Source organism: Geobacillus sp. CAMR5420, from assembly GCF_000691465.1.
Lineage (GTDB): Bacteria > Bacillota > Bacilli > Bacillales > Anoxybacillaceae > Geobacillus > Geobacillus thermoleovorans.
Genome location: NZ_JHUS01000032.1, coordinates 56,518 through 111,843 on the forward strand (window position 1 = coordinate 56,518; position 55,326 = coordinate 111,843).

At 54.5% G+C, this 55,326-nt stretch carries 61 protein-coding genes, 1 other RNA gene and 1 pseudogene (2 of these 63 cut by a window edge); 50 read left to right on the forward strand and 13 right to left on the reverse strand.

Going from position 1 to position 55,326, the window contains the following annotated elements; all coding sequences use genetic code 11:
* From DI44_RS08865 to DI44_RS08825, 8 genes are all read left to right on the forward strand, one after another.
* Positions 1–1,012, forward strand: the 3' portion of a protein-coding gene (locus DI44_RS08865; protein WP_013145472.1) for an FAD-linked oxidase C-terminal domain-containing protein. Its footprint begins 434 nt before the window's first position; the window shows 1,012 of its 1,446 coding nt (coding positions 435–1,446); the start codon falls outside the window, past its left edge; it ends in the stop codon at positions 1,010–1,012.
* 107 nt (positions 1,013–1,119) lie between these two features.
* Positions 1,120–3,303: a malate synthase G gene (locus tag DI44_RS08860; protein ID WP_033025262.1), complete on the forward strand. Its 2,184-nt coding sequence runs from the start codon at positions 1,120–1,122 to the stop codon at positions 3,301–3,303.
* Between the two features lie 188 nt (positions 3,304–3,491).
* Entirely contained in the window at positions 3,492–4,709 is a 1,218-nt protein-coding gene (locus tag DI44_RS08855) for a malic enzyme-like NAD(P)-binding protein (RefSeq protein WP_011231030.1), read from the forward strand.
* 6 nt (positions 4,710–4,715) lie between these two features.
* Positions 4,716–5,504, forward strand: coding sequence for a fumarylacetoacetate hydrolase family protein (locus DI44_RS08850; protein WP_015374715.1), 789 nt, complete (start codon positions 4,716–4,718; stop codon positions 5,502–5,504).
* Positions 5,505–5,679: 175 nt separating this feature from the next.
* A complete protein-coding gene (locus tag DI44_RS08845) occupies positions 5,680–6,465 on the forward strand; it encodes an IclR family transcriptional regulator (protein ID WP_033025320.1) in 786 nt (261 codons plus the stop codon).
* Between the two features lie 244 nt (positions 6,466–6,709).
* On the forward strand, positions 6,710–8,986 hold the full coding sequence (locus tag DI44_RS08840; RefSeq protein ID WP_015374717.1) for a DEAD/DEAH box helicase: 2,277 nt from the start codon (positions 6,710–6,712) through the stop codon (positions 8,984–8,986).
* An 84-nt stretch (positions 8,987–9,070) separates the two neighbouring features.
* The gene (locus tag DI44_RS08835; protein ID WP_015374718.1) at positions 9,071–10,336 is read left to right on the forward strand and encodes a ribonuclease H-like domain-containing protein; all 1,266 of its coding nucleotides are present in this window, start codon (positions 9,071–9,073) and stop codon (positions 10,334–10,336) included.
* A gap of 439 nt (positions 10,337–10,775) precedes the next feature.
* A complete protein-coding gene (locus tag DI44_RS08825) occupies positions 10,776–11,021 on the forward strand; it encodes a CotD family spore coat protein (protein ID WP_014195684.1) in 246 nt (81 codons plus the stop codon).
* A 42-nt stretch (positions 11,022–11,063) separates the two neighbouring features.
* On the opposite strand, the gene DI44_RS08820 is transcribed toward DI44_RS08825, so the two are convergent.
* Positions 11,064–11,258, reverse strand: coding sequence for a hypothetical protein (locus tag DI44_RS08820; protein WP_014195685.1), 195 nt, complete (start codon positions 11,256–11,258; stop codon positions 11,064–11,066).
* Here DI44_RS08820 and gpsB point away from each other — a divergent pair.
* The 5 genes from gpsB to DI44_RS08800 all read left to right on the forward strand — a co-directional run bounded on the left by gpsB (position 11,257) and on the right by DI44_RS08800 (position 17,020).
* Positions 11,257–11,553, forward strand: coding sequence for a cell division regulator GpsB (gene gpsB, locus DI44_RS08815; protein WP_011231037.1), 297 nt, complete (start codon positions 11,257–11,259; stop codon positions 11,551–11,553). The genes DI44_RS08820 and gpsB overlap by 2 nt on opposite strands.
* A 99-nt stretch (positions 11,554–11,652) precedes the next feature.
* Positions 11,653–12,049, forward strand: an RNA gene (gene rnpB, locus DI44_RS17960) — RNase P RNA component class B.
* 147 nt (positions 12,050–12,196) lie between these two features.
* Entirely contained in the window at positions 12,197–13,339 is a 1,143-nt protein-coding gene (locus tag DI44_RS08810) for a class I SAM-dependent RNA methyltransferase (protein ID WP_014195686.1), read from the forward strand.
* 122 nt (positions 13,340–13,461) lie between these two features.
* Positions 13,462–15,399 (forward strand): ATP-dependent DNA helicase, encoded by a 1,938-nt coding sequence (locus tag DI44_RS08805; RefSeq protein WP_033025263.1) that lies wholly within the window; start codon positions 13,462–13,464, stop codon positions 15,397–15,399.
* Between the two features lie 118 nt (positions 15,400–15,517).
* Positions 15,518–17,020, forward strand: a complete 1,503-nt coding sequence (locus tag DI44_RS08800; protein WP_011231041.1) for a carboxypeptidase M32 — start codon at positions 15,518–15,520, stop codon at positions 17,018–17,020.
* Between the two features lie 133 nt (positions 17,021–17,153).
* Here the strand turns inward: DI44_RS08800 and DI44_RS08795 are convergent, their stop codons facing one another.
* The 3 genes from DI44_RS08795 to DI44_RS08785 are packed head-to-tail and all read right to left on the reverse strand — an operon-like array spanning position 17,154 to position 19,443.
* A complete protein-coding gene (locus tag DI44_RS08795) occupies positions 17,154–18,803 on the reverse strand; it encodes a b(o/a)3-type cytochrome-c oxidase subunit 1 (protein ID WP_033025266.1) in 1,650 nt (549 codons plus the stop codon).
* 1 nt (position 18,804) lies between these two features.
* Complete coding sequence (locus DI44_RS08790) at positions 18,805–19,275, reverse strand: cytochrome c oxidase subunit II (RefSeq protein ID WP_033025268.1); 471 nt, start codon at positions 19,273–19,275, stop codon at positions 18,805–18,807.
* A 21-nt stretch (positions 19,276–19,296) separates the two neighbouring features.
* Positions 19,297–19,443, reverse strand: a complete 147-nt coding sequence (locus tag DI44_RS08785; protein WP_015374723.1) for a cytochrome c oxidase subunit 2A — start codon at positions 19,441–19,443, stop codon at positions 19,297–19,299.
* Between the two features lie 198 nt (positions 19,444–19,641).
* Between DI44_RS08785 and DI44_RS0117070 the strand changes: the two are divergent.
* The 16 genes and pseudogenes from DI44_RS0117070 to DI44_RS08720 form a co-directional block, all read left to right on the forward strand.
* Positions 19,642–20,600: pseudogene (locus DI44_RS0117070) on the forward strand (nucleobase:cation symporter-2 family protein); the annotation flags it as partial.
* Between the two features lie 157 nt (positions 20,601–20,757).
* Complete coding sequence (locus DI44_RS08780; RefSeq protein WP_033025270.1) at positions 20,758–21,531, forward strand: hypothetical protein; 774 nt, start codon at positions 20,758–20,760, stop codon at positions 21,529–21,531.
* A gap of 586 nt (positions 21,532–22,117) precedes the next feature.
* Positions 22,118–23,185 carry a 3-oxoacyl-[acyl-carrier-protein] synthase III C-terminal domain-containing protein gene (locus tag DI44_RS08775; protein ID WP_011231047.1) on the forward strand — a complete coding sequence of 356 codons (1,068 nt, stop codon included), beginning with the start codon at positions 22,118–22,120 and terminating at the stop codon, positions 23,183–23,185.
* Complete coding sequence (locus DI44_RS08770; protein ID WP_025039382.1) at positions 23,182–23,805, forward strand: isoprenylcysteine carboxylmethyltransferase family protein; 624 nt, start codon at positions 23,182–23,184, stop codon at positions 23,803–23,805. The genes DI44_RS08775 and DI44_RS08770 overlap by 4 nt, the downstream gene beginning before the upstream one ends.
* Positions 23,806–23,983: 178 nt before the next feature.
* Positions 23,984–27,733, forward strand: coding sequence for a dynamin family protein (locus DI44_RS08765; RefSeq protein ID WP_025039383.1), 3,750 nt, complete (start codon positions 23,984–23,986; stop codon positions 27,731–27,733).
* Positions 27,733–27,921, forward strand: a complete 189-nt coding sequence (locus DI44_RS08760) for a hypothetical protein (RefSeq protein WP_013145453.1) — start codon at positions 27,733–27,735, stop codon at positions 27,919–27,921. The genes DI44_RS08765 and DI44_RS08760 overlap by 1 nt, the downstream gene beginning before the upstream one ends.
* Entirely contained in the window at positions 27,918–28,193 is a 276-nt protein-coding gene (locus DI44_RS08755; RefSeq protein WP_020279120.1) for a YpbS family protein, read from the forward strand. Before DI44_RS08760 ends, DI44_RS08755 begins: the two co-directional genes overlap by 4 nt.
* A gap of 120 nt (positions 28,194–28,313) precedes the next feature.
* Complete coding sequence (locus DI44_RS08750; protein WP_014195692.1) at positions 28,314–29,162, forward strand: sulfurtransferase; 849 nt, start codon at positions 28,314–28,316, stop codon at positions 29,160–29,162.
* 249 nt (positions 29,163–29,411) lie between these two features.
* Positions 29,412–29,564 (forward strand): hypothetical protein, encoded by a 153-nt coding sequence (locus DI44_RS19160; protein WP_011231053.1) that lies wholly within the window; start codon positions 29,412–29,414, stop codon positions 29,562–29,564.
* A 112-nt stretch (positions 29,565–29,676) separates the two neighbouring features.
* Positions 29,677–30,198 (forward strand): TlpA disulfide reductase family protein, encoded by a 522-nt coding sequence (locus DI44_RS08745; RefSeq protein WP_033025271.1) that lies wholly within the window; start codon positions 29,677–29,679, stop codon positions 30,196–30,198.
* A 121-nt stretch (positions 30,199–30,319) separates the two neighbouring features.
* A complete protein-coding gene (locus tag DI44_RS17965; RefSeq protein ID WP_011231055.1) occupies positions 30,320–30,451 on the forward strand; it encodes an FbpB family small basic protein in 132 nt (43 codons plus the stop codon).
* Between the two features lie 55 nt (positions 30,452–30,506).
* Positions 30,507–30,650, forward strand: coding sequence for an acid-soluble spore protein N (locus DI44_RS08740; RefSeq protein WP_011231056.1), 144 nt, complete (start codon positions 30,507–30,509; stop codon positions 30,648–30,650).
* Between the two features lie 30 nt (positions 30,651–30,680).
* A complete protein-coding gene (gene tlp, locus DI44_RS08735; RefSeq protein WP_013145449.1) occupies positions 30,681–30,908 on the forward strand; it encodes a small acid-soluble spore protein Tlp in 228 nt (75 codons plus the stop codon).
* Between the two features lie 116 nt (positions 30,909–31,024).
* Positions 31,025–31,441 carry a thioesterase family protein gene (locus DI44_RS08730; RefSeq protein WP_013145448.1) on the forward strand — a complete coding sequence of 139 codons (417 nt, stop codon included), beginning with the start codon at positions 31,025–31,027 and terminating at the stop codon, positions 31,439–31,441.
* Between the two features lie 14 nt (positions 31,442–31,455).
* Positions 31,456–31,770, forward strand: coding sequence for a hypothetical protein (locus tag DI44_RS08725; RefSeq protein ID WP_033025274.1), 315 nt, complete (start codon positions 31,456–31,458; stop codon positions 31,768–31,770).
* Positions 31,770–32,189 carry a hotdog fold thioesterase gene (locus DI44_RS08720; protein ID WP_033025322.1) on the forward strand — a complete coding sequence of 140 codons (420 nt, stop codon included), beginning with the start codon at positions 31,770–31,772 and terminating at the stop codon, positions 32,187–32,189. Before DI44_RS08725 ends, DI44_RS08720 begins: the two co-directional genes overlap by 1 nt.
* 22 nt (positions 32,190–32,211) lie before the next feature.
* Here the strand turns inward: DI44_RS08720 and DI44_RS08715 are convergent, their stop codons facing one another.
* The gene (locus tag DI44_RS08715; protein ID WP_033025275.1) at positions 32,212–32,502 is read right to left on the reverse strand and encodes a HesB/YadR/YfhF family protein; all 291 of its coding nucleotides are present in this window, start codon (positions 32,500–32,502) and stop codon (positions 32,212–32,214) included.
* Between the two features lie 183 nt (positions 32,503–32,685).
* On the opposite strand from DI44_RS08715, the gene DI44_RS19165 reads away from it, so the two are divergent.
* The 3 genes from DI44_RS19165 to DI44_RS08710 all read left to right on the forward strand — a co-directional run bounded on the left by DI44_RS19165 (position 32,686) and on the right by DI44_RS08710 (position 34,082).
* Positions 32,686–32,832, forward strand: coding sequence for a hypothetical protein (locus DI44_RS19165; protein ID WP_013145445.1), 147 nt, complete (start codon positions 32,686–32,688; stop codon positions 32,830–32,832).
* 157 nt (positions 32,833–32,989) lie between these two features.
* Positions 32,990–33,124, forward strand: a complete 135-nt coding sequence (locus tag DI44_RS19645; RefSeq protein WP_275651041.1) for a hypothetical protein — start codon at positions 32,990–32,992, stop codon at positions 33,122–33,124.
* 19 nt (positions 33,125–33,143) lie between these two features.
* The gene (locus tag DI44_RS08710; protein WP_033025277.1) at positions 33,144–34,082 is read left to right on the forward strand and encodes a magnesium transporter CorA family protein; all 939 of its coding nucleotides are present in this window, start codon (positions 33,144–33,146) and stop codon (positions 34,080–34,082) included.
* Between the two features lie 44 nt (positions 34,083–34,126).
* Here DI44_RS08710 and DI44_RS08705 read toward each other — a convergent pair whose 3' ends face one another.
* On the reverse strand, positions 34,127–34,720 hold the full coding sequence (locus DI44_RS08705; RefSeq protein ID WP_033025278.1) for a DUF502 domain-containing protein: 594 nt from the start codon (positions 34,718–34,720) through the stop codon (positions 34,127–34,129).
* Between the two features lie 178 nt (positions 34,721–34,898).
* Here DI44_RS08705 and DI44_RS08700 point away from each other — a divergent pair, with 178 nt between their 5' ends.
* The 4 genes from DI44_RS08700 to DI44_RS08685 all read left to right on the forward strand — a co-directional run bounded on the left by DI44_RS08700 (position 34,899) and on the right by DI44_RS08685 (position 38,838).
* Positions 34,899–36,338: an NAD(P)/FAD-dependent oxidoreductase gene (locus tag DI44_RS08700; RefSeq protein ID WP_033025279.1), complete on the forward strand. Its 1,440-nt coding sequence runs from the start codon at positions 34,899–34,901 to the stop codon at positions 36,336–36,338.
* Between the two features lie 157 nt (positions 36,339–36,495).
* Positions 36,496–37,497, forward strand: a complete 1,002-nt coding sequence (gene bioB / locus DI44_RS08695) for a biotin synthase BioB (protein WP_011231066.1) — start codon at positions 36,496–36,498, stop codon at positions 37,495–37,497.
* A gap of 347 nt (positions 37,498–37,844) precedes the next feature.
* Positions 37,845–38,063, forward strand: a complete 219-nt coding sequence (locus DI44_RS08690; RefSeq protein ID WP_033025324.1) for a YozE family protein — start codon at positions 37,845–37,847, stop codon at positions 38,061–38,063.
* Positions 38,064–38,193: 130 nt separating this feature from the next.
* A complete protein-coding gene (locus DI44_RS08685) occupies positions 38,194–38,838 on the forward strand; it encodes a hypothetical protein (RefSeq protein ID WP_033025280.1) in 645 nt (214 codons plus the stop codon).
* On the opposite strand, the gene DI44_RS19650 is transcribed toward DI44_RS08685, so the two are convergent.
* Positions 38,820–38,942, reverse strand: coding sequence for a hypothetical protein (locus DI44_RS19650; protein WP_268892789.1), 123 nt, complete (start codon positions 38,940–38,942; stop codon positions 38,820–38,822). The two genes, DI44_RS08685 and DI44_RS19650, sit on opposite strands and share 19 nt — an antisense overlap.
* A 130-nt stretch (positions 38,943–39,072) precedes the next feature.
* Here DI44_RS19650 and DI44_RS08680 point away from each other — a divergent pair, with 130 nt between their 5' ends.
* Complete coding sequence (locus DI44_RS08680; protein ID WP_011231069.1) at positions 39,073–39,252, forward strand: YozD family protein; 180 nt, start codon at positions 39,073–39,075, stop codon at positions 39,250–39,252.
* Positions 39,253–39,263: 11 nt separating this feature from the next.
* On the opposite strand, the gene DI44_RS08675 is transcribed toward DI44_RS08680, so the two are convergent.
* Positions 39,264–40,385, reverse strand: a complete 1,122-nt coding sequence (locus tag DI44_RS08675) for a DUF2515 domain-containing protein (RefSeq protein WP_033025284.1) — start codon at positions 40,383–40,385, stop codon at positions 39,264–39,266.
* A 222-nt stretch (positions 40,386–40,607) separates the two neighbouring features.
* Here DI44_RS08675 and DI44_RS08670 point away from each other — a divergent pair, with 222 nt between their 5' ends.
* Both DI44_RS08670 and DI44_RS19170 read left to right on the forward strand, forming a co-directional pair.
* Positions 40,608–40,925, forward strand: coding sequence for a hypothetical protein (locus tag DI44_RS08670; RefSeq protein ID WP_013145439.1), 318 nt, complete (start codon positions 40,608–40,610; stop codon positions 40,923–40,925).
* Between the two features lie 105 nt (positions 40,926–41,030).
* Positions 41,031–41,195: a hypothetical protein gene (locus DI44_RS19170; protein ID WP_011231072.1), complete on the forward strand. Its 165-nt coding sequence runs from the start codon at positions 41,031–41,033 to the stop codon at positions 41,193–41,195.
* 35 nt (positions 41,196–41,230) lie between these two features.
* Here DI44_RS19170 and DI44_RS19175 read toward each other — a convergent pair whose 3' ends face one another.
* A complete protein-coding gene (locus DI44_RS19175) occupies positions 41,231–41,389 on the reverse strand; it encodes a hypothetical protein (RefSeq protein ID WP_008879283.1) in 159 nt (52 codons plus the stop codon).
* A gap of 126 nt (positions 41,390–41,515) precedes the next feature.
* Between DI44_RS19175 and DI44_RS08665 the strand changes: the two genes are divergently transcribed.
* From DI44_RS08665 to DI44_RS08655, 3 genes are all read left to right on the forward strand, one after another.
* Positions 41,516–41,923, forward strand: coding sequence for a hypothetical protein (locus DI44_RS08665; protein ID WP_011231073.1), 408 nt, complete (start codon positions 41,516–41,518; stop codon positions 41,921–41,923).
* Positions 41,924–42,438: 515 nt separating this feature from the next.
* Complete coding sequence (deoD, locus tag DI44_RS08660; RefSeq protein WP_014195705.1) at positions 42,439–43,149, forward strand: purine-nucleoside phosphorylase; 711 nt, start codon at positions 42,439–42,441, stop codon at positions 43,147–43,149.
* A gap of 49 nt (positions 43,150–43,198) precedes the next feature.
* A complete protein-coding gene (locus tag DI44_RS08655) occupies positions 43,199–44,017 on the forward strand; it encodes a M15 family metallopeptidase (RefSeq protein ID WP_011231076.1) in 819 nt (272 codons plus the stop codon).
* Between the two features lie 38 nt (positions 44,018–44,055).
* On the opposite strand, the gene DI44_RS08650 is transcribed toward DI44_RS08655, so the two are convergent.
* Positions 44,056–44,754 (reverse strand): class I SAM-dependent methyltransferase, encoded by a 699-nt coding sequence (locus DI44_RS08650; RefSeq protein WP_011231077.1) that lies wholly within the window; start codon positions 44,752–44,754, stop codon positions 44,056–44,058.
* Positions 44,755–44,922: 168 nt separating this feature from the next.
* Between DI44_RS08650 and DI44_RS08645 the strand changes: the two genes are divergently transcribed.
* The 7 genes from DI44_RS08645 (at position 44,923) to DI44_RS08630 (ending at position 49,849) form a co-directional block, all read left to right on the forward strand.
* The gene (locus DI44_RS08645) at positions 44,923–45,810 is read left to right on the forward strand and encodes a cation diffusion facilitator family transporter (protein WP_031213137.1); all 888 of its coding nucleotides are present in this window, start codon (positions 44,923–44,925) and stop codon (positions 45,808–45,810) included.
* Between the two features lie 237 nt (positions 45,811–46,047).
* A complete protein-coding gene (gene corA / locus DI44_RS08640; protein ID WP_013523676.1) occupies positions 46,048–47,004 on the forward strand; it encodes a magnesium/cobalt transporter CorA in 957 nt (318 codons plus the stop codon).
* Positions 47,005–47,201: 197 nt separating this feature from the next.
* Positions 47,202–47,306 carry a YjcZ family sporulation protein gene (locus DI44_RS17970; protein ID WP_013145431.1) on the forward strand — a complete coding sequence of 35 codons (105 nt, stop codon included), beginning with the start codon at positions 47,202–47,204 and terminating at the stop codon, positions 47,304–47,306.
* A 185-nt stretch (positions 47,307–47,491) separates the two neighbouring features.
* Positions 47,492–48,421, forward strand: coding sequence for an EamA family transporter RarD (gene rarD / locus DI44_RS08635; protein ID WP_033025285.1), 930 nt, complete (start codon positions 47,492–47,494; stop codon positions 48,419–48,421).
* A 127-nt stretch (positions 48,422–48,548) separates the two neighbouring features.
* On the forward strand, positions 48,549–48,647 hold the full coding sequence (locus tag DI44_RS17975; protein ID WP_013145429.1) for a YjcZ family sporulation protein: 99 nt from the start codon (positions 48,549–48,551) through the stop codon (positions 48,645–48,647).
* A gap of 33 nt (positions 48,648–48,680) precedes the next feature.
* Positions 48,681–48,815, forward strand: a complete 135-nt coding sequence (locus tag DI44_RS17980; protein WP_080985683.1) for a YjcZ family sporulation protein — start codon at positions 48,681–48,683, stop codon at positions 48,813–48,815.
* Positions 48,816–48,955: 140 nt separating this feature from the next.
* Complete coding sequence (locus DI44_RS08630) at positions 48,956–49,849, forward strand: DUF1028 domain-containing protein (protein WP_033025287.1); 894 nt, start codon at positions 48,956–48,958, stop codon at positions 49,847–49,849.
* Between the two features lie 98 nt (positions 49,850–49,947).
* Here DI44_RS08630 and DI44_RS08625 read toward each other — a convergent pair whose 3' ends face one another.
* The 3 genes from DI44_RS08625 to DI44_RS08615 all read right to left on the reverse strand — a co-directional run bounded on the left by DI44_RS08625 (position 49,948) and on the right by DI44_RS08615 (position 53,982).
* Entirely contained in the window at positions 49,948–51,315 is a 1,368-nt protein-coding gene (locus DI44_RS08625) for an MATE family efflux transporter (protein ID WP_033025288.1), read from the reverse strand.
* A gap of 98 nt (positions 51,316–51,413) precedes the next feature.
* The gene (locus DI44_RS08620; protein WP_033025290.1) at positions 51,414–52,676 is read right to left on the reverse strand and encodes an ATP-binding protein; all 1,263 of its coding nucleotides are present in this window, start codon (positions 52,674–52,676) and stop codon (positions 51,414–51,416) included.
* 136 nt (positions 52,677–52,812) lie between these two features.
* Entirely contained in the window at positions 52,813–53,982 is a 1,170-nt protein-coding gene (locus tag DI44_RS08615) for a DHHA1 domain-containing protein (protein WP_033025292.1), read from the reverse strand.
* A gap of 529 nt (positions 53,983–54,511) precedes the next feature.
* Here DI44_RS08615 and ilvA point away from each other — a divergent pair.
* On the forward strand, positions 54,512–55,326 hold the 5' portion of the coding sequence (ilvA, locus tag DI44_RS08610; RefSeq protein WP_033025293.1) for a threonine ammonia-lyase. 394 nt of this gene lie beyond the right edge of the window; only the first 815 of its 1,209 coding nucleotides appear in the window; its start codon is at positions 54,512–54,514; the stop codon falls past the right edge of the window.

Below are 55,326 nucleotides of genomic sequence, written 5' to 3' on the forward strand. Positions count from 1 at the left end.
CACGATCGGCGGCAACGTCGCTGAAAACGCTGGCGGCGCCCACTGCTTAAAATACGGAGTGACGACGAACCATATTTTAGGGCTTGAAGTCGTCTTGCCGAACGGCGAAGTGATTGAAATCGGCGGAAACGGCGTTCCCGATCCGCCAGGCTACGATTTGCTCGGGCTGCTGACCGGGTCGGAAGGGACGCTTGGCATCGTGACAAAAATCACCGTCCGTTTGTTGAAAAATCCCGAGGCCAAACAGACGGTGCTCGCCTATTTTGACGAAGTGGAAGATGCGAGCCAGACCGTTTCTGACATCATTTCCGCTGGAATCGTGCCGGCGGCGCTCGAGATGATGGACCAAACGGCCATCGAGGCGGTCGAAGCGGCCGCGTTTCCGGTCGGGCATCCGAAAGACATCGCCGCGCTGTTGCTCATTGAAGTGGATGGCATTTCCGCCGGGATCGACGAACAAATCAACGATATTTTAACGATTTGCCGCCGCCATCATGTGCGCGAAGTGAAAGTCGCCCAGTCAGAGGAAGAACGGGCCCGCTGGTGGGCGAACCGGAAAACCGGCTTTGGCGCCATGGGGGCGATTTCGCCTGACTATTTAGTGCAAGATGGCGTCATTCCGCGCAGCCGTCTGCCGGAAGTGCTGCGGGAAATCGCCGATATCAGCCGCAAGTATGGACTGAGAATCGCAAACATTTTCCACGCCGGCGACGGCAATTTGCACCCGCTTGTGCTGTTTGATGCGAGCAAGCCTGGGGAGACGGAGCGGGCGCTTGCCGCCGGAAGCGAATGCCTCAAGGCGTGCGCGGCGGTCGGCGGATCAATTACAGGGGAACATGGCGTTGGCATTGAGAAAAAAGAAGAGATGCGCTTCATTTTCACTGATGAGGAAATTTTGGCGCAAACGGCAATCCGCGACGTGTTTAACCCGAAAAACTTGCTCAACGCCGGCAAGCTGTTCCCGACGCCGGGGCGTTGTGTAGAGACAAAGACGCCGTCGACAGTGAAATGAAAATTTTTTGAAAACGATTGCCAGTCATTTCGTTTCATGGTATCATCTTTTTAGAGAAATTGAGAAACGATGTTTCGTAATAAGAAACAAGAGAGGGGAAGAGAATAATGGGCGAATACGTACAAAAAGGGAACATCCAAGTCGCCAAAGTGTTGTACGACTTTGTCAACGAGGAGCTTCTGCCGAACAGCGGGTTGGATCAAGACAAGTTTTGGAGCGATTTCGGCGCGCTCATTTCCGACTTGACGCCGCGCAACAAAGAATTGCTCGCCCGCCGCGACGAAATTCAAGAAAAATTGAATGAGTGGCATAAAGCGCATCGCGGCCGCTTTGATTTTAACGAATATAAAGCATTTTTGACAGACATCGGCTATTTGGAGCCGGAAGTCGAGGACTTTGAGATTACGACCGACAATGTCGATGATGAAATTGCCGTGCAAGCCGGGCCGCAGCTCGTCGTTCCGTTGACGAACGCCCGCTATGCATTAAACGCTGCCAACGCCCGTTGGGGCAGCCTGTACGACGCGCTGTACGGCACCGATGCCATCAGCGAAGAAGACGGCGCCGAGCGCGGTTCGTCGTACAACCCGGTGCGCGGGGCGAAAGTCATCGCCTACGGGCGGCAGTTTTTAGATGAAGCGGTGCCGCTGGCGCAATATTCCCATAAAGACGCTGTCCAGTACGCCATTGTTGATGGCCAGCTTGTCGTGACGACAGAAGGCGGGGCGACGACGGGGCTGAAAGAGCCGGAAAAATTCGTCGGCTTCCAAGGCGACCCGCAACATCCGACAGCGGTGTTGCTGAAGAACAATGGCCTTCACATTGAAATTCAAATCGACCGCGAGCATGCGGTCGGAAAAACGGATCAAGCCGGGGTCAAAGACATTGTCCTAGAAGCGGCCGTGACAACGATCATGGACGGTGAAGATTCGGTGGCGGCCGTTGACGCCGAAGACAAAGTGCTCGTTTACCGCAACTTGTTTGGTCTCGTTAAAGGCGATTTGACAGCGACATTTGAGAAAAACGGCAAAATCATGACGCGCTCCCTGAACCCGGATCGCGTATACAAAACGCCGGATGGCGGGGAGCTCGTGCTGCCGGGCCGTTCGCTCATGTTCGTGCGCAACGTCGGGCACTTAATGACGAACAACGCGATCTTGCATGCGAATGGCGAGGAAGTGCATGAAGGGATCATGGACGCCGTCATTACAAGCTTGATTATGAAACATTCGCTCATCGGCAATACACGCTACTTGAATTCGCGCAAAGGTTCCATCTACATCGTCAAGCCGAAAATGCACGGATCGGCGGAAGTGGCGTTTGCCAACGAGCTGTTTGACCGTGTCGAAGATATGCTCGGCCTTGAGCGGAATACGATTAAAATCGGCGTGATGGACGAGGAGCGCCGCACGTCGCTCAACTTGAAAAACTGCATCTACCAAGTGCGCGACCGCATCATTTTTATCAACACCGGCTTCCTCGACCGGACCGGAGACGAAATTCATACGTCGATGGAAGCGGGGCCGATGCTGCGCAAAAACGAGATGAAATCATCGACTTGGCTGCAGGCGTATGAAAAATCGAACGTCGCCGTTGGGCTTGCCGCCGGCTTCCGCGGCCGGGCGCAAATCGGCAAAGGAATGTGGGCGATGCCGGATTTGATGGCAGAAATGCTGAAGCAAAAAGGAGCGCAGCTCGAAGCAGGCGCCAATACGGCATGGGTGCCGTCGCCGACAGCGGCCACGCTCCATGCGCTTCATTACCATCAAGTGAACGTCTCCGCTGTGCAAAGCGAACTGGCGAACGATCGGAACGATTATCGCGACGACATGTTGCAAATCCCGGTCGTTGACCATCCGCAATGGACAGCGGAAGAGATTCAAGAAGAGCTCGACAACAACTGCCAAAGCATTTTAGGCTATGTCGTCCGCTGGATCGACCAAGGGATCGGCTGCTCGAAAGTGCCGGACATTCACAACGTCGGACTGATGGAAGACCGGGCGACGCTTCGCATCTCGAGCCAAATTCTCGCCAACTGGCTCCATCATGGCATTTGCACGAAAGAGCAAGTGCTTGAGACGCTCAAGCGGATGGCGAAAGTCGTCGACGAACAAAACGCCGGCGATCCGAACTATCGTCCGATGGCGCCGAATTACGATGATTCGGTGGCGTTCCAAGCGGCGTGCGATCTCATTTTCCGCGGCTATGAACAGCCAAACGGCTATACCGAGCCGATTTTGCACCGCCGCCGTCAAGAAGCAAAAGCGAAATTTGCCGCCATTCAGCAATAAACGCCAAAAGTTGTATAAGGAACAAGGGATGGATGACCTTGTTCCTTCCTATCTATTATGATCAGAAAATTAAGAAAATAAATGGAGAAAGGAGGCAGCTCCTAGTTACTATTGGCCGGTTGTCAAACGCAAAGCAGCACAAAAGGCGGTACAAGGGGATGGGGAAGGCTAGTAGCTAGGGATCAGTGATGGAACATTTGCGAGAACGAGCGTTGCTTGTCCATCGGCAGGCAAGAGGAAAGCTGTCAGTTGAAGTGAAAGTGCCGGTCGTGAATGCCAATGATTTAAGTCTCATTTATTCGCCGGGAGTGGCTGAACCGTGCAAAGAAATTTACGTCGACCAAGACGAAATGTACAACTATACAGTGAAGGGAAATTTTGTCGCCGTCGTCTCGAATGGCACGGCGGTGCTTGGGCTTGGCAACATTGGCGCGCGGGCGGCGCTTCCGGTCATGGAAGGGAAAGCCGCCTTGTTCAAAGCGTTCGCCGGGATCGATGCCGTGCCGCTTTGCCTCGATACTGAAGATCCGGAACAAATCATTCAAACGGTCAAGTTGCTGGAACCGGCGTTTGGGGGCATCAATTTGGAAGATATCGCCGCCCCCGCCTGCTTTGTCATTGAAGAGCGTCTTCGCCAAGAGATGGCGATCCCGGTGTTTCATGATGATCAGCATGGCACGGCGATTGTCGTGGCCGCTGGGCTGACGAACGCCTTGAAAGTGGTTGGCAAACAGCTTGCCGATTGCCGGGTTGTCATCAACGGCGCCGGCGCTGCCGGGGTGGCGATCGCCAAATTGCTGCTGTCGATCGGAGTCGGCGAACTGATCGTTTGCGACACAAAAGGAGCGATTTATGAAGGGCGCTCGCATGGGATGAACGCTATCAAGGAAGAAATCGCCCGGCAAACGAATCACCGCCGTATCTCCGGGACGCTTGCGGACGTCATTCAAGGCGCGGATGTGTTTATCGGTGTCTCGGTTGCTGGGGCGTTGACGCCGGCGATGGTTCGGACGATGAACCGCGGGGCGGTCGTATTCGCCTTGGCCAATCCGGTGCCTGAGATCATGCCGGATGAGGCAAAAGCCGCCGGCGCCGCCGTGGTCGCGACCGGCCGGTCGGATTTGCCGAACCAAGTGAACAACGTGTTGGCATTCCCTGGCATTTTCCGCGGCGCGCTCGATGTGCGGGCGACGCAAATTAATGAGGCGATGAAAATTGCCGCTGCCGAAGCCATCGCCGGGCTCATCCAGCCGGAAGAGCTGACGGAAGAGTATGTCATCCCGAACCCGTTTGACCGGCGCGTCGTCGAGGCCGTCGCTTCCGCCGTCGCCCGTGCCGCCATGGAGACCGGGGTGGCTCGAGTCAAGGAAAAAGTTGAGGAACAAAATCGTGTCAGAGAGGGGTAGCCATCGATGAAATTTGCCCGTTTTTTCGCTGATGGCGCGATTCGCGCCGGTGTGGTGAACGGTGAAGTGATCCGCGAAATCGAAGGAAATATGTTCACCGCTTGGGATTATACGGGAAACGTATTTCGCTATGATCGCGTTTCGCTCGTGGCGCCGCTTGCGCCGCGCCATGTGATCGGCATTGGCGCCAACTATGTGGCCTCCAGTGAACAGCTGCCGGTGGAACTGCCAGATATTCCTGTCTTTTTCTTTAAACCATCCTCGTCGGTCGTCGGGCCGGAAGCGGAGGTGGTCATTCCGAGCGGGGTTGGTGAAGTGAAATTTGAATCCGAGCTGGCGGTTGTGATCGGCAAAGAGGCAAAACAGGTGAGCGAAGAAGACGTGTGGTCGTATATTTTCGGCTATACGGTCGCCAACGATGTCACCGCGCCGCAGTTTTTCCACCCGGACGGCCATTGGACGATCGGAAAATCGTTCGATACGTTTACACCGCTCGGCCCGGTCATTGAAACAGAGCTCGATCCTCGGGCTGTATCGGTGAAAGCGCGGGTCAATGGTGAAGAAAAGCAGAACAGCTCGACCAAGCTGATGATCATTTCCATCAGCAAAATGATTTCGTATTTGTCTCATGTCATGACGCTGCAACCGGGCGACGTCATTTTGACGGGAAGCCCGGTCGGCGCCGAGCTTGTCGGCCCGGGGACGGTCATTGAATGCGATGTGGACGGCATCGGCACGCTCCGCAATACGTTCGTCGCCGCCAAAGCGCCAGCCGTTTCCATCCGACGTTCATAACGAACCTGCGGCATCTCTGGGCCAAACAAGGCATCAGGCGCGTCCTGACGGTGAATACGTTCCGTCCGTTAAGGCGGCGCTCGCTGCCATGCGCGCCTGCGCTGCTCTCCCGCCTGCAAAAGCCCGGCTGTTCGTGTATAATGGCGAGCGGAGAGAACAAATCGAGGTGAATGCGATGGAACGAGAAAACACGGTCAAATCGGTCCGCCGGGCGCTGCAAATTATCGAAATCGTCAGCACGAAAAAGGACGGGCTGGGCGTGACGGAAATCGCGAAACAAATGGACATCAACAAAAGTTCGGTGTACCGCATTTTAACGACGCTTGCCCAATACGGCTATATCGAACAACATCCGGAAACGGAGCGGTATAAGCTCGGCTACAAGTTTTTAGAGCTCAGCTCAAGGCTGCTTGATTCGATCGATTTGCGCCAAGAGGCGAAGCCATATTTGCGCGTGCTCGAAAAAGAAACGAACGAGGTCATCCACCTCGTCGTCTATGATCAAGGGGAAGTCATTTATATTGAAAAATTGGAAGGAACGGAGACGCTGCGCATGCACTCCAAAGTCGGCAAGCGGGCTCCGATGCATTGTACGGCGGTCGGCAAGGCCATTTTAGCCCATTTGCCGCCCGCGGTGGCTGCAGAGATCATCGATCGGAAAGGACTGCCGAAGCATACCGATTGGACAATCACCGACCGCGAGGCATTTTTCCGCGAACTTGAGACCGTCCGGCAAAACGGGTATGCGCTTGACTTGGAAGAAAACGAGTACGGTATCCGATGTGTTGCCGTTCCGATTTTTGACTATACTGGCGGCGTCGTCGCGGCGATCAGCGTTTCCGGCCCGACGATCCGCATGACGGACGACCGCATCACATCGCTCACTGTGCGCATGCGGCAGATCGGCAAAGAACTGTCGGCAAGGCTCGGCTATCGTGGAGCCCATTCCGTCCAGCTGTAGCGGCTGGACGTTTTTTTGTGCCAAGAAGAATGACCCTGTGGATGCCGCCTTGGCGGGGAAGATGAGAGGAAGGCATCCTTTTTCCAAAACTGTTCAGATACAATCGAACGTTCTGTCGTTCGGCCGGCTCCGATATATCGGTTGTCTGCCAGTTTGAAACGAGACAGGACTGCCTCTGGGTGGGCGTTTTTTGTAGTGCAAACAAACGGAATGCATGTAAAATAGAAACGAGGTGATATGCGACGTGAGAAAACAGACGCTTTCGGAATGGATCGAACAGCTTCGCCAAGATCCGAATGTCGTGTATTGGCATGAAATCGAACCGAAAGAAGCGAATTTCGTTCCGTTTCCAGACGAACTCGATCCGCGGCTTGGCGCGGCGCTCAAAGCGCGCGGCATCGCTTCGTTGTATACGCACCAGGCGGCCGCTTATGACGCGGTCCAAAGCGGGCGGAACATTGTCGCCGTGACGCCGACCGCTTCAGGGAAAACGCTTTGCTACAATTTGCCGGTGCTCGATGCCATTGCCAAAGAGCCATCGAGCCGCGCCCTGTATATCTTTCCAACGAAGGCGCTCGCTCAAGATCAAAGAAATGAACTAAACGAGATCATCGCCGAGATGGGGGTGTCGATTTACAGCCATACATACGACGGCGACACGGCGCCGGCGCTGCGGCAAAAAATCCGTCAAGCGGGCCATATTGTCATCACCAACCCAGATATGCTCCATACGGCCATTTTGCCGCACCATACGAAATGGATTTCTCTTTTTGAACAGCTGCGCTACGTCGTCATCGATGAACTGCATACATACCGCGGCGTATTCGGCAGCCATGTGGCGAACGTCATCCGCCGCTTAAAGCGCATTTGCGCCTTTTACGGGAGTCGACCAACGTTTATTTGCACGTCGGCGACGATCGCCAATCCGAAAGAGTTGGCGGAGCGGCTGATCGGCGAACCGGTGACGCTTATTGACAACAATGGGGCGCCGCGCGGGCGGAAATATTTCGTGTTTTACAATCCGCCGGTTGTCGAGCGGACGATGAACATCCGCCAAAGCGCGACAAAAACGGCCGTTGAGCTCGCAAGACAGCTGCTTGTCAACCGCATTCCGACGATCGTTTTCGCCCGCAGCCGCGTCCGTGTCGAGTTGATTTTAAGCCATTTGCAGGCGGTGGTGAACGAACGAATCGGCGATACGACGATCCGCGGCTACCGCGGCGGCTACTTGCCGAACGAGCGGCGCGCCATTGAAAAAGGGTTGCGCAGCGGGGAGATTATCGGTGTGGTGAGCACGAATGCGCTCGAGCTCGGTGTTGATATCGGCCAATTGCAAGCGTGCATCTTAACAGGGTATCCGGGAACGATCGCCAGCACGTGGCAGCAAGCCGGGCGCGCCGGCCGGCGCCAGGGCGATTCGCTCGTTGTGATGATCGCAAGCGCAAGCCCCCTCGATCAGTACATCATCTCCCATCCAGAATACTTTTTCGCCCGCTCGCCGGAGGCGGCGCGCATCAACCCGGACAATCTGCTCATTTTGGTCGATCATATCAAATGCGCCGCCTATGAGCTTCCGTTCCGGCGCGGCGAGACGTTCGGCGGCGTCGAGGTCGAAGAGGTGCTCGACTTTTTGGCCGAGCAAGGGGTGCTAAACGAACGCGCTGGGCGCTGGCATTGGATGAGCGACGCGTTTCCGGCGCATGATATCAGTTTGCGCTCCGCAGCTCAGGAAAACGTCGTCATCATCGATATTTCTGACACCGCCCGCCATCGCGTCATTGGCGAAATGGACCGCTTCAGCGCGATGACGCTGCTTCATGATGAAGCGATTTATTTGCACGAAGGAGCACAATACCAAGTCGAAAAGCTCGACTGGGAGGAGAAAAAGGCGTACGTCCGCCAAGTGGATGTGGAATATTTTACGGACGCCAATTTGGCTGTCCGGCTTGATGTGCTGTCGGAAGACCGGAGCGAAACGCGCGGACAAATGGCGGTGCGTTACGGTGATGTATCGGTCCGAGCGATGGCGACGATTTTTAAAAAGCTGAAGCTGTCGACGTTTGAAAACATCGGATCAGGGCCGATCCGGCTTCCCGAGGAAACGCTGCATACATCGGCGGCGTGGATCGAGTGGGAGGCGGTGCCGTCACGGTTTTCCCCGGCGCTGTTTGAACAACTCCTTGTCGGCATCGCCAATGTGCTTGGTCATCTCGTGCCGGTGTTTGTCATGTGCGACCGCTCCGATCTTCACGTCGTGCCGCAGCTTAAGGCGCCGCATTCCGGACGGCCGACGATTTTCCTTTATGATCGCTATCCAGGCGGAGTCGGCCTGTCGGAGGCGGTGTTTGAACGGTATGAAGAGATCATGAAACATGTGAAAGAATGGGTCGAACGTTGCCCGTGTGCGGACGGCTGCCCATCGTGCATCGGCATTTCAAGCGCTGACGGACCGTCGTTGAAGCGCGAACTTGTCCAGTTTTTGGACGAACAACTTGCCGTTTGGGCCGGTCCGTCCGTTTAAGCGTCGTCATGCGTGTTTTTGCCGAGTGTGGGAGAATCAACTTATAGAAGCAAGCCGACGTCAAGCAAGGAGGGGGTGAACGGAATGAAGCCGAAGTTGGCGCAATGGAAAGAATTGCTTGCCGCCCGGCATAAAAAGGAGAACGATGAAGAAAAAGAAGAAGAGAAACCGGACGGACGACCTGTGACGGACGTGCCGTATGCCGACGTTTGGCGGGAGTACGGCGCCAAGCCGTATTGGTTTGCCGGCGATTACTGCCTCATTCGGGAAACGGTGTATCCGCTTGACTATCAGCACGGTCGCTATCGGCTCGGAGCGCTGTATGAAGTGCACGAAAGATGGCAGGAAGCGCCGTTTTCCCATCCGCTCTCCTGCCGCGGCTTTGCCGTTCGCGACTTATTCTTTTTTGACACGGAGACGATGGGACTTTCAAGCGGGGCGGGAAACATCATGTTCTTGCTTGGCCACGCCCGCATTCTTGGCGATTTCGTCACCATCCGCCAGCATCTTCTGCCATACCCAGGGGCGGAAGTGGCGCTCTATCAAAGTTTTTTGTCTGACGTCGATTATACGACGCTTGTTACCTATAATGGAAAAGCGTTCGACTGGCCGCGCCTGAAAACGCGCCATGCGCTTGTCCGCAACATGGTGCCAAAATTGCCAGCGTTCGGTCATTTTGATTTGTATCACGCCGCCCGCCGCTTATGGAAAGACAAATTGGATTCGCTGCGCCTTTCGGAAGTGGAGCGGCACATTCTTCATGTCGAGCGGGGCGATGATGTGCCGGGCTTTTTGGCGCCGATGATGTACAAGGAGTTTTTGCAAACGCCCCATCCAGACCGGCTCATGCCAGTATTGCGCCATAACGAGCGCGACGTGTTGTCGCTCATTGCTCTCTACATTCACCTATCCGTTCAGCTGCTTGAAGCGGACCGGCTCGCTGACCCCAAGGAGCAGTTGGCCGCCGCCCGTTGGTTCGAAGCGGTCGGGGAAACAGCGGCGGCAAGGGGGGTGTACGAGGAGGCGAGCGGCAAAGGGGCGAAGGAAGCGCAGGCGGCGAAATGGCAGCTTTCGCTTTTATACCGAAAAGAAAAACGATATGAAGAGGCTGCTCTCCTTTGGCGCGACTTGTTGATCCACGGAAATGGCTATTGGAAGGCGAAGGCCGGGCTTGAACTGGCGAAGGTGTATGAACATTATTTCCGGGATGCGGCCGAAGCGCACCGTTATGCCGTTATGGCATATGAAGCGTGGCGGTCGCTCGCTAGGATGAGCCGACAACATAGCGAGAAAGAAGAAGCGGAATGGCGCAGGCGGCTCGCGCGGCTTGAACGCAAGAAAAACGGGTGAGAACTCGTCCATTTCCCTGGCAAGCGCAAAATATGACAGAAAACGAAAATGTTTCGTCTTTTTGTTGTGAATCTTGTAGAAAAAAGAAAAAACGTGTACAATGGCATCGGAATGAACGAAAACGATGGCAGGGAGAAGAAGACGATGCGGAGCATGTACAAAAAAATTTTGTATCTCTTTTTTATTGTCGTCGGTTTGACGTTTGTCGTGTTCAATTATATCTATTAATGAACGTCAGAGAGGCCGGCGCCGCATAACGGATTCAAAAAGACGAATGACGATGCCAAAACGTCCGAAGCACCGGGGGCGAGAGAGCCGGTAGATTGTTGGCGCGAATGGCTCTTCAAAATGGGTGTTTATACTAGTACGAGTCCACTCCGTTCATCATAGGCTAGTATTGTCAAGCAACAGCCTAAATTGATGAAAGGAGAGGAATATGATGCATTGCCTGCCGAATGTAACGGCGCCGATCGTTCATCCGCCTCGTTGCAACGTTTTGCATCATTTCGAAGCAACGATTGTGCCGCATATCCATCCATCGCATACGATGCATGTTTATCATCACCTGTATGAACATCAACATTATTTCCCGCATACGGAATCGGCGGTGGCTCAGGCTGCCAATCGCCATCTGTACTGCCCGGGTCCGGGACCGATGCCATTTCCGCCGTTTCCGCTGCGATAGTAAGGGCCAAAAACAGAAGCCGCTTTGTCGGCTTCTGTTTTTTTACGGATGGAAAACGCCGGCAGCCGGCGGCGTTTGGGCGGGAGGACGGCGTTTCGGCGCCGCCGGGAAGTCTGCGTGGGCGCCATGCGGCTTCCCGATCGATGCGGCAAGCCAACCGTCAATTGACAACCGGCTGAATTTCTGAAAAAATAAAGAGAAGATGATCGTTGAATGCGGATTGAGGTGAAAAGCCATGTCAGCCCATCAAGTGAAACTGACGCCGAAAGACATTTTAGAAAAGGAATTTAAGGTAAGCATACGGGGGTACAACCAAGACGAAGTGGATCAATTTTTGGATCTCATTATTAAAGATTATGAAGCATTTCAGCAAGAAATTGACGAGTTGCGCCAGGAAAACGCCCGGCTGAAGCGGCAAGTCGAGGAGCTTCAAAAACGGCCGGCGATGTCGGCGGGAACGACGAACTACGACATTTTGCAGCGCCTTTCCAACTTAGAAAAGCATGTGTTTGGCCGGAAACTGTATGAATAACCAGCCGGCAGGGCGAAGTTGATGCAGGGATTTCTAATTTTTTCTTCTTGATTCTCACACCAAGATCAGCTATACTGTAAGATGCTCGCAGCGTTAATCATGTTCGGGTAATCGCTGCGGCCGGTTTCGGCCGTAGAGGAAAGTCCATGCTCGCACGGTGCTGAGATGCCCGTAGTGTTCGTGCCTAGCGAATCCATAAGCTAGGGCAGTCTGGCTTCGGCTGGGCTGACGGCGGGGAAAGAACCTACGTCCGCATGCGGATATGGTTCGATTACCCTGAAAGTGCCACAGTGACGCAGCTCTAAGGGAAACCTTAGAGGTGGAACGCGGTAAACCCCACGAGCGAGAAACCCAAATGATGGTAGGGGCACCTTCCCGAAGGAAATGAACGGAGGGAAGGACAGGCGGCGTACGCTGCCTGTAGATAGATGATTACCGCCGGAGTACGAGGCGAAAGCCGCTTGCAGTACGAAGGTACAGAACATGGCTTACAGAACATGATTAACGCGGTGATTGGAATCGTGGGAAAGCCCTCCTGCAGGAAGGAGGGCTTTCTCTTTTGTGTGTTTTCCTTCCATATGACTATAATGGAAGTATAGGCCATGAATGAGGATACATACATCTATCAGATAGGGGGAACAGGATGACTTCGTTTTCGCTGATTGCCACGGCCGCGATGGGGCTCGAATCAGTCGTCGCGGAAGAAGTGCGCCGGCTTGGCTATGAGTGCCAAGTGGAGAACGGCAAAGTGACGTTTGAAGGCGATGCGCTCGCCATTTGCCGGGCCAACCTTTGGCTGCGCACCGCTGACCGCGTGAAGCTGAAAGTCGGTGAGTTTCGAGCGACGACGTTTGAGGAGTTGTTTGAACAAACGAAGGCGTTGCCATGGGCCGATTACTTGCCGAAAGATGCCGAGTTTCCGGTGATCGGGAAGTCGGTCAAATCAACGCTGTTCAGCGTTTCCGACTGCCAAGCCATTGTGAAAAAGGCAGTCGTCGAAAGCTTAAAAGCGCGCTATCATTTGTCGTGGTTCCCGGAAACCGGGCCGTTGTATCGGATCGAGGTGGCGCTTCACAAAGATATCGCTACGTTGACGATCGATACAAGCGGCGCCGGGCTGCATAAACGCGGCTACCGTGCTCGCCAAGGGGAGGCGCCGCTAAGAGAGACGCTCGCGGCCGCCTTAGTGTTGCTCACCAATTGGACGCCCGAGCGCCCGTTCGTCGATCCGTTTTGCGGGTCGGGCACGATTGCCATTGAGGCGGCGCTGATCGGCCAAAACATCGCCCCAGGGTTTAACCGGGATTTCGTCTCGGAGCAATGGCCGTGGATCGGGGAATCGGTATGGGAAGAGGCGCGCCAAGAGGCGGAACAGATGGCGCGTTACGACCAACCGCTTGATATTTGCGGGATTGACCTTGACCCGCACATGGTCGAGATCGCCAAGATGAATGCAGCCGAAGCGGGGCTTTCCGATCTCATTTCTTTTCGGGAGGGCCGCGCCGAGCAGTTTCGGACCGATGCACAATACGGGGTGATCGTCGGCAACCCGCCATACGGCGAACGGCTTGGCGAACAACGGGAGGTCGAAGCGCTCTATCGCGCCATCGGCCGCGCCTTCGCCGCCTTGGATACGTGGTCGGTGTACATTTTAACCGCCCACCGCGGTTTTGAAACGCATTACGGCCGCCCGGCGACGAAGCGGCGCAAACTGTTTAACGGCTTTATTGAAACGCATTACTACCAGTACTGGGGGCCGCGGCCGCCGCGCGAAGCTCGAAGTTGACTTCTCGGCGGCCATCGATCATAATATTGTTTTGTTACTAGGGATCGGGCGCGCAACAAACTTGTTGCGCGCTTATGCATGATATGCCGGGGGAGTTTATGCCAATTGGAGGGGTGGCGACGATGGGCCATGAGCGTTATCCGTTTGTTGTAGAAAAAAATGAAAACTTTTTTGATAAGTTGAGCCAGTGGATCGGCGATGTTTTTTATGACATTTTGCCGGAAGCCGGCTTTGAGCTGCGCGACGAGCAAATTTATATGGCGTTTCAGCTCGAGCGGGCGTTTCGCGAAAAAAAGGTGATCTTCGCCGAAGCGGGAGTTGGCACAGGGAAAACGATCGTGTATTTGCTGTATGCAGTCTGCTACGCCCGCTATACCGGCAAGCCGGCCATTATCGCCTGCGCCGATGAGACGCTCATTGAGCAGCTCGTCAAAAAGGAAGGCGATATTGCGAAGCTATCCAACGTGCTCGGGCTGGAAATCGACGTCCGGCTGGCGAAATCGCCGGATCAATATTTATGTTTAAATAAACTGGAAGAAGTGACGACGTATGACGATGACGACATCGAGCTGTATGAGCAAATTTACGATGAACTTCCGGCCTTCGTCCATGACAACAAACCGCTGCAGTCGTTCTACCGCTACGGCGACCGAAAAGAATACGCCCATCTGACCGATGAGCAGTGGAAAAAAATCGCCTGGGATCCGTTTCAAGACTGTTTCACGTGCGAAAAGCGGCATCGCTGCGGACAGACGCTTTGGCGCGACTATTACCGGAAGGCGGCGGATTTGATCGTCTGCTCGCACGATTTTTATATGGAACATGTTTGGACGTATGAAGCGCGCAAGCGGGAAGGACAGCTGCCGCTGTTGCCGGAAGCGAGCTGTGTCGTGTTTGACGAAGGGCATTTATTGGAGTTCGCTGCGCAAAAGGCGTTGACATATCGAATGAAAGAGACGACGCTTGAGACGTTGCTGACACGGCTTCTTGAAAACGACATCCGTGAAGAGCTCGCCTATTTAATTGAGGAGACGCTGGAGACGAGCACGCGCTTTTTTGATGAGCTGAAAGCGTGCGCGAAAGACGTTCCGGGTTCGAACCGGAAAGAAATTTTGCCGTCGCCGCGTCTTGAACAATGGGCGAAGCGGCTCCGCGGCCAAATGGTCGAAATCGGCAACGAGCTAGTGTTTGAAAGCGAGACGTATACGATCGATCATTACCAGCTGAACATTGTGGATGAATATTTGGACCAAATCCAGTATTCACTCGATTTGTTTTTGAAAAACGCCGACGCCATTACGTGGCTTGAGTCGTCGCGTCAAGAGGCGACGTTTGTCGTCATGCCGCGCACCGTTCAAGAAGTGTTGCGCGAAAAAGTGTTCAGCAAACGAATGCCGTTTATCTTTTCGTCAGCGACGCTATCGAGCGGAAAATCGTTTGCCTATATCGCCCAAAGCTTAGGCATTGATGACTATTTATCGTTCAGCGTGCCGTCGCCGTTTGATTACGACGAACAGATGACGATTTTTATGCCGACGTTCCGCACGGATGAGACGCTGTTTGCCAAAAAATACGCATATGCGCTTGAAAAATTGCGCGAAACCGGAGGCCGGGCGCTCATCTTGTTCCCGACGCGCGAGGAGCTTCTTCAGTTTAAAGAGGCGGCAGCCGGCGAACCATTTTCGTTTTTGTTTGAAGGCGACCGTGAAATCAGCGATTTGGTCGCCGAGTTTCAGCGTAACGAGGAAACGGTGCTTTGTTCCGAACATTTATGGGAAGGACTTGACATCCCGGGGCCGTCGCTTTCGAACGTCATGATTTGGTCGCTGCCGTATCCGCCGAATGATCCGGTGTTTCAGGCGAAGCGAAAAGCGTATAGCAACCCGTTTTGGGACGTCGATGTGCCGTATATGCTTCTTCGCCTTCGCCAAGGAGTCGGACGGCTCATCCGCACGCGCGATGACCGCGGCATCGTTTCCATTTTCGTCACCGACAGGGAAGATGAACGGGTCATTGCGGCGATCAAAGACGTGTTGCCGACAGCGGTGAGGGAAGAATGATATTCTTCCCTTTTTCATTTTCCACAAAAATAGCATTTTCTCGCTGGCAAGCAGGAAAATGGCACCTTGTTATGGAAATGATGATACGGCCATGAAATACATAGGGGGACTGAGTATAGTGAAACCAATCGAAGCGCAGTTTTTGCAATACGTGAAAAAAATGACGGGCTACCGCGAAGCGATTGGCCTCATGTATTGGGATTTGCGGACTGGCGCCCCGAAAAAAGGGGTCGAGCAGCGATCAGAAGTGATCGGCATGCTGTCAGAAGAAGTGTTTCGCATGTCGACATCCGAGGAGATGGCAGCCTTTATCGCCAAGCTGTCGCCCAAAGCTGTCTACGAGCAGCTGAATGACGTGACAAAGAAAACGCTTGATGAATGCAAAAAAGAATACGAGCGCAATAAAAAAATTCCAGCGGATGAATACAAAGAGTTTGTCGTGCTTTGTTCCAAAGCGGAAAGCGTTTGGGAAGAAGCGAAAGCGGCTGCTGATTTCGCCCGGTTTCGCCCGTATTTGGAGCAAATCATCGAGTTTCAGCGCCGCTTTATCCGTTATTGGGGGTATGAAGGACACCCGTACAATACGCTGCTCGATCAATACGAGCCGGGCATGACCGTCGATTTGCTTGACGAACTGTTCAGCCGCCTGCGCGAACGCATCGTCCCGCTTGTGCACGCCATTTCCGCCGCGTCCGACAAGCCGGACACGTCCTTTTTGTTCGCGCCGTTTCCAAAAGAAAAGCAGCGCGCTTTTCTGCTTGAGTTGCTTAAAGAGCTCGGCTATGATTTTGGCAAGGGGAGACTTGATGAGACGGTCCATCCATTTGCGATCGGGCTCAACCCGAACGATGTGCGCATTACGACGCGCTACGACGAGCGCGACTTCCGCACCGCGGTGTTTGGCACGATCCATGAATGCGGCCATGCGCTGTATGAACAACACATTTCCGAGGCGCTTGTCGGCACTCCGCTTGCAAGCGGAGCGTCGATGGGCATTCATGAATCGCAGTCGCTCTTTTTTGAAAATATGATCGGACGCCACTATGCGTTTTGGAAGCGGCATTACCCGCGCCTGCAGCAATACGCGCCCACGCAGTTCGCCGACGTTTCGCTTGATGCGTTTTACCGGGCGATCAATGAAGCGAAGCCGTCGCTCATTCGTATTGAAGCGGACGAACTGACGTATCCGCTCCATATTATCATCCGCTATGAAATCGAAAAGCAGCTGTTTGCTGGGGAGCTGGAAGCGATCGACTTGCCGGATGTATGGAATGAGAAATATGAACAATACCTTGGCATCCGCCCGCACAACGATGCGGTCGGCGTGTTGCAGGACGTCCATTGGTCCGGCGGCAGCTTCGGCTATTTCCCATCGTATGCGCTCGGCTATATGTATGCGGCGCAATTCAAGCAAGCGATGGAAAAAGAGTTGGATGTAGCTGGGCTGCTTGAAGAGGGGAACATCGCACCGATCCGTGAATGGCTGACCGTTCATATCCACCAGTTTGGAAAAATGAAAAAGCCGCTCGAACTTGTGCGCGATGCGACGGGCGAAACGCTGAAAGCCGATTATCTTATTCAATATTTAGAAGAAAAATATAAGGCGCTTTATCGATTATAGAAACAGGCGCGTCAGTGCAAACATCGTTCTTACGCTGTTCGTTTAGTTTTTCTGTCGACAAAGTCCTATTGTGTCTCGGTTTTATGCACATAAAGAGGAAGGTGTCCCGATCGCTTGGGGACACCTTCTTGTTTCACCATAATTTGTATCCTTTCGACCCCGGCGGAGCGTTTTGAATGATGTCGATGATCGGCACCGTATAGGCGATCAAAATGAGCGCAACGACGAGGCCGATCCAAAGCTTCCAGTTTTCAAGCGCCAGCGCAGCCCGTTCATACGGAGCAGCTGCCTCGGCGACCGGAAACTCCGTTTCGCCTTTCGGGGCGAAAAAGGCCAAGTTGATCACGATGACGAGAATCAAAATAATGCCGATGAACAAGATGGTGCCGCCGACCGCTTGCGCGATTTGGTACGGAATCCATTCAAGCGCTTGCGGCGAATTGCTGTACGTTGAGAACGCCGAGCGTCGCGGTGCGCCGAGCAGACCGGCAAAATGCATCGAGCCGGACATGAACGTCATCCCAACCGCCCAAACGATCGTTTGAATGATGGCGAGCCGGTTCATCGCTTTCGTCATCACCCGGCCGGTCAAATGCGGAATGAGCCAGTATGACGCACCAAAAAATGTTAGGACGACAGTCGTTGCCACCGTTAAATGGAAGTGGCCGGTCACCCAAATCGTATTATGGACGACTTGGTTGAGTTGGTGCGAGGCGTTAATAATCCCGCCGGTGCCGGCCGGAATAAAAAACAGCATCCCGACAAACGGCGCGAAAAAGCGGGCGTCGCCCCACGGCAATTTCCGCCACCAGCCGAACAGGCCGGTTGCCCCCTGCGAGCGGCCGTACGATTCAAACGTCGCAAACATGGCAAACGCGGTCATGAGCGACGGAATGATGACCATAAACGTCAAGACGACTTGCACGTATTTCCAAAACGGCGAAATTCCCGGCTCAAGCAATTGGTGATGGAAGCCGACCGGAATCGAAAACAGCAAAAACAAGATAAACGCCAGCCGTGCGAGTGAATCGGAGAACATTTTGCCGCCGATCACTTTCGGAATGACGGCGTACCAAACCATATACGCCGGCAATAGCCAGAAGTAGACGAGCGGATGCCCAAAATACCAAAACAGCGTCCGGCTCAAGAGCACGTTCACCCGATCCGTGAGCCCAAGCGACCACGGAATGAGCTGGAAGACGACGGTGGCGGCGACGCCAAGCGAACAGACGAGCCATAGCACCATATTCGTCACTGACATGAACGCCAGCAGCGGGCTCACTTGACCGCGGTGCGTTTTCCGCCAGCGGGCATAATGAGCGAACATCGCAAAGCCGCTCACCCAGCTGCCGACGACGACAAGCGCCAAGCCGATGTAAAAGCCGGCGTGCGCTTGCAGCGGCGCGTAAAACGTATATAAGACAGATGCCTTGCCGGTTAAGATGAAAAACGCACTCATGGCTGTTCCGATTGTCATCAGCCAAAAACCGATCCAACCGGTCCGGCGCGAACCGTCTGAGAGCGCCCCGGTTGTACGGCTGACCGCGGCGAACTGAAAGCCGATAATGAAAAACGTCGTCAGCACGAGTCCAAGCAAGACGCCATGCGTCGTCAAAATCGTGTAATAGCTGATCCCAGCCGGGAGCTCAAACTTGCCGGAACGGACTAATGTTTGCAATAGGCCGGCGAACCCCCCGAGCGCGAGGGCGGTAAAGGCGACGAACAAATGGGCAAGCGCCAGTTTCGCATCGCGGCGATCGACTTTTTCCAACGGTTGTGCCATGTTACTCCACCACCTTTATGCGCGCCGTCATCATATGGTGGCCGGCGCCGCAATACTCGTTGCAAAGAATCGTATATTCGCCCGGTTTGTCAAACGTGGTTGTTAAGCTGTTCACATAACCGGGTTCGACCATCATGTTCACGTTCGTTCCCGGGATTTCAAATCCGTGGATGACGTCTTTCGAAGTGACGTTGATCGTCACTTTCGCTCCTTTTGGAATTTCGATCGCATTCGGTGTAAAAGAAAACGCGGCGACGACGATGTTCAACTCGTATTCCTTGTCTCCTTTTTTGACGAGCCCCGGATGATCAAACGGCGGGGTCGAATCGACTTTTTCTGGATCGATCGTTGTCAGGCAGCTCGGCGGCTGCTGTCCGGCGGCGAATGCACTTACGCCGACGACCGCCAAAAAAACGATCAAACAGCCGATGCCGAACGCAAGCCAAATTTTTTCATACTTATGGATGTGCATACCGATTCCCTCCTTTGCCGCTTACAGGCGGTGCAAAAATAAAAAGTAGACGCTGACCCAAGAAAAAATGACGAAAAAGCCGAGCAGAAACACAGAGGCCAGCGTGCCTTTGAGCGCCGGCTCTTTTTCCTGTTTCGTTTGCCGGGCCGCTGTGATCAGTTTTGCCATGCCTTATCCCTCCTCTTTGTTGGATTCATCCCCCATAACAGCCATTCAGCAGGTGCGCCAAACGGCCAATTTCCCTGCTTTGACACTATCATAACTGTACAAAACTGGGGCAACAGTGACTTTTCTCACAAAAACGATGCTGGAAGTGTGAACAAATGGTGACGTTTGTGAAAAAATGATGAAGACGTCATTTTCTCTCTGCGGACGTTGTTTCCGCCAGTTGTCACCGGTTCGGTTGTGACCGTCATTGGCTTGACGCTCATCCCGGCAGCGGTGAACAATATGGCCGGCGGACAAGGGGCGAAGGACTTTGGTGATCCGGCTAACTTGGCGTTGTCGTTTGGCGTGCTTGCACTCATTATCGTGTTGTACCGTTGCTTCAAAGGGTTCATTCGCTCCATTGCCATTTTGCTCGGCATGGCAGCTGGCACGGCGGCAGCGGCCATGATGGGGAAAGTGGACTGGACAGCGGTCGCTGAGGCATCGTGGGTTCATTGGCCGCAGCCGTTTTACTTCGGCGCTCCGTCGTTTCATGGCCCCGCTGTTTTCACAATGGTGCTCGTCGCGATCGTCAGCCTTGTTGAATCGACCGGCGTCTACTTCGCTTTATCCGACATTTGCCGCCGCCGGCTGACGGATGAGGATTTGGCGGGCGGCTACCGCGCCGAGGGATTGGCTATCATCATCGGCGGGCTGTTGAACGCATTTCCGTACACGACGTACTCGCAGAACGTCGGTCTTGTCCAATTGTCGGGCGTGAAAACGCGCAGCGTCATTTACGCCGCGGCGGCCTTCCTCGTCTTGCTTGGGTTCGTGCCGAAAATCGCCGCGGTGGCGACGATCATACCAGCACCGGTTTTAGGCGGGGCGATGCTCGCGATGTTCGGCATGGTCATTGCCTACGGTGTGAAAATGTTAGGCCAAGTTGACCTAACTGTGCAAGAGAACTTGCTGATCATCGCCTGCTCGGTCGGCGTGGGGCTTGGGGTGACGGCGGTGCCGAACTTGTTTGCCGAGCTGCCGACGGCTTGCGCATTTTAACCGACAGCGGCATCGTCGCCGGCAGCATGACCGCCATCCTCTTAAACGCCGTCTTCCATCTAGGCAAAGCGAGAAAATCAGTTGCCCTGCCGCTGCAGGAACAAAAAATTTCATAATGGTGTTGATCGCTTTTATAGCCATCTTCGTTTTCCGGCCACTGCTCGGGAAATGGGGGTGGCTTTTTTATTGGCGTGTCGATTGACAGAGAAAATGATAGAAACTGGTGGAGGGATGATGGTATAATGGAAAGCGAATAGGAAAGGGGGTGAAACAATGGATGAATGGGTGGAGCGCCTTTTCGATGAGCTGCGGCAAATACGGAATCAGATGGCGACCAAACAGGATGTTGTCCGGATGAATGATCGCATCGATCGGCTTGAACAAACGGTGAGCGCGACGAAAGAGGATGTTGCGCGGTTAAACGGACGCGTCGGGCAACTCGAAGAGACCGTGGCAGCGACGAGAGAAGACGTTGTCCGGATGAATGATCGCATCGGGCGGCTTGAGCAGACCGTGGCAGCGACGAGAGAAGACGTCGCAGCGCTGGATGGGCGCATCGGGACCATCGAGCGGACGATGGCAACGAAAGAGGATGTCGCAGTGCTGGATGAGCGCATCGGGACCATCGAGCGGACGATGGCAACGAAAGAGGATGTCGCAGTGCTGGATGGGCGCATCGGAACCATCGAGCGGACAATGGCAACGAAAGAGGATGTCGCAGCGCTGGATGGGCGCATCGGGCAGCTCGAAGAGACCGTGGCGGCCAACAGAGACGACATTGCGGCGCTCGACAGCCGGATTGGGCGCATGGAACAAACGATGGCGACGAAAGAGGACGTTGCCGAATTGCCGTTTATTCGGCAAGCTGTCGTGGAAACGTTAGAAACGCTCCATGAAATTTCGGCGATGAAACAAACCCTCACAGAAATGCAACAAAAAGTCAATGAAGTCATTGCCGGACAAGCGCGGCAAGAGCTCGTACTTCAATCCCTCGCTTTGCACTTGCTCGAGCATGAAAGTGAAATCCGCGCGCTAAAAGCGAGATAAATAACGAACCTCTCCTATTGTACATCCTCGCTGATGATCATGTTCCCTCCAAAACAGGCCGGTTTTGTCCGCGCCTGTTTTTTGATTGCAGCAACTTTTTTTGGCTGCGAAAACTATATAAGTTGCAATAAAGATTTTCCGATTGTTCGATTCTGTTTTTCTTCATAACAAGTCATTTTGATAGAATGCAGCGGGCGTTCTACTGGATGTAAAACAAAGTTTCAACTTATATAATATAGATGCAACGAAGAAGTTTAACATATCCTTGACGGAAAAGCGGTTGGCCTCTTTTCGACTGTCGGAGGAAAGCCACAGGCTTCTCTGTCACGCCAAGGCGTGACGGAGGACCGAACAACCGCCTGCTTCACAGACCCATATATGGGTCTTTAAGCGGCGTTGTTCGGTCGCCCGACAGTCGATCAAATACTGGGTAAAAGTTGCAAATGGTAAAGCTTCAAATTGCATCTATATAGAGATCCATCCGCTGTTCCTGAAAAAACGGGTGTACAAACATATTTTCCATTGCATATAGTTTGGCTTGTTGCGCATCCTAATAGAATAAAGAGGAACAGACCGAGGTGTTTGTATGCCGGTTCTTTTATCTGTCGGCACAGCAAGGATGCCGTATACGGCCGCCCAAGACGAGGTGAAGCAGCATGTCGCCGGGCTGTTCGCCGGTCGAATGGCGCGTGCGGAGCGGCTGCTGCAGGCGTTTGACAACAGCGGCATTCATACGCGCACGTTTGTCCAACCGCTTGCCTGGTACAGCGCGCCGCGCGGTTTCGGTGAAAAAAATGGGGTGTACATCGACCGTGCCGTCCGCTACAGCCGAGAGGCGGTCAATGACTGTTTGCGCAAGGCTTCGTCCGGCCCTGTTTTGCATGAGGAGATCGATGCGCTGTTTTACATCTCAACGACAGGGCTGTCGACGCCGAGCATCGAGGCGCGGCTGATGAACGTATTGCCGTTCTCCCCTCATGCCGTAAGAGTGCCGATTTGGGGGCTCGGTTGTGCGGGAGGGGCGGCTGGGCTCGCCCGGGCAGCCGACTATTGCCGGGCGTTTCCGAATGCCAAGGCGCTTGTGATCGCCGTTGAGTTTTGCAGTTTGACGTTTCAACTCAATGATTGGTCCAAAAGCAATGTGATCGGTACGTCGCTTTTTTCCGACGGCGTGGCGTGCTTGCTTGTGGCTGGCGACGGAGCGGCGCCGACAGCTGGCGCGCCGCGTGTCATCGCCGCCCGCTCGGTGCTCATGCCCGGCTCGGAAGACGTGATGGGCTGGGATGTTCGCGACGAAGGTTTGTTTGTCATCTTTTCAAAAGACATTCCGGCGATCGTTCGCTATTGGCTGCGCCCGCAAGTCGAGTCGTTTTTGCAGGAACATGGGTTAGGGCTTGGGGATATTCATCATTTCATCGCCCACCCGGGCGGGAGGAAAGTCATTGAAGCGTACGAGGAGGCGTTCGGATTCGGTCCGGAACAGACAAAAGCCGCTAGAGACGTGCTCGCCCGCTACGGCAACATGTCGTCGGCCACCGTGTATTTTGTGCTCGAACAGATGATGCGGCAGCCGCTTTCGTCCGGGCACGGCCTGCTTATCGCTCTCGGCCCGGGCTTTAGTGCGGAAATGGTGCTGCTTCAATGGGGGGGATGATCGTGCGGTTTTGGTTCGTGTTTTTGGCGGTTGCCGGCATGCGCGTCATTGAGCTTCGGCTTGCAAAACGGAACGAACAGTATGTGAAAGCGCTCGGGGCGCGGGAGTTCGGCGCTCGCCATTACCCGTTGATCGTATTGATGCATGTCGGTTTCTTTTTGTCGTTGGCTGTTGAGGCGCTTCGAAAGGGCGCGCGCCCGTCGCGCCGCTGGCCGCTTTTGTTTCCGCTTTTTCTTGTCGTGCAAGGGCTGCGCGTATGGACAATTGGGTCGCTCGGCCGTTTTTGGAATACGAAAATTTTGATCGTACCAAACGGCCAAGTAGTGAAAAAAGGGCCGTACCGATGGCTTCGCCACCCGAACTATGTGGTTGTCGCCTTAGAGATTGCGCTGTTGCCGCTTTTGTTTCAAGCGCCGATCACCGCGCTTGTCTTTTCGCTTTTGAACGCATTTTTGCTGTCGATTCGCATCGCGGTTGAGGAAAGAGCGCTGGCGGCGCTCACCGACTACCGGGAGGCGTTTCGGGAGCGGCCGCGTTTTTTGCCCCGGTTAAGGGGGGAGGCTGCCATCCGCAAGATGCGGCAAGCTGAAAGCAGCGGACAAATAAAAAACAGCCCTTGAGCCGTCTATAATGGCATCTGTTCGCCGTTCGCCTGCGGGCGGCGGCAGGGCGTTGCCTCTTTCTCTATGTCATCCTGTCGGGTTACGGCAGGATTTTTCTTTTTTTCTATTGGGAAACGGGGCGAAATGCAGTAAAATGAATGTAAATGACATTGAGGGAGACAAAGGGGTTTTGGTCATGGGGCATATTGCGATTGAGCGGCCGTCATTGCGGCTGTGGCTTTCGAAAATGATCGACATGCACGATCAGCTTCAGTCCGCGGATGACCAGGAGCATGCGGACAAAGTGAAGCAGCTCATCGAAAAAGCGGCATCCGGTGAGCTCATTGTCGCGTTTTGCGGTCATTTTTCCGCCGGCAAATCGAGTTTGATCAACGCGTTGCTCGGCGAGCCGATGCTGCCGTCCAGCCCGATTCCGACGAGCGCCAATCTCGTCAAAGTGAAAGCCGGTCCGGACTATGTGCGCGTCTTTTTCCACCGCGATGAGCCGGTCGAGTATGAACCGCCGTACGACCCGGACTTGATTCGCGCCCAATGCCGGGACGGGGAGACGATCGAATGGATTGAAATCAGCCGAACGACGGACGCCATCCCGCCGGGGGTCGCGATCCTCGATACGCCGGGCATCGATTCGACCGATGACGCCCACCGGCTGGCGACGGAGTCAGCGCTTCATTTGGCGGATGTCGTCTTTTACGTCATGGATTATAACCATGTGCAGGCGGAATTAAACTTCCAATTTACGAAGCAATTAACAGATGAAGGAAAGACCGTTTATTTGATCATCAACCAAATCGATAAACATCGCGACGACGAGCTGCCGTTCGCTGAATTTCGCGCCTCGGCCGCCGAGGCGTTCCGGCGTTGGGGAGTTGAGGCGGCCCGTTTGTTTTTCTTGTCGCTGAAAGACCCGTCACATCCGCACAACGAATGGCATGAGCTTGTCGCTTGTTTGCGCCGGTTGTTTGCCGACAAGGAGGAATGGCTCGTCCGCGGCGCCGAGTCGGCGTTAAAACGGATCGCGGACGGCCATCTTGAGCATCTCCGCGCGCGGCACGAGCTGCTTGAGCAAACGATTGAGACGCGCCTCGAGGCGCTTGGCGGCGCCGATGACGAGGCGGCGGCCATCGCGGAGCTCGATCGCCTTGAGGCGGAGCTTGCCGATTGGCAAACAGCGCCGTCGCGGGCGGAGGAGGCGTTCCGTTCGGAGCTTGAGCGCGTGCTGCAAAACGCGTACGTGATGCCGTTTGAGACGAGGGAGCGGGCTGAGGCGTACTTGCAGGCGATGCAGCCGAATTTCAAAGTGGGCTTGTTGTTCGCGAAGACAAAAACGGAGCAAGAGCGCAAGCGGCGGCTTGAGGCGTTTTATGAAAGCGTCAAAGCGCAAGCGGCGGCGCAGATCGAATGGCACGTCCGCCAGCTCCTTGTTCAGTTTGGGAAAGAATGGCATGCTGATGACGATTGGTTCAGCGAGTGCCAGCAATGGACGGCGGAGTGGGATGAGACGATGCTTGCCGGCCTCGTTAAACAAGGGGCGGAATCAAGCGGCGCCGCGCTATTAAATTATACGGATGAGGTGGCGGCGGCGCTGAAAAAACGCTACCGTGACTCGGCGCTCGCCTTGTTTGCCGAACTGAAGGAACAAATCGCCAAACGGGCGGCCGCCCAAACAGAAACATTGAACGGACAGCTTTCGGCGGCGCGCGAAAAAGTGGAGCTCGCCGCCCGCCTTGCCCGCCTCAGAGCCGAGCGGGACGAGCGCCGGCGTGCGTTCGAGCAGCTGATCGCTGCTCCATGCGAGTCTGCATCGCTTGATGAAAACCGTCTCGCCGCGTTGACGGCGCCGCCAGTCTTCCGGAAAGCGCGTCATGCCGAGACGGCAAAACCGCAAGCAGCATCCAAGCCAGCGGAAACAAGCCATCTTTCCGTCAAAGAGCAAGCGCTCGGTCAGGAAGCGGCCGGCCTCGGAGTGAGCGAAAGAGCGGACGAAGCTCGGACGCTTTCAAGCGGCAGAAAACAGCGGAGCGAAGAGGCGGCCGAGCGGCTTGAGGAGGCGGCGGCTTGGCTTGAACGGTCCGAACTGCTTGGCCGCTTCGCTGGACCATTGCGCGACAAGGCGCGTCGGCTTCGCGAGCGATCGTTTACCGTCGCCTTGTTTGGCGCCTTCAGCGCCGGCAAATCGTCGCTGGCGAACGCCTTGCTCGGCGCCCCGCTTCTGCCATCGTCGCCCAACCCGACAACCGCCGCCATCAGCAAAATCGCCCCGCCCGATCACAAGCACCCGCACGGCACGGCGGTGGTCAAGGTAAAAAGCGAACTGCAAATTTGGGCGGATGTGCAATCGTCGCTTCGGCAGTGCGGCCATGAGGCGGATACATGGGATGAAGCGCTCCGCCTTTGCGCCCGCCTGGCCGAATCGGGAGCCGAACATCCGGCGCAAAAGCCGCATGTGGCTTTTTTGGCAGCTGCCGCGGCCGGCTATGAGCGGATGAACGGTCGATTCGGGGAGATCGTCTCCATCGGTTGGGAAGAACTCGAGACGTATGTCGCTGACGAAGCGGTGTCATGTTTCTTAGATGAGGTCGTGTTGTACGCCGACTGTCCGCTCACCTGCCAAGGGGTGACGCTTGTCGATACCCCGGGGGTGGATTCACTTAACGCCCGCCATACGGGAGTGGCGTTTCATTACATGAAGCATGCTGATGCGTTGTTGTTTGTGACGTATTACAACCATGCGTTCTCGAAAGCAGACCGCGAGTTTTTGCTTCAGCTTGGGCGCGTGAAAGACACGTTTGCGCTTGATAAAATGTTTTTCGTCATCAATGCGGCTGATTTGGCCCAGTCGAAAGAGGAGCTTGAGGCCGTCATTTCCTATATGAACGGAGAGCTGGCGCGCTTTGGCATCCGCTTCCCGCGCCTTTATGCGCTCTCAAGCCGCTTGGCGCTGGCGGAAAAAACGGGGGCCGAGCCCGGTCCGCGCGGCGTCTTGGCGGACTCCGGCTTGTCTGCCTTTGAAACCGACTTCTTCCGCTTCTTAACGGAAGAACTGGCGGAAGTCGCCGTCGAGAGCGCATATGCCGAGCTTGAGCGGGCGCGGCGGGCGGCAGAGGAATTCGCGCGCGCCGCTGGGCAAAGCGAAGCGGAAAAAGCGGAGAAACGGCAGGCGCTTGAGGCGGTGAAAACGAAGATGCACGCCGTGCTTGCTGGCATTGATGATGCCTACGGCCGGCAGGCGCTTCGCCAGGAAGTCGACGAATTGCTCTATTACGTCAAGCAGCGCGTCTTTTTCCGCCTCAACGATGTGTTTAAGGAGGCGTTCAACCCGGCGGTGCTCCGCGACGACCAAGGCCCGGCGCGTCGGGCGCTTGAGCGTTGCCTCGACGAGTTGCTCGCATCGGTTGGCTTTGATTTGGCCCAAGAGTTGCGGGCGACGAGCTTGCGTGTTGAGTCGTTTTTGCACAAGCAGCTGGCCGAGCAGTTCTCGCGCCTATTCCATGAGCTTCGTCGTTTCGATGATGCGCTCGCGCTCACGCCGCCTGAGCCGTTTGCCTTTTCGGCGCCGGAGTTTGCCAACGCCCTTGGGGATGTAGACCGGGTGCGGTTTACCAAGGCGCTTTCGCTGTATAAAAACGCCAAATCGTTTTTTGAGCGCGACGAAAAGCGGCGGATGAAAGAGGAAATTGAGGCGGCGCTTGTCGAGCCGATCGACGCCTATTTGGCTGAGCAAAAAGAGCGGCTTGTGGCGACGTACGCAGAACAATACAAGGCTGCCGTCGCCGCACTTTCGGCCGCTCTCGCGGAACAAGTCGACAGCTATATGGAGGGCTTGCTTGCCGCGCTCGCCGAAGCGGCGGATCATGAGGCGCTCGCCCGCATCGAAGCGGCGCTTCGCGGCCTTCTTTCGGGCCGCGTCGGGGAGGCGCGTTGATGAACCGGTTTCACGCTTGCGCTACATGCATCCACTACCGTATAGAAAAGCGAGCCGACGGGCTGTACACGTATTGCCGCCGGCTCGGCTATGCGACGAAACCGAACTATCGGTTCAACTGTTGGACGCCGAAACCGAACGTCCGGCGTTTGATGGAAAAAGAAGCAGGAAAGGACGAGGACCATTGAGCGAAGTGCATCACGCGATCACTGCCCATGTGCAAAAACAGCATACCATCTTGAAGCAATTTGCTATGCTCGACGCCGAGCGCGAGCGGCTCATCGACGAAGCGGTCGAGCGGTGCCGCCGCGGCGAGTCGTTTACGGTTGATGGGATCAATGAAGTGACGAAGCGGATGAACGAACTGGCCAAAAGCGGCCTCGTGCCGGCGCGCCGGTGCGTGACGCCGGAGATGGTGCGCGAGTACGTGAGCCGGCTTGAAGGGAAAGAGCGATCGTGACGATGGCGAGCGCTGGCTGAGCGTGTCGGCGCCGCCGGCGTCCTGTTGATGATTGGCTGCTTTCCGTTCCGATCAAGAAACAACGTTTGGCGTCAGCAAAAACAAAGAGGGGGAGGACATATGGCGTCGCTTGTTTCCCATGAATGGCTCCTTCGCCATTTGCACGACGAAAACACGCGCATTCTTGATTGTCGGTTTTGGCTTGGCGATCCTGCGAAAGGAGCGGCCGTTTACCAGGAAGATCATATTCCTGGTGCCGTGTATATGGACTTGGAACGCGACTTGTCGGGCCCAGTCGGAGAGCACGGCGGCCGCCACCCGCTCCCGTCGGCCGAGCAAGCGGCGGACGTGTTTGGCCGGGTCGGCATCGATGAAACGGTGACCGTTGTCGCTTACGACGACCAAGACGGGGCGATGGCGGCGCGTTGCTGGTGGCTGCTTCGCTATTTCGGCCATGCCCACGTATACGTATTGGACGGCAATTATCGTGAATGGAAGAAGAAAGGGCATCCGGTGACGAACGTCGTCCCTGCTGTGGCGTCCCGCCCGTTTCGGCCGCGTCCGGATCGGTCATGGCTGGCGACGGTTGAGGATGTGCGCGCCGCCGTCCGCGATCGCTCGGTTGTGCTCATTGATTCGCGTGAATGGAAGCGATATGCCGGCCTGGAAGAACCGATCGACCGCCGAGCCGGCCGCATCCCAGGAGCGGTGCACCGGTTTTGGAAAGACGGAATGACGGAAGGCGGCTACTGGAAAAGCGCTGTCGAGCAGGCGGCTCGGTTTGCCGATTTTGACCGTGGGCAGCCGTTGATCGTTTACTGTGGTTCCGGCGTCACCGCCTGCCCGAACGTGTTGGCGCTCCACGAAGCTGGTTATCACAACGTTCGGCTGTACGTCGGCAGTTTCAGCGACTGGATTTCCTATCCGGACCACCCGATTGAAACGGGTGACCCGTCATCCGATGCTTAGTTTTCTCCGATTCGGGCTGAAACATCATTCGACGCCTCGGTGTTGTCGGATGGAACCGTTGTTTTCTTTTCGTTTTCTTTTTTCGGTCCGCATGAGGTCGAAGCGTTGTTGATTTTCAACGATTTTCACCTAGTGTTTGTTTCGCTTTTCTTCCATTGTTTCGGCCGCCGGTTGAAGCCGCTGTATGCATAGTTTTTTGGCCGCCGGCGGATACTATAGGTGAACCGACGGAAGCAGAGGAGGAGACGCATGGGCCGGACAAAACTTGGCAATGCCAATGCCCAACGAAACAACAACGCGAAGAAGAAAAACGGCTTTAACGAATGGAGGAGCGAATTCGCTTCGTACGCAGAAGTCGAAGCGGAGAAAATGAAAAACGATCATAAAAACATCCGATCATGATGAGGGCGCGCCCCTCGTTTTTTCGTTTTAAGCACGATGGTTGGCAAATGGCAAACGTATGTGCTATAATCGTGGACAGAGCGGCGGGAGGCGCCGGTAGGGAGGGGACAACGTGCGGAAATGGCTAGTCGTTCTTTTGTTCTTGGCTGTCGCCGGCTATGGCCTTTGGAATGTGATGGCGGCTGACAAACCGAATGAAGCAAACGGAGCCGGTCCGGAAGTGGGTCAGACGGCTCCCGACTTGACCTTGCCGGCGCTTGGGGGCCAGTCGGTTAAGTTGTCGGCGCTGCGCGGCAAAGCGGTCGTCCTCAACTTTTGGACGTCGTGGTGCCCGCCATGCAAAAAGGAAATGCCGGAGCTTGCCAAGTTTTACGAGCGGCATGGCCGCGAAGTTGCGCTCCTTGCCGTTCATTTGACGACGCAAGATACGTTGGACAACGCTGAGCGGTTTGCGAAAGCGAACAGGCTCGTGTTTCCAGTCGGCCTCGATGTGCGCGGCGAAGCGCTTCGTCAATATCGAATCCAAACGATTCCAACGACGTATATTATCGATCCAAACGGCGTCATTCGGCGAAAAATTGTCGGCCCGGTGACGGCGAAGCGGCTCGAGCAGGAAACAGCGCTTTTTCGTTGAGCAGATGGCTGCAGCGAAAGGCGCTTTCTTCGTGGTTCGTTATTTTTCAAAAAGTTGTCATAATTTTTATCTTTTTTGGGCATGAATAAGATTACAATAAAAGTGAGGGGAGGTTGAAGCGATGAGACGATCCCGCAAAATGACTCTCCAAGAACTGATCAGCGAGAACAAACGGCAATTGTTGAACGATCGGGAAGCGCTCGAAAAAATTGAGAAAAAGCTGGAAGAGCGGATGCTCAAGAAAGCAGAATAACCCATGCATAGCGGTCCTCCGGGCGGACAGACTAGATGGCGAGGAGGCGAAGACAATGAGCAATCCGAAAGGAAGCCGCAAACATTTCGTGCCGAACCATATCGGCACACAGCCTCGAGCCGCAGGAGGAAACAAGGGCAAACAAATGCAAGACCAGTCCGGCCAGCACGCCCAAGTGATCCAAACGAAGGGCGAATAGCCGGAAACTCGCGCAAAGGAGGAAGCATTCATGCCGCGTCCGAAACCGGATGACCGCAGCGACAATGTGGAAAAGCTGCAAGAAATGGTACAAAACACCATTGAGAACATAGAAAAAGCCGAAGAAACGATGCAGTTTGCGTCACCGGAGGAACAGGAGAAGATTCGTGCGAAAAACCGCCGCCGCGAAGAAGCGATCGCTGCAATGCGCGCGGAAATTAAAGACGAAGCAGCTGCACGGGAACACGGCTACCAGTAGACGAAGCAGCCCTCATGCGGGGGCGGCTTCGTTTTTTTGTCTACCGCTTGAGCGAGCCGACGGGCGAATGGTAACATAGAAGAGGAGGCCCGGCAAAAAATGGAGGGAGAACGAACGTGAAAGTGGCAGAAAAACAAATTGAAGTGCGTTATGCGGAAACAGACCAAATGGGCGTCGTCTACCACGCGAACTATTTAGTTTGGATGGAAGTCGGGCGCACGGAATTGATCAAACAGCTTGGCTTTCATTATGCTGACATGGAGAAAGAAGGCATCATTTCGCCTGTTGTCGATTTGCAAGTGTCGTACAAAAAGCCGCTTCGTTATGGGGAAACCGCGACTGTCCGCACGTGGATTGACGCCTATGACGGCATTCGCGTGACATACGGCTACGAGATTCTCGCCCCGGACGGCGAGGTGGCGGTGACCGGAAAGTCGCAGCACGTTTGCGTCAAGCGCGATACGTTTCGGCCGATCGTGATCCGCAAATATTTTCCTGACTGGCATGAAGCATATGAGCGGGCGAAGCGGTAAAGGGGAGCGGTGCGATGGCGTTTGGCATCCGCCGACATGAGCTCGCGGCGTGGAAAGAGAAAGTGAAGCGCGGTGAAATCGCCTTTTTGACCCACTATTGGTACGACGAACGGTTTCCGCATTGCACGACGGTGACGAAAGTCGGCTGCGCCGATGTCGAAAAACTCGCCGCTTGGGGGCGGCAGTACGGGCTGAAGGAAGAGTGGATCGACCGGCGCGGTGAGTTTCCGCATTTCGATTTGCTTGGCGAGACGCAAACGCGCGTTTTGCAGCAGGAAGGACGGCTTTTTGAACTGGAACGATTCACGAAACGGGGGAAGAAGGAATGATGATCGATTTGGCCGTTGTGAAGGAAATGGCGAAACATACGTTGATCGATACGCTCGGCATCGAAATTGTCGAGATTGGCGAAGGCCGCGTCGTCGCGACGATGCCGGTTGACCATCGCACGCACCAGCCGGCTGGGCTGCTGCATGGCGGCGCCTCGGTCGCCTTGGCGGAGACGGTCGCCAGCATCGGCGCGTACGCGCTTGTGGACCCCAACACGGAAAACGTTGTTGGATTGGAAATAAACGCCAATCACGTCCGCGCTGTCCGGAGCGGGACGGTGACGGCGACAGGGACGGTGTTGCACCGCGGCCGGACGACGATGGTGTGGGATGTGCGCATTACGGACGAACAAGGGGAGCTCGTCTGCATCTCCCGTTGCACGATCGCCATCATTCGAAAAAGTGAGCGCCAAGGCTAGCTTTTTCAATCGCCGCAGGACATCAATGGACGAGAAAAACCGGCTCATCGCTTTTTTCGTCCAAATCCACAGTCAAATCGCGTCCATCGAAATACCATTGGTCGCCCTCTTCAATAAAAAAGGTGACGCCATCAACCGTCGTCTGTGCCGCCGGCTTGTCCGCCGGTTCGTCTTTGGCCATGCCAAGCGAAAACCCTTTTTGCACGGCGCTGCACCCGCCGTAGCGGGCAAAAAAGCGGATCGCATCGCCCGGTTTCAGCCCGAGCTCCCGCTTGTACCAATCAAACGCTTTTTTTGTGATAGTGATATTCATGGCTTCCCCTCCTCACTTGTTTATTATAAGCGAATCGAGAAGAGCCGGTAAAACGATTGTGTGAACATTAGCTGACAATTTTAGGATGAAGCGCTTTCCATAAAGTGGCGGCGTCCTTGTTTTCATCGGTTGGAGTAAAACGCTGGCTGGCGGCAAACAGTAAAAGCGAAGGGGGTGAGGGCGGTGGGCAAAAAGCGGACGTTTCCGCTCAGCTACGAATCCGACGGACTGATGGGGAAAAGCAATGAAAAGCATCCGCGCCGCTCGGACAGCCGGCAAACGGGCAAACAGGCGCCTGACTTTTTCAACACGACACCATCGAGTGAATAAAGCAGCCGAGACGGGCGACGTTTGAACATTGCACCGTTTTACTGAATAAAGTAGCCAGTAGGCTGCTTTTTTTTATGGCAACTACTATACAAACGGGCCGGTCCGCGCTATCATTACTTGAGGGACATCTTTTTTGAAAGGAGTGGCGTTTTCGTATATGAGTAGTTCAAGCCCGAACGAACCGGAGCCGGAATACAGCGGGGAACGCGGCCTGTTCCTTCTCCCGCCCGCTGCTCATCATACGAAAACGAGCTCCGGACGGAAAGGAAGAGGCGCCGCCTTCCTCGCGTAAAAAGGAGGAAGGATGCCAAATGATGAAAATGTATTTGTCGGATGCCAGCGGCAAAATGCGCGAAATTGATCGGATCGAAAACGGCTGCTGGATCAACCTCGTCGCTCCGACAGAGGAAGAAATTCGCTACATCGCCCACCATTTGGACATTCCGATCGATTCGATCAAAGACGCGTTGGATGACGAGGAGCGGTCGCGCGTCGAAAAGGAAGACAACCATGTGCTCATTATCGTCGACATTCCGATTGTCGCCCATGATGAAGTGGACGGCCCGATTTACGAGACGATTCCGATCGGCATGATCATTACGAACACGTGTTTTATTACGGTTTGTTTGCAGGAGAATCCGATTTTCGAAGAATTCTCCAAAAACAAAATCAAAAACTTTTACACGTTTATGAAGACGCGGTTTGCGTTGCAAATGCTGTACATGATTTCAACGTATTATTTGCGCTACTTGAAGCAAATCAATCGGCGGACGAGCGAAATCGAAAAAGAATTGCACCAATCGATGAAAAACAAGGAGCTGTTTTCGCTTCTCAGCATGGAAAAAAGCTTAGTGTATTTCATGACGTCGCTGAAGGCGAACAACATCGTCATGGAGCGGCTCATGCGCCTCAATTATTTGCGCATGTACGAAGATGACCAAGATTTGCTGCAGGACGTCATTATTGAAAACAAGCAGGCGATTGAAATGGCCGAAGTATACAGCAGCATTTTAAGCGGCATGATGGACGCGTTCGCTTCGGTCATCTCAAACAACTTAAACATTGTGATGAAGTTTTTGACGGCCATTACGATTGTCATTTCGCTGCCGACGATGGTGGCGAGTTTCTACGGCATGAACGTACCGATTCCGTACCAACACTCTCCGTACGCCTTTTTGATCGCGATGGCGCTCGCCGGTTCACTGTCAGCGGCGACGGCGTACATCTTTTGGAAAAAGCGATACTTTTGACGGCCAGGCGCGTTTTGGATGGCCATGCGAACGGCTGCCCGTTGTCACTCGGGCAGCCGTTTTAGCTTTCGGACGGCCACACCGCCGGAGAGGATGAATTTCATCGCCTCTTCCGGCGAGATGTCGACGACTTCCACTTGCTCTTTCGGGACGAGCAGGGTGAGCCCGGCGACTTGAAACGCCTGCGGGATATAGACGGCGACGTAGTTGGCGAGAGGATCGTGCCAAGCGCCGACATCATCCATCGTCATGAAGCCGAGGCATTTCCAGCCACTCTCCGGTATCGTGACGAGCACGACTTGCGAAAACGATCGTTTTTCCCCGACGAAGGAAGCGATCGTATCTTTGGCGACGGAATAAACCGTTTTCATCAAGGGAATGCTTTCAAGCAACCGGTCGATGAGCCGAATGAGGCGGCCGCTCACGTATTGCGTCGACAGCCAGCCGCAGACGGTAATCAGCGCGACGGTCGCCAATAGGCCTAGGCCGGGAATGTAGCGGCCATCCAAATACGGACGGACGTATTGGCCAAGCAGCCCATCCAAAACGGCGAACACTTTGTAGCACACATAGACGGCGAGTAAAATTGGCACGATCGTCAGCATGCCGTTCAGAAAATGTTTCACGAAAAAGCGCATCCCTTTCCCTCCCCGCTATTCATTCTCTACCACCATACCAATTTTTTTGGCTTTATACAACTCTCTATTATATCGAACGTTTTTCGTTATATTCGGTAAGAAAGTTCGTTTTTTTCTTGACGAACCGCCAAATGTTCCGTATACTTTCGAATGGAACATGAGAAATGAGGGATGGATCATGAACAATCATTACGATGTGATCGTGGTCGGCGCCGGGCCGGCCGGCATTTTCACTTGCTACGAACTGACGCTCAAACTCCCTGGAGCGAACGTGCTCTTGATCGATAAAGGGCACGATATATATAAACGCAATTGTCCGATTTTGCAAAAAAAAATTGAAAAGTGTCCGCCGCCGGCTGGCAAAAAAGACTATGCCGGCTGCGTGCCGGCCTGTTCGATCACGAATGGATTCGGCGGAGCGGGGGCGTATTCGGACGGCAAATTCAACATCACGAGCGAATTCGGCGGCTGGATGACCGACTATTTGCCGGCTTCGACCGTGCTTGAGCTCATCCGCTATGTCGATGAGATCAACTTGAAGCACGGAGCGACGACATCGATCACCGACCCGATGACGGACAAGGTGAAAGAGATCGAACGGCGCGCCTATGCGGCCGGGCTGAAGCTATTGCGCGCGTACGTCCGCCATTTGGGCACAGAGCAAAACTTGGAAATTTTGAAAAGCATTTTTGAATATTTGCGCGCGCGGATTGCGATGCGCTTTACAACGGAAGTGGATGATATCGTGACCGAGCGGACGGAGAGCGGCCATCGAGTGAAAGGCGTTGTGCTGAAAAACGGCGAAACGTTGACAGCGGAAAAAGTCGTCATCGCTCCGGGGCGCGATGGCTCGGTTTGGCTGAGCAAAATCTTGCGCAAGCGCCGTTTGCGGATGATCAACAATCAGGTTGACATCGGAGTGCGTGTGGAAACATCGAACATCGTCATGCAAGAAATTAACGAACATCTGTATGAAGGGAAATTCATTTTCAACACGTCGGTTGGGACGCAAGTGCGCACGTTTTGCAGCAACCCGTCCGGACATGTCGTCGTCGAAAACCATTCCGGCATTATGCTTGCTAACGGCCATGCGTACAAAGATCCAAAGCTCGGCAGCAACAACACGAACTTTGCCCTTCTTGTTTCACATAAGTTTTCCGATCCGTTTGACAAGCCGAACGAATACGCCCATGAAATTTCTCGGCTGGCGAACGCTTTGTCCAACGGCGGCATCATCGTCCAAAAATACGGCGACATTTTAAAAGGACGGCGATCGACGGAAAAGCGGATCAAAGAAGGGTTCATCGAACCGACGTTAAAAGAAGCGGTTCCGGGTGATTTAGGCCTCGTCCTGCCGTACAACACGATGAAAAGCTTGATCGAAATGACGGAAGCGCTCAACCATGTTACTCCAGGGCTGGCGTCCGAGCATACGCTCTTTTACGGCGTTGAGGCGAAGTTTTACTCGGCGCGTCCAAAACTCAACGACCGCTTTGAAACAGAAATCGCCGGGCTGTATGTCGGCGGCGACGGCGCCGGCATTACGCGCGGCCTCGCTCAGGCGAGCGCCTGCGGCGTTTGGATCGCCCGCGACATCGTCGAGAAATTGACGCATTAGGTGAGGAACCGAGGGCAGGCACCTTCAAACGGGAGCCTGTCTTTTTTGCCCTCTGCTGGCGGACGGATTAAGAGTAAACCGAAATGAAAATATAGTTGACAAATATACAGTCGGTCCGTTACGATAAATGTAATGATATGGAAAGGGGAGAGGAGAGATGGCAAACTGGCTGGTGTTGGCCGAGCAAGTGTTGGGAGGCCACGAGCTGACCGATGAGGAAGCATTGGCGATATTGGATTGTCCGGACGAGGAGCTGCTCCTTTTGCTGCAAGGGGCGTACCGGATTCGCTCCGCCTATTATGGAAACAAAGTGAAGCTGAACATGATCATCAACGCCAAATCCGGCCTCTGTCCGGAAAACTGCGGCTACTGTTCGCAGTCCGCCGTATCGACGGCGCCGGTGAAAACGTATAAAATGGTCGACAAAGAGACGTTGTTGCGCGGCGCGGAAGAAGCGCACCGTTTGCGCATTGGGACGTACTGCATCGTCGCCAGCGGCCGCGGGCCGAGCGATAAAGAGATCGACACCGTTGTGTCCGCGGTCAAGGAAATTAAAGAGCGGTTCGGTCTGAAAGTGTGCGCCTGCCTCGGAATATTAAAGCCGGAGCAGGCGGCGCGGCTGAAAGAGGCGGGGGTGGACCGCTACAATCATAACATCAACACGTCGAAGCAGCACCATCCGAACATTACGACGTCCCATACATACGACGATCGGGTGCGGACGGTGGAAACGGTGAAAGAAGCTGGCCTTTCGCCTTGTTCCGGCGTCATCATCGGCATGAAAGAAACGAAGCGGGATGTCGTCGATATGGCGCGCAGCTTGCGGGCGCTTGACGCTGACTCCATTCCGGTCAACTTTTTGCATGCGATCGACGGCACGCCGCTGGCCGGCACGAACGAATTAAACCCGCGTTACTGTTTGAAAGTGCTGGCCCTTTTCCGCTATATGAATCCGACAAAAGAAATCCGCATCGCCGGCGGACGGGAAGTGAATTTGCGCTCGCTTCAGCCGCTTGGGCTGTATGCTGCCAACTCGATTTTTGTCGGCGACTATTTGACGACCGCCGGGCAAGAAAAGTCAGCCGATTATCAAATGCTTGAGGACCTTGGATTTGAGATCGAATTTGCCCCGGCTCCGCAAGCCGGAGTCGTATCATGAACGATGCCGCCGGAAGATGGCGGCTTTTTGTATGTGCGCTCACCGAGGGCAAGACCTAGCGAAGCGGGAGGCATGGGAGGCCCCATGCCGTTTCAGATGGGGCGTCACGATGGCGCATAGCAAGCCTTGGCGAGAAGCGGAGCGCATGCCAGGACGGTGGACTTGGCCTTCCGTTGCGCTCTGACGAGAAAGCGGATTGAACCCCTATTGCGCCGTTCAACGCGCTTTTTTGGCATGAAAAGCCAACCCGACGCGTACGATGGCAATACAAGCGGCGAAAAAAGGCTTCACAAACAGCCAAAAGCTCATTATAATAGCAACAAAAGGAAAGGAAGAGGATGGGGGACATGGCAAAGTCATTCTACCGTTACTTGCTGCGCTTCCGCCATGGGCACCAGGAAGATCCGGTCGCCCGGTTTGCGAACGGAGCGTATGAAGATCACAGCTTTCCGAAAGGGTCGGCGGACTATGAAGAACTGAGCGGCTATTTGGAGCTTAACGGTGACTATTTGGAAAGCATGGTTGTGTTTGATGAACTATGGGAGCAATTTTTGCATGAAGCGTAACTAGGGAAGCGTTCCCATTTCATGAATTGGGAGCGATTTCAAATAGCTTTTTCCGCGCGGCTGAAGGTGTCCACCCTTCTCTGCATGCATATACTATACTAACCATTTGTTCCAAAGGGTGGAGATGCCAATGAGCGCGCCGAAACGCCCGAAATTTTCCGTCGGTGACATCGTCGTCAATACATTGTACGGAACGGTCGGAACCGTCACCGATATTCAGCAGATCGACGGCACGTTTTTATACGAAATCAACCATGGCCATAGCTTGTTTGCTGAGCAAGCGCTCGTTTTATTGTCTGAGTTTACGGGCGATTTATGGATCGCGGAAGAAATTGAAATTGAGCTGCCGTTTTTTCTCGGCGAAATTGTCCGCGTCCGCGATTATGGCAGCCATTTGTTCAAAGTCGTCGGGGTGCGGACGGAAATTTACCGCTACTACGGGGAAGGATGGGAAGAGACGATTTACGAATTGAAACGGCTGACGGATGGTTGGGAGATCGAAGTCCATCTGGAAGACATCATTCCGCTTGCCGAGGGGGAGGAGACGTCCGTTACGCTCGTGCAAGATATTGTCATCGCCGCACCGGTGAAATCGTCGCTTCTATTGCCGTCGGCCGACAGCGGAGAGAAAGGACCGTCGGTCGACGAGCTCCTTGACATGTACAACGATTATAAAGCGTTATATGAATGGTTCGGCGATGAACAGTATCAACGGATGATGGAAACGGTTGTTAAACGTTTGCGGGCAATCGCCGATCACCAGGATAGAAATTGATAAAGAATAAAAAGAAAATAAGGAATGCCGGCGAAGATGACGATCGCGCCCAACCCATTGACAACTGTTTCCATCATTTTATCGATCGCAGTGAGTTTGTCCATTTTGTCCGCCTCCGTGTTTTTTGTTTTGTTGGTACATATGTATGGGGGAGACAGAAAAAATAGTACAACATGATTTTTGACATAAAACGGAAGGCGGCGACATACAACATTACAAAGGGGGCGAGATGCGGTGAAGGAAATTGAAGTGATTATCGATACGGAAGAAATCGCTGAGTTTTTTTACCAAGAGCTCATCCGCCGCGGCTTTGTGCCAACGCAAGAGGAGCTTGAGGAGCTCGCGGATATTACGTTTGACTATTTGCTTGAAAAATGCATCATCGATGAAGAGATTGACATCGACGGGGAGTAGTCCTCGTCGTTTTATGATAAAGTTGATTTGGCCGCCGCGATGGCGGCCGTTTTCATCATGGCCAAATGCCGCTCGTAGCGGTTGGTCATGTCGCCCGAGGCCGGAAGCGGGAGCGTTTCAAGCGCCTGCATGATTGCCTCATCGGTGAACCAATCGCGATCGTCGCGGAACGGGTGCGCAAGATCCGGCCAAGCTGCCTCAAGGCGGGGGCTGTAAAGGCGGCGCCCATCAGGCGTTTCAGTGAACGACTGCGGCCAGAAGTCGGCGCGTGAGCCGCTGTGGGGGACGCAGCGGGCAAAGCGGCAGGCACCGCGAAACAGCCGGGCGTCAAACAGCAGCAGACTGTACAGCATTTTGCCGATATGGACGCGGTGGTGGACGTCGGCGAAATCGCGCACCGTCGTTCCGGCAAGCGCCACGCGGCGGCCTTTGGCATATGGGATGAGCACATCGTTGAACCCGAGCCATTGCTCGGCAATAAACGGCCAGCTCGACAGCACGCGGGTGCGGAAAAACGGATGTTCGATGACGCGAAGCTGGATGTACTGCTGCTCGTTGATGATAAGAGCAACCGTAAGAAGCGCGGCATTCTCTGTTTCCCAAAAATGTTCCCACATCGGCTTCATAAACGAAGACACCGCTAACGCCGGCAACAAATGAAACAGCGGCGTCTCCCTCCGTTTGCTTTCTTCGTACAGCAAAAGCTGCGGATAGGCGTCATGAAAAATGAGGGCATTGGCGCGCTCTAAAAACAAAAAAAGCGGCGCAACGATTTGTTCCGGCAGCAAAAGCGGAAGAAGGCCGCCGCGCAAATCAGTCATGTTCCAACCGCCGTTGCGCGAGACGAGATGGGCTAAAAACGCCCAATGGATTTCCCGATGGCGCTCAAAAAACGCCAAGTAGGCGGCCGTGCGCGTCACGTTGTTGCGGTTATGTTCCGCCGTTTTCCGCCGAATGGCGGCAACAATGCCCTTTTCTTCCGCGCTGAGTGGTCCGTTAGTCGGGACGGTTGCGCGGGCGGCCATCCGGCGAAGCAGGCCGTCATCGGCGAGGCGGACCGGATGACGGTACAAAAAGGAACGGTAGGCATACTGAAGCGGATGGCGCAGCCAAGCGAACGGGCGAGTCGGCATCAGGCTGTCTCTCCTTTGCATCGTTTGTGGACTTTTGTCAGAAGACCGCGATCGTTTCGACAAAAGGAGTGCTCGTTTGCTGAAGGAATCGGCACGCCAAATCACCAAATAAGTATAATACACGTTTGTCTCGGCTCCGAAGACGATTCGCGATCGAATTCGACATCAACCATAGTATGGGGCGCGGAGGGCCGATTTATTGGGAGAAGGGAGAGGAAAACAATGGTTCGTTTATGGGGGAAACGGATGTGGATGACAAAACGTGCATATGAGGCGGTCGTTTTTCAAACACCGCGCTTTGGGGAAACGAAAGGCTACCGGCAAGTGTGCCGCATGACGGTGACGGCGGCCGGACATGATGAAGTGCTGGCGGTGTTGTATCGGATGTTTAATGTCGCCGATCTGATGCCGAAAAACTGTCAAGCTCGATTTATGCGGACTGGGGACGTTGTGCTGATCGATGAAGGGCGGAAAGGACAGACGTACTATCGCCTTTGTCCAGACGGATGGAAACAAGTGGAACGACAGCTCATCTGTTGACCGAATATTCAAAAATATAGTCGCCAGCAAGAGCTAGAGATGATATAATATGAATAAAGCCCCCTTGTTTCGGGAACGGATAAGAAAGGAAAGGGGGCGGACTTGATGGAACATGACGAACGGCGGCGCGACATGCCGACGGTGGCCCCGGGCATCGACGACGATGAGGAGCTGAATGAAAGAGCGACAAAAGAGGAAATTGAACGCGGGGAATATACAAAAGTCGTCACGCTTGCTTGGGACGAATCCGAGCCGTCGGAACCGCGATAGAAACCCTTGTATCGCACAAGGGTTTCTGCGGTTTGTCACGATTCTGGATTGTCGTGATGGCCCGGACCGTTTTTCCGGCCGCCGGCGGCGGAATATTCTTTGGCATGCGCCTCATCTTCAGCGATCAATGCTTCTTTTGGAATATGGTTGTTCTTTTTCTGCCCGTTAATGCGGTTGCGGTGTTTTTTGCCCATCGTTTTCCCTCCTTGAACCGTCGTTGTCGTTAGTGTATGCGGTCTGGCGGCGGTTCATCGACGGAAAATGTTTGCAGGCGGCATCATGCGGCGGGCGCAGGAGAAAAGAGGGAAGGGGGCGAAACGATGGCCGCACTGGCGCTGTCGCTGCTCTTGTGCGTCGTCTCGATTGCGGCATTGCTTTGGGTCAAAGGGCAAGTTGAGCGACTCTTGTTCCGCTGGAGAAGCGTGCCCCTTCTCCATGCGGTCAACGTCGTCATCATCGCTGCCATCGTTGCTGACATGTACTATCGGCTCAGCGGCATCGACGTGTACTTGCGCGATTTGGCCGATATCAACGGTTTTTGGTATGTCTTTGCCGGCGCGATGCAGCTCGTCTTTCCACTGTATTTGTTTTCCTGTTGGCTTGTCGCCAGGCGGCGCGAGCGCGAGAAAAAATATACGCGCAGCAAAGACAAAAAGGTGCTGTATATCAATGAGCGGTATTTGGCGCGCCGTCATCGCAGCGATTACCGCCGATCCAAAACATCATAAAAGAGAGCGGCTCCCCCGCAAACGACTCACCCACCTACGCGAGTGCATAGGGGGAGCTTTCAGCGATTTGCATATGTGCCAAACGACAAGCCGCACAAGGACCCTTTCCGCTTCCCTTCGTTTCGAAGGTGCCCGTTTGAACAACATGTGATTCGATCCGACAGCGATTGCCGGCCAACATTCATCTCCCACATGGACGGGTGCTCGTGCACCTTCACGTTTCGAAGTGGGAGACTTCTTTCGGAATGATGTTAGAATTTGGTCTTTTCCTTTTTCGATGTGGACGGCTGATTGTTTGATTTGGACGATGGATTGGTTTTGTTGGCGTATTCCACCGCTTGTTCGAGTTTCTTTTTCATCGGTCTTTTCCTCCTTTCTCCTCGGGCAGGCACACATAGTATGCCCGTTCGCCGCCTCGGCTACTCGAAGGAAGACTGCCATTTTCCGCAAACATATGATATGATAGACGAGGGCATGGCCCGACAACGATCGTTCAAACCAAAGGAGGAATCCCATTGAGCGTACATATCGGAGCGAAGACAGGGGAGATCGCGGAGCGCATTTTGCTGCCGGGTGATCCGATGCGCGCCAAATACATTGCCGAAACGTTTCTGGAAGGAGCGGTATGCTACAACGAAGTGCGCGGCATGCTCGGATTTACCGGGACGTATAAAGGGGAGCGCATTTCCGTGCAAGGGACCGGCATGGGCGTGCCGTCCATTTCGATTTATGTGAACGAACTGATCCAAAGCTACGGCGTAAAGACGCTCATCCGCGTCGGAACGTGCGGAGCGATTCAGCCGGATGTGCGCGTCCGCGACGTCATTTTGGCGATGAGCGCGTCGACCGATTCCAACATGAACCGGCTCATTTTCCGCGGCCGCGATTATGCGCCAACCGCCGATTTCCATCTGCTGCGGACGGCGTATGAAGTAGGTGTGGAAAAAGGGCTGGCGCTAAAAGTCGGCAATGTGTTCACCGCCGACATGTTTTACAATGATGAACCGAATTGGGAAACGTGGGCGCGCTACGGTGTATTGGCCGTCGAGATGGAAACGGCGGCGCTCTATACGCTGGCGGCGAAATTCGGCTGCCGGGCGCTGTCGGTGCTGACGGTCAGCGACCATATTCTCACCGGAGAAGAAACGACGGCTGAGGAGCGGCAAATGACGTTTAACGAGATGATTGAAGTGGCGCTTGAAGCGGCGATCCGCAATGGCGCGTGATTGGGATGCCGGGCGCTTGGGCCTGGGAAAACAGAAAAGGAGAAGGAACATGAACCAGCGATGGCAAGCGGCGATGTTGGTGTGCCTGCTGCTCGCCGGCTGCCAAACAGGGGAGAGCGGCAGCAACGGTGCGGCCGGCCCGTCCGGCCAGCCGCCGGAAAGCGCGGTGCACCCAAGCGATTATCAACAGGGGAAAACGAGCGAGGGCCCCGTCGATCCCGATTTGCAGCTCGAGGCGAAATATTGGAACATCGTCGAGGTGCAAAACGGACAAAAAGTGATTCAAAACCCTGACAACATTTTGGTGCTCGTCAATAAAGAACAGTCGCTCCCGCCTGGCTATAAGCCGGCGGACTTGGTCGTGCCGCGCGTGCCGTTTGTGTGTGCTGACCCGAACGCGGAAAAACGGCATATGCGGGCCGAAGCGGCCGCGGCGCTTGAGGAGATGTTTGCCGCCGCACGCCGTGATGGCATTGAGCTGGTGGCCGTGTCCGCTTATCGTTCATACGAGCGGCAGCAGGTGATTTTTGCTGAAGAAGTGCGGCAAAAAGGGAAGGAAAAAGCGGTTCAAGCGGTCGCTCACCCAGGGCAGAGCGAGCATCAGACAGGGCTGGCGGTCGATATCAGCAGCCGCTCGGCCGGCTGTCAGCTGACCCAATCGTTCGGGGCGACAAAAGAAGGGCAATGGGTAGCCGCCCATGCGCACGAGTACGGATTCATCATCCGCTACCCGAAAGGAAAGGAAGCGGTGACCGGCTACAAGTATGAGCCGTGGCATCTCCGCTATGTTGGGCGGAAGGCGGCCGCGGTGATCAAAAAGCGCGGCTTGACGCTTGAAGAATATTTCAAAGTAGTGAAAAAAGTGTGAAAACGGCGTCTCGTCGAGGACGCCGTTTTTCTTGCCAGCTATGGTTCGCAGCAAAAGACGCAATAGCCAAGACGGTCGCCGAATTGAGCTGTCAACTGTTGGTGCATCTGCCACATGCTTGCCATCTCCGGTGTCGGCGGAAGGGCGATGACGATGGGTGCCCCAAGGCTTGGCGCTTCGGCTGCAGCCGCGTAGGAAAACTGGCGGCAGCCAAAGCCGCTTTGTTCGAGCACTTCTTTCCACTCCGCTGATGTCATTAGCTGACGGAAGCCGTAAAAGGCGGCGATTTGCTTTTGCTCGGCGGCGGTCAGCCGCTCATGACACGCTTCAATGCCGACGAATAGGCCATCGTTTTTGAGCACGCGGCGGATTTCGGCGAGCGCGTTTGGCAATGAAACGAAAGCAAGCACCGATTCAGAAAGCGCAAGGTCAAACGTCCCGGCGGGAAACGGGAGCGCTTCGACCGAGGCGCGATGCAAACGGACTGAGACCGCCTTGGAGGCAAAACGCTGTTTCGCCTTGGCAATCATCGTCGGGTGGATGTCGATGGCGGTGACGTTGGCCCCGTACTGTTCGGCGATATAAGCCGCCGTCTGTCCGGTGCCGCAGCCGACGTCAAGCACGGATGTCGAACGGTCGATCTTAAGTTTACGTAAGATTTGTTTTGTTAACTCAAAACCGCCTGGGTGAGCGCCATCGATCCCCATGTCCGCCAACCAGTCTAAATATGCAGACATCTGTTCCTCTCCTTTTTTTGTTTCGACTTGGTTTATCATACGCAAATGCGCTCGATTTTGCCTTTAGACAAAAAAATTTGCTTGTCCCTATTCTTATGAAAAAAGGAAATTTTCTTGCTGTAGACCCAACCGGCTTCAAGCTGGTACACTGATACGTGCAAGAATGAGATGGCTAGGTTGGTGAAGAAAGTGGATCGAAAACAAGGAGCCGAGGCGGGCGCACTGCTGAGCATTTTCGTCTATCTTCTCCTTTCGACCGGCAAGCTGTTGGCTGGGGCGGTGTTCGGCTCGGATGCGGTGGAAGCGGACGGTTGGAATAATTTGAGTGATATTATCGCTTCCTCGGCAGTCTATATCGGCATGAAAATCGCTAAAAAACCGCGTGATTGCAACCACCCGTACGGACATTCGCGGGCGGAGAACATCTCCTCGCTGTTGGCCGCTTTTTTGATGATGTCCATTGGCATTGACGTGATCACAAGCGGCATCCGCTCGCTGTTCGGCAAGGAAAAGGCAGCGGCTCCTGACGTTTTAGCGGCTGTGGTTGCGCTCGCCTCGGCGGCCGTTATGATTGGCGTTTATGCAATCAATCGCCGGCTGGCGCGGCGGACGAACAGCATGGCGCTGGCGGCCGTGGCGAAAGACAATTTATCGGATGCGCTGGTGAGCATTGGCGCTGCCATTGGCATCGCCGGCGCGCGGCTTGGGTGGCCATGGCTTGATCCGCTGGCGGCGCTTGTGATCGGGGCGATGATTGGCAAGACGGCGTGGGAGGTGTTTATGGAGACGGCGCATACGCTCACCGACGGTTTTGATGAACAGCAGCTCGCCGTTTATAAAGACGAAATCGCGGCGGTGAGCGGCGTGCGCGATGTCGCTGACATTAAAGCGCGCATGTTAGGCAACGACATTGTGCTGGAAGTGACGATCCGCGTTGACTCGCATTTGACGGTGGCAAAAAGTCATGAAATCGCTGATGAAGTCGAGCGTTTGATGCGAAACCGGCATAACATTCGGGCGACGCACGTCCATGTGGAACCGGAAGCGGTGCGCTGACTGGCTTCGGGCGCATTGGCGGGCGGACGCGGCGAGGCGCCTAGACAGCGAATGACTTGTCGGGATGTGACGCTTTGCAGCCGGGATGCAGCCGGGAGAAGCTGCTTGTCGCCAACAGCGAGCGGATGCGGCCAAACCGTTGCCGCTGACTTGTTTTTGGCGGCGGGAGGGGAGTAGTTTTGCGGCAAACAGCAAACAATACAATTAAAATCGTTTGCATGGAAAGGACGTCAGTCTATGGCGATCGAGCATAACTTTCGTTTGACGGTTGACGGAACGTACAAACGCCATGCGCCGGCAGGCAGCCAGTCGTGTTGGCTTCATTTCACCGCCGCCGCCAAGCCGGATTTGGAGCAGCTTCTTTCTTCGCTGTCCATTCACCCTCTCGCCCAACAGCGGCTGATGAATGGGACAGATATTCCCACGTTTGACGAATACGAAGGATGTTTCTTCTTATCGCTGTTTATCGTTCGTCCGTCCGGCCGGACAGTGAACGTTCGTTTGCTGGCCGGCAGCCAATATATGATCAGCTATATGGATGAAAACGATCCGCTTGTTGATCACGTGAAAGAACGTTTGTTGAATCATCGCGGTCAGGCGCTGTATCCTGGGTACGTGCTGTATCACTTTTTAGACTTGGCCGCCATCCGTTTTTTGCAAGTCATCGATCAGATCGCTGACCGCATTCAGACGCTTGAACGGCAAGTGTTTGCGACCCCGTTTGCCAACGAAATCGGGCGCGAGATTTATCGGATGAAAACACATCTTCATGAGCTGCGCCAAATCGCCGAGGCGCAGGAAGAAGCGATCAAAATGATCCGCCACGCTGATTTGCCGTATATCAACCAAGAGACGAATCCGTATATCGAGGAAGTGGCGTCGCGATTCTCGCGCGTGCCCGCCGCGCTCGACGCGTTTAAGGAATCATTGTCCGCCATTTTCGATTTGCAACTGTCGCTCAAATCAGATCATATGAACGTCATTATGAAGACATTGACATTGGTGAGCGTCATATTTTTGCCGATGACGTTTATCGCCGGTGTATACGGCATGAATTTTGCGTTTATGCCAGAGCTGAAATGGAGATACGGCTACCCGTTTGCCTTGTTGCTCATGGCAACTGTTGCGATGCTCATCGCCCTCTATTTTAAGCGAAAAGGTTGGTGGGGAGAGACGGGGACGAAAGAAAAATAGGCGTTTTTCTGGAAGGTCGGTGATGTAACGGAGAAAACGCTCCAGCAAGGAGCTTTCGCCAATGGATCAACGGCTCTTCCGTGCGTTCGTGGACCAATCTTTTTGAAGAAAACGCGGTTTTTCACCAATCTTCTAGAAATTTGGGCATTCGCCCGGCCGTTTGGGCGGGCGGGCGCATATGATGGCCCTGTGAACCGATGAAGGAGGTGCCCGCCGTGAGCGGTTTTGTCAACAGCGGTTATACGGTCGTCATCGTCCTGTTCATTTTACTGATTATTGTTGGCTGTGCCTGTGTCGCTTGATGAGCGAAAAAATAAGAAAGGGCGGCGGTCAAACGGGCCGCGAAGGGGGCGGGTGCTCATATTCAGCTGCGCCCCTTCTCCATTGGGCAACCGCGTCGAGCGATGCGGGTGAGTGTTTTGATGGATAAAGTGAAGCGGCGGCGGTATAATGAAACAGAAATGATCATGGAAAAGGAGAAGACGACGTGGGGCATTGGAGCGAAGAAAAGCAAGGCATCTTGTATACGGCTGCTTCGTACTTGCTGTGGGGAGTATTGCCGCTGTACTGGAAGCTGCTAGAGGCGCGCCCGGCGCTTGAGATTTTGGCGCACCGCATCGTGTGGTCGTTCGTGTTTATGGCCATCCTTCTGGCAGCGAATGGGCAGCTTGGCGCCTTCCGCCGGGAGCTTCGGGCGATGCGCCGTAAGCCGGCTAAGGCATGGGGGATCGCCGCTGCTGCCGTGCTCATCAGCGCCAACTGGTTTGTCTACATATGGGCGGTGAATCATCATCATGTTGTTGAAACGAGCCTCGGCTATTATATCAACCCGCTTGTCAGTGTGGCGCTTGGGACGATCGTACTGCGCGAGCGGCTGAGCGTAGGGCAGTGGACCGCTGTTCTTCTGGCCGCCGCCGGCGTGGCGGCGATGACGGCGGAATATGGCGCGTTTCCGTGGGTCGCCATATCGCTCGCATTGACGTTCGGGTTTTACGGCTTAGTGAAAAAACTGGCCAGCGTTGACTCGTCCATTGGCTTGACGCTTGAAACAATGGCCGTCATGCCGCTTTCAGCCGTTTACTTATTATGGGTGTACAACGAAACGCCAGCCCTCGTCAAGACGGCCGAATGGTGGCAATGGGCGCTGTTGGCTGGAGCCGGGCCAGCGACGGCCGTGCCGCTTTTGTATTTCGCCAAAGGGGCGAAGCGTGTGTCGATGACAACACTTGGTTTTTTGCAATACATTTCGCCGACGATCAGCCTTCTCCTTGGCGTCTTTTTGTTCGGCGAGCCGTTTACGAAAGCGCATTTTTATGCGTTTAGCTGCATCTGGGCGGCGCTTATTTTGTTTTCTGCTGTTCAAATCAAGCAGGCGTCAGGGCGGAAAAAATGGAAGCGAAGCTCGCTCGAGGCGTAGCAGCGGTCCGAGGACGGGCCGCTTTTTTTCCATTTCTGCGGCAAATACCCATTTTTGCCGAAACATCTAACCATTTCCTCGGCTTCTGAATAGTCTACTAGTACAAAAACGAAGGAGGTGCTGGCAAATGGGTGCAGCTTACGGCGGCGGATTCGCGTTGATCGTCGTTCTGTTCATCTTGTTGATTATTGTCGGATGTGCATGTGTCGGTGGTTGGGTGTACTAACGAACCCTACTTGCTAGCAAGGAGGTGACGAATATGACATGCGGCTTTTATGGCGGCTGGGGCGGCTATGGCTTCGGCTACCCGGGTTATGGCGGCTACGGCTACGGCTTCGTGCTGATTGTCGTTTTGTTTATTTTGCTCATTATCGTCGGGGCAACATGGTGCTAGGCGGATGATGGGCATGCGGGGGGAGACGGCCGGGCAACGGCTGTTTCCCCCGCTATTTTTTGAAAGAGGGAGGAAGATGGGAGGGAAGAGGAGAAATATAAGGAGAATAAAAAAATGGAAGTAGCGTGGAGGGTAAGAAAATGAAACGCATTCCGAAAGATGTTGTCGCGACGTTTTCGATCGTCGCGTTCGATCCGGCGACCGGGGAGCTTGGCATCGCTGTTCAATCGAAATTTTTAGGCGTTGGTGCGGTTGTTCCGTGGGCGAAAGCGGGCGTCGGAGCGGTGGCGACGCAATCGTACGCCAACACGTCGTACGGACCGCGCGGCCTCGAATGGATGGCAAAAGGGAAATCGGCGCAAGAAGCGCTTGAGTTGCTCGTTGCCGATGACAGTGAGCGCGATTTGCGCCAAGTCGGCATCGTGGATGCGAAAGGACGGGCGGCGACGTTCACCGGGAAAAAATGTTACCCGTGGGCCGGGGGCATCACCGGGCCGAACTATGCGGCTCAAGGCAATATTTTAGCAGGCGAGGAAACGGTGCTGGCAATGGGAAGGGCGTTTGAGCAGACAAAAGGTCCGCTCGCCGAGCGATTGCTAAAGGCGCTTCAAGCTGGTCAGGCAGCGGGGGGCGACCGCCGCGGGCAACAGTCGGCCGCCTTGCTTGTCGTGAAAGAAGGAGGGGGATATGGCGGCTACAATGACCGTTATATCGATTTGCGCGTCGATGATCACCCGCGGCCGATCGAGGAGCTTATTCGCTTGTATCAGTTGCGCCAGCTTTACTTTGAGAAACCGCGTCCCGAAAAAGTGGCAGCGATTGAAGGAACGGTAAAGGAAGAGGTGGCCGCCCACTTGGTCCGTCTCGGTTATTTATCGAAAGAGCGCTCGGCGGATCGCGAGGCGCTTCATGAGGCGCTGACCGTGTATATACATACAGAAAATTTTGAGGAGCGCCAAGTGGAGAAAGGAAAAATCGACCTCGATGTATTACAGTATATGAAGCAGCAGCCGTCGCCTAAGGAGGTCGGCTAAGGGAAACCGGCTTTGTCGACTGCATGATCCATCATGCTGAAACAAAAAGGATGTCCCTAGAACTGAGCGGGACATCCTTGTTTATCGACCGCTCCCTCTTAAAAGGCGCATGGCGCACGCCCGCTGTCATGTCTGCGCCAAACGGCCCGCAGGCGAAAGCTGAGAAACAGCGCGCCCGTTGCCAATCCGGCGATCAGGCCGATCCAATAGCCGAACGCCCCGGCGGCAGTCAGTAGAGCGAGCGCGCAGCCAAGCGGAAGCCCAACGCCCCAATAGGCGAGAAGAGCGGACCAAAAAACGGCGCTTACCTCTTTATAGCCCCGCAGCGCTCCTTGGATGGGAGCGGCGATGGCATCGGAAACTTGAAAGAAGATCGCATAGAGCAAAAACTTCTCCGTCAACGCCGCCACTGTCGGATCGTTTGTATACAGTCGAGCAACATCGCCGCGGAAGACGGAAAGAAACAATGCAGCGGCGGCGGCGACGGCCAAGGCGAGGGTGATGCCGATCAAGCAATATTGTTTGGCCGCTTCATAACGGTTGGCCCCGGCTTCAACGCCCACGGCGATCGTCAGCGCCATCGATAAGCTGAGCGGAATCATATACAACAGTGAAGCGAAGTTGAGGGCGCTTTGATGCGCGGCGACCGTTTCCGCGCCAAACCGGCCGACAAGCAGCGTCACCGCAGCGAAAATGCTCGTTTCAAAAAAGATGGCCGACCCGATCGGCACCCCGGTTTTCAGCAACTCTTTCCATGCGGCCCATGACGGACGGTAGAAACGGACGAGTACACGATAGGGAGCCAAGCGGCGAAATTTCAAAGCGGCAAAGGCAGCGGCCGCGAAGCAGTACGCATACGTGATCGCCGTCGCGTAACCAGTGCCGATGCCGCCAAGGCGCGGAAATCCGCCATGCCCGTAAATCAACAACCAGTTGAACAGCATATTGACCGGCAAGGCGGTGAGCGTAATCCACATCGTCACTTTCGTTTGCCCAAGCGCATCGATGAAATAGCGGAGCACAGAATAAAGAAACAGAGGGATGATCCCAAACGACAAGGCGCGCAAATAATGAAAGGCGATATGCCGAACGTTTTCATCCAAAGACATCTGTTTCAAGATAAACGGCACAGAAGCGGCGCCGATCAGGACAATGGCGGCAGCAAGCGCGACAGCCAAGTAGAGCGCCTGGGCGACGGCGCGAGTGATCGAGTCATGCCGTCCGGCGCCGAAATGGTGTGAGACGATCGGGGACAGGGCGAGCAAAATGCCGCCGGCGCCGGTAAACACCGGCACCCATAGGCTTGAGCCGATCGCGACGCCGGCAAGATCTTCGGCGCTCGCATGACCGGACATGGCGACATCGACAAAGTTCATGGCATATTGACCGGTTTGCGAAACAAAAATGGGAAGAAACAAGGCGAACAGGCGCCGCCATTTGCCGTTGGGCGGAGCGGTCGTTGCCATAATGGCTCCTCCTTTTCCGTAATAAAGTGACACATTGTTCTAAATCATCAATCTCTCCACTTCCGAAGCTGGGATGCCCCCCCCTCTTCGGAAGCGATTTATGACGAAAGAAACGGCGGTTGGCTGCAAAGCGGGAATTCGATCAAAAAACATGTGCCGTGCGCGTCGCTTTGCACTTTCATCGTCCCGCGATGCAGTTCGACGATTTTTTTCGATAATGACAGGCCGAGCCCAGTTCCCGTTTCCTTCGTTGAAAAAAACGGATCGAAAACATGGTCGATGACCGACGGCGGAATGCCGGGCCCATCGTCGCAGAAGCGAAGCTGAACGAGATGGTTGATTTTTCGGCTGCAGATCGACACCTTCATCGTTTTCGCCACTTTTGCTTCCACGGCGTTGCGAAATAAGTTTAAAAACACTTGCAAAAGCTGGCTGCGGTCGCCGTTCATTTCGTAGTCGTCAAGCTGGTCATCAAGGTCAAAATGGACGTCGACGTTATGCAATAGCGCTTCGCTTTGCAATAGGACGCCGACATCGTCGCGCAAAAAGCGGTGCAAGTTGAACGTCTCCATTTTGACGTCCGCCGGCTTGGCGATATTCAAAAAATCCGTGATAATGTCGTTCGCCCGGTCGAGCTCAGGAATTAAAAGCCGCTCAACGAGCGAGGCGATGCGATCCGGCAAGTCGCTTTTCAATAGTTGCAAATATCCGCGCACCGTCGTCAGCGGATTGCGGATTTCATGGGCGATGCCGGCGGCGATGCGGCCAGCGACCGCCAGCTTTTCTGTTTCTTTCATCATATTGAGCGACTGAAACATACTGATGACTCGTTTGATCGATCCGTCATCGTTGTAAATAAAACGGGTGTTGACGATGCCGTAAAATCGGTCGAGCACTTCGTAATTGTAAAGCGGCTCGCCTTTTTCAAGCGATTCGAGCGTTGCGATCAGCTCGTCAGGCAGCTTCAGCAGCTCGCGAATATGTTTGCCGATGATGGCGTCGCGCTCGACGCCCGTGTCAATGGCCGCCTGCAAATTGCAAAGCGTGATGATCCCTTTGTCGTCGACAAAAACGATATGGTGCGGCACGAGATCGAGCAACGGCGTCAAAAAGGCTTCCACTTTTTCAAACGGTACGTCGTGATACAAGTCAATATCCCACTGCCATTTGGCTTCCTTTTCAAGGGACGGTGGAATGGTGCGAAGGTGCGGCCGGACGTCGCCGCGCTTTTTTTCGATGGCGATTCCACTTTCGTAATCGGCAAAGGTGAACGGAAACGGAAGCTTTTCGATGAGCCGCTCATAAGCGCGCAGCTTTCGTTCGAGCTCTTCGATTTGCGATTGTACGAGTCGATCGTTCATCTCTTCAAACTCCTTAGCTGCACATTTCGTTTTTCATTTTACAAAAACCGCTCTCCGTCGGCTATGGCGGACATCGCATCGATCCGACGGGAGGACGAAACGAATCGAAGCAACCGGGCGGTGCGGGCAGGAGCCGTCAATCGATGCCTGCCGTTTCCACGCGGGAAAGGAACTGGCTAAGCGCCTCAAGGGACGGAAAAGCAGCTTGCCCCTGCCGCTCGTTGCCGCCCCCTTTGCCGCCAAACAGGGCGGCTTGTTCTTTCAGCCAGTTCCCTGCATGGAGCAAGGAAGACGGTGCTTTGGCGATCACGGCGCGCCAATCGGAGGTGGAGGCGAGAAGCGCGGTTTTGCCATAACGGTCGGCGATCAGACGGGCGATCATTTGCAGTTCTTTTGCCCCATATTGGTCGTAACGGCCAATCACTGCACGTCCTGATTCGGCGGCGGCCCGTTCGGCTTCGACGGCAAAGACGATTGCCTCGTATTGGCGCAGCCGTTTTTCCCATTCTTTTTTCTCTTGTTCCCATTTTGCGATCACGTCGAGCAGCTGATCGCGGCTTGTCCCGAACCGACCTGCTGCCGCCTGCACGACGCGGTGGGTTTGCTGGTAGTCGGCAAGCGCCCGGCCGCCGCAAAGAAAGGAAAGACGCGTCATGCCGCGATGGCGCTCTGCTTTCAGCAATTTGATCACGCCGATTTCGCCCGTGCGTTTCACATGGGTGCCGCAGCACGCCGACAAATCGATCCCTTTCATCTCGACAACACGGACAGAACCTTGGACATCGGGACGCTTGCGAAACGGCATCCGTTCTGCTTCTTCCGGCGTCACCCAATACGTCTCGACCGGGAGATTCGCGTAAATGAGTTCGTTGGCCCGGTTTTCCACTGCCAGCATGTCTGCTTCCGTCAGCGCACCCGCCGTGATGTCGATTGTGACGACCTCGCGGCCAAGGTGAAAACCGACTGTTTCGGCGCCGAGCTGTTCAACGAGTACAGCGGATAATAAATGTTGGCCGCTATGCTGTTGTGTATGATCGCGGCGCCGTTTCCTATCAAGGACGCATGAAACGGCGCCCATTCTCGGGTGGGCAGGAAGGCGGTGATACACTTCCTCGTTTTCGTCAAACACATCGAGCACCGGCAAGCCGGCGATCGTGCCGGCGTCAGACGGTTGGCCGCCGCCTTCCGGGTAAAACGCTGTTTCCGCCAAGGTGACAATGTATGTTTCGCCGTCTTGGCGGACGCTTGTCACCGTTGTCGTCCACACGTCAACATCCGGCGCCGTATAGTACAACTTTTTCGTCACAACCGTTTCATCCTTTCGTCTTCCGAATGCTTTTCTTTCATATTAGCAAATTCCCTCGCGTTTGCCTATCGCCGATCTTTTTGGCCGCTTTTTCCCGTTGGCAATTGGCCAAATCTATAGAACAATGTTCTAAATAAACAATATTCACAAAAGAAAAAGAACAGACCGTAGACAGCTCTTCCCCTAGAAACACTCTGATGTTTTGGGACAAGTCCAACGTTCAAACGGTTTGACAAAGGAAGCGGGTTGCAGCGATGTTTGTTGAACATGATTTTATGCAACAAAACTATATAAGTTGCAATAAAGATTTTCCGATTGTTCGATTCTGTTTTTCTTCATAACAAGTCATTTTGATAGAATGCAGCGGGCGTTCTACTGGATGTAAAACAAAGTTTCAACTTATATATATGCTAAAAATAATCCAAAACCAACTAAAGAAAAGCAACATTTGTCGGTGATGAAATGTTTTGTATATAATAAAGCGGGGGGAACAAGAACCGGTCGCCCGATCGGAAAGGGTGGTTTGATGATGTTGACGTTAACAGACATTGAACAAGCGCGAGCGAAAATGAAAGGCATCGTCCACCAAACGCCGCTTGAGCATTCGCAGACGTTCAGCCGGCTGTCCGGCAATGACGTGTATATGAAACTGGAAAATTTGCAAAAAACAGGTTCGTTTAAGGTGAGAGGCTCATTCAATAAAATTATGTCGCTCACGGAAGAAGAAAGGGCGCGCGGCGTCATCGCCGCCTCGGCCGGCAACCACGCCCAAGGGGTCGCCTACGCAAGCGGCATGCTCGGCATTCCTTGCACGATTGTCATGCCGAAAGGGGCGCCGCTCAGCAAAATTGAAGCGACGAAAAGCTACGGGGCGGAAGTCGTGCTGTACGGCGATGTGTTTGACGAGTCTTTGGAATATGCGTTAGAGTTGCAGCGCGAGCGGGGAATGACGTTTGTACACCCGTTTGACGACTTGGCGGTGATGGCCGGCCAAGGGACGATCGGCTTAGAGCTGATCGAGCAGCTTCCCGACGTCGATGTCGTTCTTTGTCCGGTCGGCGGCGGCGGGTTGCTTGCGGGGGTGGTGCTTACGTTAAAACAGCTGAAGCCGTCGGTTGAAGTGTACGGCGTTGAGTCATCGGCTTGCCCCGGCATGACGGCGGCCATACGCCATAAACAGCCCGTCTCCATTGCCGCATCGAATACGATCGCCGATGGGATTGCCGTGAAAAAGCCGGGCAATATTACGTACCAATACATTGAGCAATACGTCGATGGCGTTGTATGCGTGGAAGAGGCGGAAATTTCGCGGACGATGCTGTATGTGCTCGAGCGGAACAAGCT

What these genes read in the sequence shown, in the direction of transcription:
- DI44_RS08860 (WP_033025262.1), top strand. Translation starts at nt 1,120, where the DNA reads ATGGGCGAATACGTACAAAAAGGGAACATCCAAGTCGCCAAAGTGTTG.
- DI44_RS08855 (WP_011231030.1), top strand. Translation starts at nt 3,492, where the DNA reads ATGGAACATTTGCGAGAACGAGCGTTGCTTGTCCATCGGCAGGCAAGA.
- DI44_RS08850 (WP_015374715.1), top strand. Translation starts at nt 4,716, where the DNA reads ATGAAATTTGCCCGTTTTTTCGCTGATGGCGCGATTCGCGCCGGTGTG.
- DI44_RS08845 (WP_033025320.1), top strand. Translation starts at nt 5,680, where the DNA reads ATGGAACGAGAAAACACGGTCAAATCGGTCCGCCGGGCGCTGCAAATT.
- DI44_RS08835 (WP_015374718.1), top strand. Translation starts at nt 9,071, where the DNA reads ATGAAGCCGAAGTTGGCGCAATGGAAAGAATTGCTTGCCGCCCGGCAT.
- DI44_RS08825 (WP_014195684.1), top strand. Translation starts at nt 10,776, where the DNA reads ATGCATTGCCTGCCGAATGTAACGGCGCCGATCGTTCATCCGCCTCGT.
- gpsB (WP_011231037.1), top strand. Translation starts at nt 11,257, where the DNA reads ATGTCAGCCCATCAAGTGAAACTGACGCCGAAAGACATTTTAGAAAAG.
- DI44_RS08820 (WP_014195685.1), bottom strand. Translation starts at nt 11,258, where the DNA reads ATGGCTTTTCACCTCAATCCGCATTCAACGATCATCTTCTCTTTATTT.
- DI44_RS08810 (WP_014195686.1), top strand. Translation starts at nt 12,197, where the DNA reads ATGACTTCGTTTTCGCTGATTGCCACGGCCGCGATGGGGCTCGAATCA.
- DI44_RS08805 (WP_033025263.1), top strand. Translation starts at nt 13,462, where the DNA reads ATGGGCCATGAGCGTTATCCGTTTGTTGTAGAAAAAAATGAAAACTTT.
- DI44_RS08795 (WP_033025266.1), bottom strand. Translation starts at nt 18,803, where the DNA reads ATGGCACAACCGTTGGAAAAAGTCGATCGCCGCGATGCGAAACTGGCG.
- DI44_RS08790 (WP_033025268.1), bottom strand. Translation starts at nt 19,275, where the DNA reads ATGCACATCCATAAGTATGAAAAAATTTGGCTTGCGTTCGGCATCGGC.
- DI44_RS08785 (WP_015374723.1), bottom strand. Translation starts at nt 19,443, where the DNA reads ATGGCAAAACTGATCACAGCGGCCCGGCAAACGAAACAGGAAAAAGAG.
- DI44_RS08780 (WP_033025270.1), top strand. Translation starts at nt 20,758, where the DNA reads ATGGATGAATGGGTGGAGCGCCTTTTCGATGAGCTGCGGCAAATACGG.
- DI44_RS08775 (WP_011231047.1), top strand. Translation starts at nt 22,118, where the DNA reads ATGCCGGTTCTTTTATCTGTCGGCACAGCAAGGATGCCGTATACGGCC.
- DI44_RS08770 (WP_025039382.1), top strand. Translation starts at nt 23,182, where the DNA reads ATGATCGTGCGGTTTTGGTTCGTGTTTTTGGCGGTTGCCGGCATGCGC.
- DI44_RS08765 (WP_025039383.1), top strand. Translation starts at nt 23,984, where the DNA reads ATGGGGCATATTGCGATTGAGCGGCCGTCATTGCGGCTGTGGCTTTCG.
- DI44_RS08760 (WP_013145453.1), top strand. Translation starts at nt 27,733, where the DNA reads ATGAACCGGTTTCACGCTTGCGCTACATGCATCCACTACCGTATAGAA.
- DI44_RS08750 (WP_014195692.1), top strand. Translation starts at nt 28,314, where the DNA reads ATGGCGTCGCTTGTTTCCCATGAATGGCTCCTTCGCCATTTGCACGAC.
- DI44_RS19160 (WP_011231053.1), top strand. Translation starts at nt 29,412, where the DNA reads ATGGGCCGGACAAAACTTGGCAATGCCAATGCCCAACGAAACAACAAC.
- DI44_RS17965 (WP_011231055.1), top strand. Translation starts at nt 30,320, where the DNA reads ATGAGACGATCCCGCAAAATGACTCTCCAAGAACTGATCAGCGAGAAC.
- DI44_RS08740 (WP_011231056.1), top strand. Translation starts at nt 30,507, where the DNA reads ATGAGCAATCCGAAAGGAAGCCGCAAACATTTCGTGCCGAACCATATC.
- tlp (WP_013145449.1), top strand. Translation starts at nt 30,681, where the DNA reads ATGCCGCGTCCGAAACCGGATGACCGCAGCGACAATGTGGAAAAGCTG.
- DI44_RS08725 (WP_033025274.1), top strand. Translation starts at nt 31,456, where the DNA reads ATGGCGTTTGGCATCCGCCGACATGAGCTCGCGGCGTGGAAAGAGAAA.
- DI44_RS08720 (WP_033025322.1), top strand. Translation starts at nt 31,770, where the DNA reads ATGATCGATTTGGCCGTTGTGAAGGAAATGGCGAAACATACGTTGATC.
- DI44_RS08715 (WP_033025275.1), bottom strand. Translation starts at nt 32,502, where the DNA reads ATGAATATCACTATCACAAAAAAAGCGTTTGATTGGTACAAGCGGGAG.
- DI44_RS19645 (WP_275651041.1), top strand. Translation starts at nt 32,990, where the DNA reads ATGAGTAGTTCAAGCCCGAACGAACCGGAGCCGGAATACAGCGGGGAA.
- DI44_RS08710 (WP_033025277.1), top strand. Translation starts at nt 33,144, where the DNA reads ATGATGAAAATGTATTTGTCGGATGCCAGCGGCAAAATGCGCGAAATT.
- DI44_RS08705 (WP_033025278.1), bottom strand. Translation starts at nt 34,720, where the DNA reads ATGCGCTTTTTCGTGAAACATTTTCTGAACGGCATGCTGACGATCGTG.
- DI44_RS08700 (WP_033025279.1), top strand. Translation starts at nt 34,899, where the DNA reads ATGAACAATCATTACGATGTGATCGTGGTCGGCGCCGGGCCGGCCGGC.
- bioB (WP_011231066.1), top strand. Translation starts at nt 36,496, where the DNA reads ATGGCAAACTGGCTGGTGTTGGCCGAGCAAGTGTTGGGAGGCCACGAG.
- DI44_RS08690 (WP_033025324.1), top strand. Translation starts at nt 37,845, where the DNA reads ATGGCAAAGTCATTCTACCGTTACTTGCTGCGCTTCCGCCATGGGCAC.
- DI44_RS08685 (WP_033025280.1), top strand. Translation starts at nt 38,194, where the DNA reads ATGAGCGCGCCGAAACGCCCGAAATTTTCCGTCGGTGACATCGTCGTC.
- DI44_RS19650 (WP_268892789.1), bottom strand. Translation starts at nt 38,942, where the DNA reads ATGGACAAACTCACTGCGATCGATAAAATGATGGAAACAGTTGTCAAT.
- DI44_RS08675 (WP_033025284.1), bottom strand. Translation starts at nt 40,385, where the DNA reads ATGCCGACTCGCCCGTTCGCTTGGCTGCGCCATCCGCTTCAGTATGCC.
- DI44_RS08670 (WP_013145439.1), top strand. Translation starts at nt 40,608, where the DNA reads ATGGTTCGTTTATGGGGGAAACGGATGTGGATGACAAAACGTGCATAT.
- DI44_RS19170 (WP_011231072.1), top strand. Translation starts at nt 41,031, where the DNA reads ATGGAACATGACGAACGGCGGCGCGACATGCCGACGGTGGCCCCGGGC.
- DI44_RS19175 (WP_008879283.1), bottom strand. Translation starts at nt 41,389, where the DNA reads ATGGGCAAAAAACACCGCAACCGCATTAACGGGCAGAAAAAGAACAAC.
- DI44_RS08665 (WP_011231073.1), top strand. Translation starts at nt 41,516, where the DNA reads ATGGCCGCACTGGCGCTGTCGCTGCTCTTGTGCGTCGTCTCGATTGCG.
- DI44_RS08655 (WP_011231076.1), top strand. Translation starts at nt 43,199, where the DNA reads ATGAACCAGCGATGGCAAGCGGCGATGTTGGTGTGCCTGCTGCTCGCC.
- DI44_RS08650 (WP_011231077.1), bottom strand. Translation starts at nt 44,754, where the DNA reads ATGTCTGCATATTTAGACTGGTTGGCGGACATGGGGATCGATGGCGCT.
- DI44_RS08645 (WP_031213137.1), top strand. Translation starts at nt 44,923, where the DNA reads ATGGCTAGGTTGGTGAAGAAAGTGGATCGAAAACAAGGAGCCGAGGCG.
- corA (WP_013523676.1), top strand. Translation starts at nt 46,048, where the DNA reads ATGGCGATCGAGCATAACTTTCGTTTGACGGTTGACGGAACGTACAAA.
- DI44_RS17970 (WP_013145431.1), top strand. Translation starts at nt 47,202, where the DNA reads ATGAAGGAGGTGCCCGCCGTGAGCGGTTTTGTCAACAGCGGTTATACG.
- DI44_RS17975 (WP_013145429.1), top strand. Translation starts at nt 48,549, where the DNA reads ATGGGTGCAGCTTACGGCGGCGGATTCGCGTTGATCGTCGTTCTGTTC.
- DI44_RS17980 (WP_080985683.1), top strand. Translation starts at nt 48,681, where the DNA reads ATGACATGCGGCTTTTATGGCGGCTGGGGCGGCTATGGCTTCGGCTAC.
- DI44_RS08630 (WP_033025287.1), top strand. Translation starts at nt 48,956, where the DNA reads ATGAAACGCATTCCGAAAGATGTTGTCGCGACGTTTTCGATCGTCGCG.
- DI44_RS08625 (WP_033025288.1), bottom strand. Translation starts at nt 51,315, where the DNA reads ATGGCAACGACCGCTCCGCCCAACGGCAAATGGCGGCGCCTGTTCGCC.
- DI44_RS08620 (WP_033025290.1), bottom strand. Translation starts at nt 52,676, where the DNA reads ATGAACGATCGACTCGTACAATCGCAAATCGAAGAGCTCGAACGAAAG.